Genomic DNA, 57,671 nt, shown 5'->3' on the forward strand with positions numbered 1-57,671 from the left:
TCTCTGGTTCTTCAGAATTTAATTATTATCTAATTTAATACTAAATCCTTTTGCAAATCTAAAGGCATTCGTGGCAATACAATTTTTTAATCTTCTACATCCGCATCTATTAAAACCGCCAGCTGTATACATGGCTCATCAGAACGGTTGCTCCAGGCATGGTTAGTTCCTCTCTGAATAACAATATCCCCGGGGCCGAGCTTAGTTTCTCCTTCTTCCATGATGAGATACAGTTCTCCTGAAAGAATAATGATATAATCCAGCGTTGGAGTCCTATGCATCATGGGATGAGGTTCTCCGGTTTTAAATTCTACTCCCAGATCTTTATCAGGCGGAATGACTACATACCGGAAGTAGGTGCCATTTTTTGGTGTTTGTGGGAAACCTGTATTGGGAATTTTAACCTCGAATTCTAAGCTTGCCGGCGTCTTTTGAGTATTCCAAATGTCTGAAATAATAAGTCCGGGAAAGTGTTCCACTACATTTTCTGTCTGCTGATCTTCAATAATAACGGATTTTCCGTTTTTAACTCCTGTTACGATACGTCTGGGTATTTTATTCATTGTTTAATGTTTCATGACAAGTTTTTGACCTTGCGTCTGGTTGTTTTTTAAAATAGCATGTGCCTTTAGAACGGTTTCCAGAGAAAGGCTGCCTATTATTTTATGCTGTGGAGGAGTAATGGCTCCGGTTTCAATCAGCTTTTTGATTTCCTTTAAGCCGTTTTGATAATAGTCGTATTTTTTGATCATGGTGTATGTATAATTGGAAATGTTCATGATAAGGCACCCTTTATTGAAAAGTATCTCATGAGCCTCTTTAGTGACTAATGCCGTCACATCTACATAAGTCCCATTGATCTTTAATACTTTAGCGCTGACCTCCGCCATATCATTTCCTACTAAGTCAACTCCTATATCAAAGGGCTGATGATTGTTGGCTTTTAAAAGATTTTCAACAAGATTTTCCTGTCTGTAACTGACGATCTGATGATCTTTCACTCCCAGGTTGAGCAGCATCTGCCTGTTTTCTTCACTTCCCACAGTTACTGTGAAATGCTGAATATGATGGGCCAATAAGATCTTAACAAAAAAAGAGCCTACTCCTCCGGCTGCTCCGGTTACAAGAATTGTTTGTTCAGGCTGTAATTTTAACCGGTTAAAAATCTGAAGTGAGGTCAGCCCTGCTGATGGAATAGCAGCGGCCTGTTCAAAGGAAAGATTCTTCGGTTTGAGTGAGACAATCGCTTCCGGAACAGCAATATATTCTGCATAAGTGCCATTGCTTCCCATTGAACCGCTGCCACAGAATACTTCGTCTCCAATACTAAACTGAGTGACTTCATTTCCTTTTTCTACAATAATTCCGGACAGCTCCCGACCCAATATGGGTGAGCTGATCAACCTTCTTTCCAGCTCATTTTCCAGCATCTGGTAATCGATGGGATTGAATCCGCTTGCTTTAATTTGAATTAAAACTTCATTGCTTTTGGGTTGTGGCTTTTCTATAGTACCATCTTCAAGCTGAAAATCTTTATTTAAAATGACTGTTTTCATACTGTTAATTTGATACACAAATGTAAAAACAGAATAGTTTATATTTGCTACTAGTTAACAAATGGTAACTAGTTACCTTGATGAAACCATTATGGCAAAAATTATTGAAAACGGTACAGAAAGAGAGGCGACCTGCACGGAGGAACTATTCGCCATGCGTGACAGCCTGGATGTTTTGGGAGGAAAATGGAAGCTGATGATCTTACGTTATCTGACCAACAGAACAGATCAGCAGATCCATTTTAAAAAGCTGGAACGTGGAATTGATGGAATTTCTGCTAAAATGCTCAGTAAAGAGCTGAAAGAGCTGGAGACAAATCTCCTGATCACAAGAACCATTCAGGATACAAAGCCCATTACGGTAACCTATGCCGTAACCGAATATGGAAAATCCGTATTTCCGGTAACGGAAACATTGGTGAACTGGGGATTGTTGCATAGGGAGAAGATTAAGGAGTCGATGGGGTAATGTTTTTTTGATTAAAAGATTAGAGAATTAAGGAATTAAGAGATTAGGTATAAGTTCTATAGATTGTAAAGGGAATCTGAATTATTTGATAAATCTGTAAGATCTTTTATTGATGAACAATATATTGTCTTTAAGACGCAGGGAAATCAAAAAATTTCAAGCAAACTTCATATATTTATTTCGCTACGAATTCACGAATAAAGTAAAAGTTCGTGCATTCGTGGCAATATAATAATAAGATAAATTTTCCCGCAGATCTCACAGATTCCGCAGATTCTTCATCAGCATCTGTGAAATCTGTGAGATCTGCGGGAGATAATCTTGCACCTTTGTGTTTTTCAACAACCTATTTCAATAAAACAGCAATGATCGCCAATATTGCCGGCAGTGCCTGAACAAAAAATATTCTCTTAGTAGCTGATACTGCTCCATAAATCCCTGCTACAGTAACACATCCTAAAAAGAACAAGGCGACATTATCCTGCCATTGAGAATCTTTAATCAAAAAAGACCATATCAGGCCGGCAGCAAGGAAACCATTATAAAGGCCCTGATTGGCAGCAAGTCCTTTTGTCGGTTTAAACATTTCTGCAGGCAGAGCGGCTTTGAAAACTTCTTTTCCTTTTGTCTCCCAGGCAAACATTTCCATCCAGAGAATATAAATATGTTCCAGTGCAACCACTGCGATCAGAATTTTGGCAATAATTTCCATGATTTACTATTTTGTCATTGTAAAACTAAAAAAATAAAGTTAAGTTTGGGTAATCAATTCTCAAGATGGATCCTTTCAAAGAACATTTAAATAAATTCATTACTGTCACTGACGAGGAATATACTTCCATTCTTTCTTTTTTTCGGGTACTGGATGTAAAGAAAAAGCAGAATCTGATGCTTGCCGGAGAAATTTGCAGACATATGTATTTTGTAAATAAGGGCTGTCTCAGAAAGTTTTTTATCAATGAAAAAGGGGTAGAGCAAACCACGGAATTTGCCATAGAGAATTGGTGGATTACAGATACTTTTGCTTATGAAAGACAGATACAGTCCAATTTCTCTATTCAGGCTGTGGAACATTCTTCTGTTCTTGTGATCGATCTTGAAAATCAGGAATTGCTATTAAAAAAACATCCTGTGATGGAACGTTATTTCCGGATGATCTACCAAAGGGCTTATGCTGCTGCAGAACGAAGGATCCGTTATCTGTATGAAATGTCCAGAGAGGAACTTTATATGCATTTCAGTACTCTGTATCCCTGGTTTATTCAACGTATACCGCAATATCTTATCGCTTCTTTTCTTAATTTGACCCCGGAATATCTGAGTGAAATCAGGGCGAAGTTACGATCTTAAACCAGTTTAAGGTTTTTACGGATTAATAACCGGAGATTTGTCATATTATTAAAAGCCAATGCAATGACAGATACCCAAAACCAATTTCCACAGTTATTTTTAAGGCTGGCACTCGCTGTGACGATGCTTTCTGCGGTGGCAGACCGGTTCGGATGGTGGAGTAAAGAAAATTCATCATGGGGGAACATGGCCAGTTTTGAAGAATATACGAGAAAACTGACCTTTTTTCTTCCGGAAGCGTTGAGTACTTTTTCAGCCTATGCGGCAACCTTTTTAGAAATACTTTTTCCATTGATGCTGATCGTGGGATTTAAAACTAAAATTGCCTCCTACGGAAGTGCTGTCCTTTTATTGATTTTTGCAGTGTCAATGACCATTGCATTAGGTCCTAAAGCTCCCCTGACCTATTCCGTATGGGTAGGAAGTGCAGCAGCTCTTTTATTGGCTGTACAGCAGCAATATCCTTTTAGTATTGATCAATTAAACCAAAAATAATATAATAATGAGCGCAAGATTAAATATTGCAACAGTAGATTCAGCAGCATACAAAGCGATGCTGGGATTGGAAGGATACCTTCAGAACATTTCTTTAAATCAGATTCAGAAAGAACTGATCAAGATCAGGGCCTCTCAGATCAATAAATGTGCTTTCTGCCTCGACATGCACACTAAAGATGCCCTGAAATATGGAGAAACTCCTCAGAGGATTTTTATTTTAGAAGGATGGAGAGAGGCAAAAGATTTTTTCACAGAAGAAGAGCAGGTACTTTTGGCTATGACGGAGGAAATTACTCTGATCAGTCATGAAGGCTTAACTGAAGACACCTATCAAAAGGCCAAAGCTCTTTTTGATGATCATCAGATCGCACAGATCATTATGGCTATTGTAACCATTAACGGATGGAACAGAATAGCGGTAAGTACGCATCTCCCAATTGAAAGATAGTGAAATAAAGGAGCTGGAGGCTGAGATAAGGCTGATTTTATAGAAAGAGCTTTTCAAAAACTGAAAAGCTCTTTTTTTGTAAAAACAATGAGAAGGAATAATTCTGATTGATATTAATTCTAACAATAAATTCTAACGGTTAATCTTATTTTTTTATCTGAATTACCTTGTCTCACTTGACACAGTATGTTATGAGATTTTCTTATTTCCCGGAAATAGATCATTTAATAAATAGCAACAGGATTTACATTCACCTGGGTTGATCCTACATATAAAGGTTGCCCCGGTACAAATAGAAATTTCCATATACTGGCGGCTATCTATCAGTTCCGGATTGTAAATTCCTTTTTGTCAGCATATATTGGTTGATGGCTGATACTTCCATATCCGTATTTTCTATTTTCTTGTCTTTAAAAAATAAACTACAAAAGTACAAATCATGTAAACCTGAGGTTTTTAATAACTTTTACCCTTTTTATCATTTAATTTAAGATGATCTGTTATTTATTTAATTCCTTTAAGATCGCTTCTCCAACACTTTTTGCGGACTGTGGATTCTGTCCGGTAATGACTCTCTGATCCGTTACTACATGATTTTGCCAAAGTCCTGATTTTTCGAATTGTGCGCCTCTTTCTTTTAACTTGTCTTCTAATAGAAAAGGAACAACGTCTGTTAATTTTACTTCAGCTTCTTCTTCATTGGTAAAAGCGTTGACCTTTTTACCGTCTACCAGGTATTTCCCGTTGCTGAGCCTGATGTTGACCAGACCTGCCGGACCATGACATACCCCTGCTACAATACCGTCATTCTCATAGATCTTTGAAGCGATACCTGCCAGTTCAGTATTATCTGCAAGATCCCACATCGCTCCGTGGCCGCCTGCATAAAAGATCGCTGAATAATCTTTAGGATTTACCTGGGAAGGTGTTAAAGAATGATCAATTTTATTTTTATATTCTTTGTTTTCCCAGAATTCTTTGTTGACAGGATCTTTCAGATCAAATCCGTCTACTGGAGGAGTTCCTCCTTTCGGGCTTACAAAATCGATTTCATATCCTGCTTTGTGAAGAACTTCCCATGGGTGAGAGACCTCTCCCAGATAATATCCTGTATCTTCACCGGTACTTCCTTTTTTATCGTGGCTGGTGACTACAAATAAAATTTTCTTTTTCATATTTTTTGATTTTTGGGTTTGTGCCTGAATGAATCCAACCGTAAAGACGGCCAGCATTAAAAACGCTAATTTTTTCATATTTAAATGATATGGGTTAGATATATCTGTGGTTTTTCCTGTAATTTCTCATCTGCCAAAGCTCCGAAAGCCTTGATGTAAGGTTGCTCATTATGCTGTGCCAGTCCTTCTTCATTTTTCCATATTTCATAGAAGACGAATTGATTTTTGTCTTCGATTCCCTGGTGAAGACTGTACAGTTCGCACGCTTCTTCTTTTCTTGTTTCTTTTACCATATTCTGAAGAACTTCCAATACTTCTGCCTGATGTTCTTCTTTGGCTTTGATAATTGCTGTAAGGTGAATTTTCATTATTAAATAAAATTTTCAATTGATGAATATATTGGCTTCCATTCCAGTTCAGTTCTGGCTTTATCGGCACTGCATAAACTATTAGACGCAAAACCGAAATATCCCCCTGCAGGACCAAATTTATTAACAGCATCTTGTATGCTTAAGGATTTTGCCGGTTCCAGGTTGTATTTTTTACTGATGTTTTCTGCAATGTTTTTTATAGATGATGAACCGTTTTCTGCATAATAAATAGAGCCTCCTTTTGCTTTTTCCAGCGCAAGCACATACAGGTCTGCCAAATCTTCAATGTGTAGGTTGGACCAGATATTTTCCCCTTCTCCAAAGTAAATACCATGTCCTTTTTCTTTAGAAAAATCAATGAGGGCAGGGATCTGGATGCTGCTTTTTTTTATTCCAAGACCTTCTCCGTAAACCATTGTAGGTACAATAACAATACTTTTTATACCTTTTTGAGCAGATTGAAGAACATGATTGTTGATAAGTACTCGTGATGCCATTTCCAGCCTTGGATGCAAAGGGAAATCTTCTTTAAAGATAAAGTCACTTTTTTTACCATTCTCTTTTCCACCAAAAATAGCTGAACCTGAAGTAAATATAAAGGTTTTATGACTCCCTTCCAATGCTTTGATAAAGTTATCAGCTGAATACGCATCATCAGCAGAATCAGCATTGTGAATAACAGCATCAGCATTGGTAACCGCTGATTGTATAAAATCTTCGTCATAGATATCTCCGATAATTGGCCGGATTCCCAATGCTTCCAGTTCCTGTATATGAGATTCGTTGCGTACAAGTCCTGTAACCTCATAGTTTTTATCAAGAAGTTTCTTTGCAATACTTCCTCCTATATATCCTGTAACACCTGTGATGAGTATTTTTTTCATTAGACCAGCTGCAGTTTTAATTCTTTTTCAAATACGTTTTTCACATGTTCTCTGTAAAGCTTCATATCACGCTCTACATTAGCATTTTTCTCCACATCATGAAAGTGGAAGCTTTCCATTTTTTCTAAAGAAACAAAAGCATTCATTCTATGGAACCCAAACAACGGCCCATCATCTACGCTTCTTTCACTGAAGAACTCTCCAGGAAGGGTAAAAGCTGTTGCGGGGGCATTCCAGCTTGTAGTCAGCATATATTTTCTTCCGCCGAGCATACCTCCTGTACCGTAGTTGATCTCAGGATTGGCAGCATTTCTTCCGTCACTCATATAAATTCCTCTGGCATGACCCGCTGTGAAAACTTCGTCGATATACTTTTTCAGACCGTTCGGAAGCTGGAACCACCAGATCGGCGTATGATAAATAATGTAGTCAGCCCAGACAAACTTTTCTACCTCTTCATGCTTGTCGTAGCTTTCACTTACATTAGTGATTTTTACTTCTATATTTCCAAATCCTTTTAGAACTTCCAATGTATTTTCTGCAATAGTCTGATTATATTTTCCTCCGGAATGTCCAAAGTTTTGTCCACCGTTGATGATAAGTACTTTTTTCATTTTTTATGATTGTTTAAATTTTACTCTGCAAAGTTAGGAGGGATATTTGTATAATAAAAATAATATAAATTATAGAGAAGTATTATAAAAATTATAGAATATTTAAGGTTTAAAGTTGCTGGTTGCTAGTCATGCGATTCTTATTTCTTATCTCATATCTCCATGTCTCTTGTCTTGGTTCTTCACTCTTGGTACCTTCTTCTCCTGGTCAAATGTCATATGATTCCTGAGCTGAAACTCCTTTATGTCGTGTAAATTTGTTGAGCAAATTGAAGGATAATGATACAAATAGCGGTTTTCAGTGATGTGCACGGGAATCTTCCTGCATTGGAAGTGGTGTTGAATGATATTGAACGAAGGGGAATTTGCCAGAAGTTCTGTCTGGGAGATCTTGTGGATTTCGCTCCCTGGGGAAATGAAGTGATTCAAAAGATCAGGAATCTGAATATTCCTTGTCTGATGGGGAATCATGACGAAAGGATCGCTTTTGATTTGCCTGTATTCCCTTTGAGTAAACATTCTGAAGAAGAAACCAGGGCCAGGTTGGTTGCTATTGATCATTCCAAAAAACATATTACAGAAGAGCATAAAAAATTTCTCTCAGAGCTTCCTTTTCATTTAAAATTAAGCTATAAAATAGGACATAACCACTGGAATATTCAGCTTGTTCATTCGAGTCTGTCCAGTAATGATACTTATCTTTATGAATCTGAACGTGATCAGGTCTTTACTGAAATGCTGGATGCCTCTCAATCTGATATTGTTGTGATGGGACATACTCATTTATCTTTTAAAAAAGAATTTGGAAATAATAAATGGGCTGTCAATTGCGGTTCCGTAGGACGTTCTAAAGAAGATAACAGGCTCGCTTCTTACTTAATCTTGACTTTAGATGAAGAAAAGATCACCCCGGAAATTGTGCAATTGAATTATCCGGTCGAAGAAACCATTCATCAGATACAGAAAAGCGGAATCCCGGACTATTATGCTTCATTTCTGAAAAACGAAGATGTATTAATATTATAATTATTTTGTAATTTTGTATTATAATATTAATAACTTATTATGGTCAATTTAGAATGGTATCGTACTTTTAAAGCCATATATAAAACCGGAACACTGACAGGGGCAGCAGATGCCTTATTCATTTCGCAGCCCGGGGTGAGCCTGCACCTGAGTTCTCTGGAGGCATACGTCGGATACAAACTGTTCGACAGAACCGGCAGAAAAATGATTCCGACGGAGCGGGGGAAAGTGTTGTTTAATGCAGTTGCCGAACCTCTCACGAAGCTTGAGGACGCGGAGAAAAATTTCCAGAAATCCACGGAAAAACATACCCCTACGATCAGTGTTGGAATGTGTTTTGAAACTTTTCAGACTACATTGGAACAATATGTTTCTACATTACCTTTCAATCTTATCATCAGTTTTGGCCAATATCCTGAAATGCTGGACCAGCTGGATAAAGGAATTCTGGATCTTATCATTACTCCGAAAAAAGGGTCTTCGCCCAATATAGAACACGAAGCATTTTCTTCGGAACAGATTGTTCTTGTAGGTGGAAAAGATATTGATGCCGCTGCTTTCAACAAAGTCTTAAAGACAAAGGATGCCGAAAAGATTGAAGAATGGCTGAAAAATGAAAAATGGTACGGAACTACAGGGGATATGGAACACCTTTTCCAGTTCTGGACTTTAAGTTTTGGACATAAACCGGATTTTCGCCCGAACTATATCGTTCCCAATCTCAACTCAATTATCCGTTGTCTGAAAGGTGGAACCGGACTGGCTGTTGTCCCGGACTTTTTATGCAAAAATGAAATCGAAAACGGAGCGGTAAAGCTGATCTGGGAAGGAAAGAAAAAGCTGGAAAATACGCTCTATTTCGGATGCCGGAAAAAGACCAGCTATCAAACCGAAATAGAACATATTAAAGGATTATTCCGTAAGATGATGGGTAAGTAGAACCATATCCCGCATCTGCAGCCCATTTTCATAAATAGGAGATGGGTAGTTTTCTATAAAAAAATCTTTACGGATTCCTGTTTTCATGAATCCGTTTTTCTCATAAAACCTGATCTGTTGGAATCCCGTATCAGAAGTTCCGACGGACAGGGTTTTATAATGGTTTTCCCTGGCAATTTCTTTGGCTTTACTGATCAGAATACTTCCGATCCCTTTACTCCTGTAGCTTTCAATAACTGCAATATTTTTGATCTCCAGTTCGGTATCACTGTTCCTGTACAATGCCATGACCGCAATATTTTCAGTTCCGTCATATAAGAGATAAATATCAGAGTTGAAGATGTACTGATCAATAGCTTCAGTTGTTTCATCCGCCAGCAGAAGCAGTTTATATGGGATCTCTGACCCCGGATCTATTGGTGTGAAAGTGAAATTCTCCATCTATAAACTCATATGAATAATTGGATAATCTTTTCCTGAACCGTCTTTTTCAGATTTTCCGGTCTGCCGGAACCCCATTTTTTCATAAAAACCTATTGCCTGCGGGTTTTGTTCATTAACATCTACTTTGGTAAGACCTGTTTTCTCTTTCATAAATTCATACAGCTTTTTACCATAGCCTTTTCCGCGGTTGTCATTATGAATGAAAAGCATTTCCAGATTACCCTCGGCTACGGAAGCAAAACCCTGAGCTTCATGATCATCTGTGATTAAATAAACCTCCAGATTCGGAAGGAAGTCTCTTGGAATAATTTCTTTGAAATAATTGAAATCTTCTTCAGCAAGAAAATCATGGGTGGCTTTCACCGCTGATTCCCATATTTCCATAATTCTCGGATAATCTCCGGCACTGGCAAGCCTGATTTGTTGTGACATGATTTGAAATTTATACAAAAATAGGGAAATTAGAAGTTAGAAGCCAGATGCTAGAAGCTAGAAGGGAAAGTATTTCAGGGAATTTTTATTCCCTTCTTTTGGAAGGATATATTTTTACAAAGCAAAAAACGGAGTGGTTTTTTATTTCCTTTTTTCATGGTTGGTTGGAAAACGCAAAGGCGCAAAGAGAATTAGTAGCATCATGCTTTTAAGGCACAAGAAAATCAAAGATTTTCAGCAAGGACAGCCCGTTATTAGATTGAATTCTCCCGCAGATTTCACAGATTACGCAGATGCTTATGAAAAATCTGCGTAATCTGCGGGAGATAAAATAATATTTAACAAATATACTGCATCCAATTCATCGAAAATAAAATCTTTTCGCCTTACAACATAAAACCAATAAAGCCTTTGTGTCTTTGCACTTTACAGCCTACCATTAAAATTTTTCCCAAAAACAGTAAAATTGGTAAGCCGGAATCCCGATTTTTTATCGCAAATTTGTTTAATCACTTTATAGTAAAATCAAAAATCAAAAGATTATGCAAAAGAAAACCTATACAGGGCAGCCTGTGGTCACCTTAAATAACGGAGTGGATATTCCGGCTTTAGGATTTGGAGTATGGCAGATGGAAGATCTGAAAGAATGTGAAAACGCAGTGATCAAAGCTATTCAGACCGGATACAGAATGATCGATACTGCTGCTATCTATCAGAATGAAACGGCAGTAGGCACAGCTGTGAAAAACAGTGGTGTAAACAGAGATGAATTGTTTATCACTTCAAAAGTATGGGTTCAGGATCATGGGTATGAAAAAGCGAAGAGCGCTTTTCAGAGGACGTTAGACAGATTACAGATGGATTATCTTGACATGTATCTTATTCACTGGCCTTATGGAGATTTCTTAGGAACCTGGAAGGCACTGGAAGAATTGTATCAGGAAGGAAAGATCAAAGCAATAGGCGTTTGTAATTTTACCGTTGAGAAGCTGGAAGAATTAAAAGCTAATTCAACCGTTTTGCCGGTAATCAACCAGATCGAGCTGCATCCTGTGTTTCAGCAAAAGGAATTACAGGTTTATGACAGGGAAAATACTATTATAACTCAACCCTGGAGCCCATTGGGGAACGGTAATGCCAACCTATTAGGCAATACGGAATTGAAAGCGATTGCAGAGAAGTATGGTAAAACTGTTGCACAGGTGATCCTAAGATGGCATCTGCAGGAAGGATTTGTTGTCATTCCTAAATCTGTAACCCCATCAAGAATTGAAGAAAACTTTAATGTATTTGACTTTGAACTGACAGAAGATGAAATGAATGTTGTCCGTTCTTTAGATACAGGAAAAAGATTATTCTTTGATCCGAAAGATCCGGAATGGGAACAGAAAATGTTAAATTCTGTAGCGGATATTTAATTAACAGACTTATACATCAGGAATTCCCACAGATTCCACAAATTTCACAGATTAAAAAACTGTGTAATCTGTGTGATCCGTGGGATTTTAAATTAAAGAAAATTATGACCGCAACAGAATGTATTGAAACATTATCATTGTTCAAAAATGAAAAAGAAATCGATAAGGTTGAAAAATTTTTCAAAGGAAATGATGGTATTATAATGCATTTTGGAGTCAAGTTCGGGGATGTCTTTGCTACATCCAAAGTATTATGATCATTACAGGTTTTTTTGTACATTTTTATTAAAATAATTCTTATGTTTTGGCCGGATACAATCAGTAAGAAATTAGGAATACAATATCCTATCATCCAGGCACCGATGTTTGGAATGAGTACCCCACAGATGGTTGCAGCAGCTGCTAAGGCAGATTGCCTGGGATCTCTGGCATTGGCAGACCTTGCAGCGGAACAGTCTGTAGAGCTTATCAGGGAAACCCGGAAACTGACGGATCAGCCTTTTGCGGTGAACATCTTTGCACACCGTATTCCTGAAATAACAGATGCTTTACGGGAGAGGTTTACTGGAACCAAGCAGTTTATAGAGCAGCTGGCAAAAGAAAATAATATTGAGGTTTCTCTTCCTGAGCTTGATGCTATTAGAGTGAAAAGTTATCATGAGCTGATAGATCCCATTATTGAAGAAAACTGTAAAATTGTAAGCTTTATATTCGGGAGTCTGGATGACCAAAGCATTCAGAAGCTAAAAGAAAATGATACGATCCTTATCGGAACCTGTACTTCGGTAGAGGAAGCTTTGATCCTGGAAAGATCAGGGGTGGATATGATTTGTGTACAGGGAATAGAGGCCGGAGGGCATCGGGGCGCGTTCAACGCGGATCATGTTCTGCAGATCGGAGGTCTGTCTTTGCTGTCACAGGTACATGACCATGTGAAAGTTCCGTTGATCTATGCCGGAGGAATTTACAATGCAAAAACGATATATGCAGCAAAAGATCTGGGGGCACAAGGTTTTCAGACGGGAAGCCTGTTACTGGCATCTGAAGAGAGTGCCTTGAAGCCATTTGAAAAGGACCGGCTTAAAAAAGTGAGAGAAGAAGAGATTATTCTGACAAAAAGTTTTTCAGGACGCTATGCCAGAGGAATCAGAAATAAATATATTGAAACGATCGAAAATTCAGACTATATTTTACCTTATCCTTATCAGAACAAATTGACCAATGCATTACGTGCAGCGGCAAAGGCTTTGGAAAATCCTGATTTTGTAGGGATTTGGGTAGGACAGTCAATTCATCAGTATAGTGAGCTTTCTACAACGGATATTTTGAGAAATTTAATTCAGGAGACTGAACGTTTTAGAAATATTCAAGTGATTTAAACTAATAAAAAAGCTCCTTTCAACCGAAAGGAGCTTTTGCTGTATTGTAGAATCTAATACGAGTTTTTTTGTCTGATTAAGTTACTTTGTAAGATCCAAACCACCAAAATTTCCGGAACTCATCATTAAATAGACTCCCTGTGCTTTATCCAACGTTCCCCAGTAGGTATGAAGATCTTCGGCATTCGTAAATACTTTCAGATTTTCATTTTTGAACTTTTCTTTGATCAATTCGGGAGAGATAGGTTCCATTCTTTTGATCTTCAAAGCATCTTCCGAATAGAAAACCACAGCTTCATCCAAACCGTCCATAGCATGGTCATACTGCTCTAAAAAGGCAGGGTTTAAGCTTGAATAGGTATGGAGTTCCAGGAATCCGTGTTTTTTCTCATTCCTGAACTGTTCTTTAAATGCTTTCACAGCTGCTTTTACCTTACTTGGCGCATGGGCAAAATCTTTATAGAGAGTTCCTTTGTCTTCCCTCTCTACTTTTTCAAGACGTTTGGAGGCTCCTTTGAAGCTCATGATCGCTTCGTAGAAACTTTCATCCATAATCCCCAGCTGTTGGCAGATATGTCTTGCTCCTTCCAGATTCAACAGGTTGTGAGCCCCAAAAATAGAAAGCGGAACATCGCCCATTTCCGTTTTTAAATACACTTTTCCGTTGTTGATCTCATATTCGGGCGTTTTATAAGGAATCTTTCTAAAATAATTTTCAGCATTTTCCACTACTTTTACTACTTCAGGATCTTCTTCATTATAAACCAGAACACCTCCTGCTGTAATGCTTGCCACAAACTTTCTGAACTGATCGATATAGTCGTCAAATGTTTTAAAAACATTGATATGGTCCCAGGCAATGCCGCTCATTAAGGCAATATTCGGCTGGTATAATAAAAATTTGGAACGCAGGTCAATAGGGGAAGAAAGGTATTCATCGCCTTCCAACACCATAAAATCATTATCCTGAGTCAGTTTTACCATGCAGTCGAAACCTTCAAGCTGTGCGCCTACCATAAAATCCACATCCTTCTGATGAAAATTCAAAACGTGAAGAATCATTGACGTGATGGTCGTTTTACCATGTGATCCTGCAATCACTACTCTGGTCTTATTCTTAGACTGCTCGTACAGGAATTCCGGATATGAATATATCTTCAGACCCAACTCTTTTGCTCTTGCGAGTTCAGGATTGTCCTGATGAGCATGCATACCAAGGATGACCGCGTCAATGTCCGGAGTGATTTTTTCCGGGAACCAGCCCATTTCCTGAGGCAATATTCCTTTTTTCTCCAGTCTCGATTTTGAAGGCTCAAAAATGGCATCATCTGAACCTGTTACCTGATATCCTTTATCTTTTAATGCGATGGCAAGATTATGCATGGCGCTTCCGCCAATGGCAATGAAGTGGGTTTTCAATTGTATTTACTGTTTTTTAACATTAGTATTAATGATCTGCTGGAAAGCTCCAAGAATGTTGTTCCAATGGGGCTGATAATTCGGAATAATCATACTGGCATCCGACTTACTGCCTTCATTAGGTCCTTTCTTGATGTTGATGGAAGTTGAAATGTTGTCGTAAAGTTTTTTATGGTCTTCCTGTATCTTTCTGAAGTTATTCTGAGAAAGAACCTGATCCAGCTTCTTTAAATCTTCATCGGAAATTTTAAAATTCTGTTTGTACTTTTTTCCCTGACCTTCAAAAGAATAATGCGCATTATTCCCTTTTATAAGAAGGTTTTCATATACTGGAGCATAGCCTCCGCTTTTCGAATAGCTGATATCAAAATCCGAATATACTTTTTGGCTGTTGCATGAAACTAATACTGTGATTATGAATAAGATTCCAAGTATTCTGTTCATAATTTTCTAATTTACTTAATTATTTGAGTCCTTTTGTTCTAATTTTTTAGCTTTAAGTTCTTCATCATAACTGTGTAATAGGTTGAAGGCTTCAGTCTGCTCAATGGCAGTCATGATCTTCAGTAAAATTTCCGGTGCTTTTTCATTATCGTAATCGATATCCAGAGGGGCTTTAAACTCCATGGTAGGTTTTACACCGGTAACCTTTACCCGAAGTCCTTTTTTATCAAACGCTCTTCTGAATCCGTTTATTTTGATAGGAATGACAATAGGGCGCTGATTTTTTACCAATTTGGCAGTTCCTCTTCGTCCCTGTGCAAAAGCTGATGTAGTACCTTGTGGGAACGTAGCCACCCAGCCATTGTCCAATGCTTTCATGATATTGTCCACCTCGCTCATATCCACCATCCTGTTTACGCTTTTACCTTCTGCTCTCCAGGTTCTCTTTACTGTTACAGCGCCTGCAATTTTGAAAATTTTAGGAAGAATTCCTTTATTCATGGTTTCTTCGGCTGCTACATAATAAAAATCGATCTTGGGATTCAGCAGATAGATCGGATTTTTGATGGTATTTAAATATCCATTATTTACGGCACAGAAAGCATGATACATGGCTGCAACATCTGCAAAATAGGTCTGATGATTGGATACAAACAACACATTGGAATCCGGAAGATCCACAAGGTGTTCTGTGCCGGTGATTTTCAGTTTGTTAAAGCCATTAAATCTTCTGTAGGATACAATTCCTAAAATAAAAATAACCAACCTTTTTAAAAAATAAGGTGTTCCGAATGCATCGGTGAAAATATTTTTCTTCGCCATTTCTCAATTAAACACGGTTGTGCAAAGTTACATTTTTTTCAGCAACTGGCTGAATTCACTTAATATCATTGCTGTTGCCCCCCAGATAATGTATCCGTTGAAATTGATTACAGGAACTTCCTGGCCTCCTGCACTGGGAAGAGCCATGATCTCAGGAGTATCAGACAAATTCAAAAAGGATGTGATGGGAAACTCAATGGTTTCCACCGCTTCACTCTGCTGAAGAACGAAAGCCGGATTTTTCTTAGTATATGAAATATAGGGATATACATAAAAATTGCTTGGCGGAATATATATAGGCGACATTTCCCTGATGATCCGTACATAATGCTTATCTATACCGATTTCTTCAGAAGTCTCACGAACAGCCGTTTCTGCAAAATCCCTATCCATTTCCTCACGTTTTCCGCCGGGCAGTGAGATTTGCCCGCTATGCCTGTCATGCTCATTAATGGTTCTCTGGATCAATGGAAAATACCACTCGTTGTCTTTCAGGTACAAAACTATGTTGACAGCGGCAAATTTGGGATTTTTTGCCAACACTTCATCATAAGTAAAAACAGGACGGTAGGGAGGAGAAAATATTCCATGGGCGTGTTCGCCGGGAAGCTCTACGCTTTTTACTTTCCTTAATAAATCTTTTCCAAAATTTTCCATACCTCAAATTTAACAATATATTCTTGAAGAAATAAGGGCCTTAACATTAATTAACCTATGTGGATGGTTGGGGTGGAAGATTAAAAAATTGAAAGATGAAATGACTAAAAAATTAAAAAATTAAGAGATTAAGGAATTAAGGAATTAAGAGATGATGAGTATAGGTTTGTAATGAGGATAAGGCAGCCCCTTTTTATTGAGTTGATTATAAAAATTATGATTGAACAAGTATATTAGGAATATGCTGTACCGGGAAGTTGACGGAATTGGCAATGAAGCAATATTCATTTGCCCTATGATGGAGTTCTTTTGCTTTTTCAACCATTGCATTTTCCGTTATTGTAACGGTTGGATGCAGGGTGACTTCTGTAAAATGACCGCTTCCGCTGGCTGTTTCCTCCATTATTCCTGCTGCTTCATCTGTATAATTCGTGACAATGATTCCTGCTTCGGAACAAAAATGAAGATACCACAGCATATGACAGGAAGACAGGGAAGCGAGAAACATTTCTTCAGGATTATGTTTGGTCCTGTCTCCACGAAATGCAGGATCTGATGATCCCTCAATCATCATTTTATTTTCTACTGAAATCGTGTGGCTTCTTTCATAGTCTCTATAGCCACTGGTTCCCGTTCCTTTATTGCCTGTCCATTGGATGACTGCTTTGTAATGGTGCTGCTTACTCATGATAATTATTTTATATTTAATGTTACCTTATAAATTTTACTCAGACCATTTTCCCCTTCACTGGTGTATTCCTGGAAATCGTCGATATCTTTAAATCTTTTTGGCTGTAAACTACTTCTCCTGCTGGTAAAATATAAGGTCTGGGTTTCTTCATCATAGAAAGGGCAGTATTCCATAAACTTAGTATTGACCGGTGTTCCCAGATTCTCTGCTTTCTGCCAGTTTCCATCTGCCGATTTCCTCGATATATAAAGGTCCCCGCTACCCAATCCTCCTTTCTCATTGTATTTTGTAAAGATGATAAAGTTTTCTTTTGGGGCAATGAATGCATTAAATTCATATCCGCTGCTGTTGATGTTTTCGTTCAGCAACTCTGGAGCGGAAAAAGCATTGTTTTCCCATTTGCAGAAGTAGATATCATCTTTTCCCATTCCGGTGGGAGCTTCCATGGTGAAGTACAGATTGTTATTTTCAGATAGGGAAGGATAGAACTCGTTCAGTTCAGAATTGACCGGTTTTCCCATATTGATGGGCTCAGACCATTCAGAGCTGTCATTTTTTCTTTCAATATACCAGATATCAAAATCTTTCTTTAAGATTTGGTTTTTATTCAGAGGCCGGTCTGAAGCAAAATAAAGGCGTTTTCCGTCATGTGAAAGAAAAGGCTCCATATATGAAAATGGATCGTTAAAAGAGATCAGCTCAGGCTTTGACCAGACGTTTTTCTTATTCTTCTTAATGTACGCGATATGCGAGACTTCTTGGTTGGGGCTTTGTATCGTAAAATAAGCTTCAGAGCCATCTTTGGAAATAGAAAGGTCTCTTACATTGAGAAACCTGTTAAGATCTTTATTGAATAAGGTTACTTCATTGGGTTTTTGGGCGGATACTAATCCTGCAATTAAAAAAAAGAAAGGCTTAAATAGGGTTTTCATGATGCTTAAATACTTTTTTCTAATGGATTGATGGTTTATAATAAAGCTTATGAACTTATTCAATAAAAAAGTATCTGCTAAAATTAAGCAAATACTTTTAAAAAATAGGGGGTGGCTTTTTAGTCCACTTTTTTCAGGATGGGATAATGTAATAAAAAACCTCCAATAAGAACTGGAGGTTTGTATTTTGTTTAATTAGAAAATTCTATCAATTCTTCTTTCTTCGAATTGTAGATCTTGTATTCTAAATATTTAAAAGAATCCCTTGGTACGATGGTTACCCATTTTTTGTATTTGATAAACCATTTCATCTGGATGCTTTTGATGCCTTTGGTCAAGTAGGCTTCTACGAATGGATGTACATGCAGATAGATTTTTCCCTTTTCTTTCTGCAAAATATTTCTTAAGGTTTCACCCATTCTTTCCACGATAACGATCGGAGCTACGATTTCTCCGTCTTTGTTCGGGTTTTCTTCTTTGGTTTCGATCTGTTTTTCCGGACGGTTTCTTTGTCTGGTGATCTGGATCAGTCCAAATTTACTTGGAGGAAGTATTTTGTGACGGGCTTTGTCACGTTTCATTTCCTCTTTAAGGTGCTCATAGAGATCTCTTCTATGATCTGAATTCGTCATGTCGATGAAATCAATCACGATAATGCCTCCCATATCACGGAGGCGAAGCTGTCTTGCGATCTCGGTAGCGGCCATTTTGTTCACTTTCAGTGCGTGTTCTTTATTGACAGCCGCTCCGGTAGTGATGTTGTTTCCGGAGTTGACATCCACGACGTGGAGTGCTTCTGTGTGTTCAATAACAAGATAAGCGCCTTTGGAGCTTGGAATGTTGACATGTTTCCCGAAGCTCTGTTTAAGCTGTTTTTCAACATTGTAATATTCCAGAAGAGGAATATGGGAATCATAAAACTGGACAATATTTTTCTTTTCAGGAGCAATTACTTCAATGTAATTTTTCATCTCGCTCACCATCTGCTCATCATCACAGATAATATTGACGAAATCCTGATTAAAATTGTCTCTTAAAATAGCTGAAGCCTTGTCTTCTTCGCTTAAAACTTTCGATGGAACCTTATTTCTCTGGATATTTTTAAAAGTGCTTTCCCATTTCTGAACCAGCTGATTCATGTCATTATGCAGGTCGGCTACTTTTTTACCTTCGGCCACTGTTCTGATGATGACTCCGAAACCTTCAGGTTTGATACTGTCAATAAGGGTTCTCAGTCTTTCTTTTTCCTCAGAACTTCTGATTTTTTTGGAAATAGAGACTTTGTTGTCGAAAGGGATCAGAACCAGGAAACGACCTGTCAGTGAGATTTGGGTAGAAATTCTTGGTCCTTTTGTAGATATAGGTTCTTTGGTGATCTGCAACAGAACAAGGTCGTCCTTGGCTATCACTTTATCTACCGTTCCATTTTTGTCTATTTCGGGTTGTATCTCGAAATTTTTTAAGCTTGAAGTGCTTTGTTTTTTAGAAATAGTATCTTTTAAAAACTTTTTGTATGTAAGATATTGAGGTCCCAGATCCTGATAATGCAAAAATGCATCTTTGTCATATCCGATATTGACGAATGCGGCGTTCAGGTTGGGTGCGAGTTTTTTTACTTTTCCTATAAACAGATCTCCAACTATAAAATCGCTTTTGTCTTCTTGCTCATGAAGTTCACATAGTCTTCCGTCTTCCAGCAGTGCAATCTTTGTAAGATCATCTTCATGCGAAACTATTAGTTCTTTCTTCATTTTGTTATAAGATAAAATTGTTAAGATTATAGAAAATCGACATGTTTCTTAGTTTAATTCAACTACTAAATATAAGGATTTAGGATGAAAATCATTATATTTTTATTAAAATAATATTTGAAACCATCCGTTTTCTGCGAAATCTTATAGTTGCAAACAAAAATATAGTCGGTGAACTTTAAAAATATAAAACCACCAACTATATTATTATATTGTAAATCTCGAGAAGAAGAGATTATTTTTTCTTATGTCTGTTTGCTCTTCTTCTTTTCTTTCTTTTGTGAGTCGCAACCTTGTGTCTTTTTCTTTTCTTTCCGCTTGGCATAATTTTAATTTTTTAGTAACTAGTTAATATTCAGTTAATGTTCTTATTTTACTGCAACTTTAGTTTTTACTTTCTCAACAAAAGATTTTGAAGGTTTGAAAGCAGGAATGTTATGAGCAGGAATCTCAATCGCAGTATTCTTAGAAATATTTCTTCCTGTTTTAGCAGCTCTTGTTTTAATGATAAAAGATCCAAAACCTCTCAGATAAACGTTATCCCCATTATACATAGAAGTTCTGATCTCCTGCATAAAAGCTTCTACAACTTTCTGTGTTTCATTCTTTTCTGTTCCCAACTTATTTGAGATGGTGTTTACCAATTCTGCCTTTGTCATTTCCTTATTTTAATTTTAAATTTTAGGTGTGCAAATTTAGTTAAAAAAATTGAATACTAGCAAATTAGTGGCAAAATATTTTTATTCAAATACCTGATATTTTAATGGGTACACTATATTCAAAGATGCTTCAGGATTATTTAACAATTTAATAATATAGCTTCAGTATACGGCAAAAACCTAATGTGGAAACATTGTGAAAGCCTTTGTGACAACAGTCTGAACAAGGGTTTATGATTTTATATTCCATATGCTGGAACTTTTATCGATCCTCATTTCAAAATTTAAAATCAGGAATTTTATCATTTCCTACATACTGGAATTATAATATCCGTTTTCCACACAGAAACGGATAAGATGAAGTTTGGTTTTCAATCCCAGCTTTTCCGTAAGGCGGTTGATGTAAGTGTCGATTGTTCTTGTGCTCAGATTGAGTTTTTCTGCAATTTCCTTATTGCTGAATCCCTCATAGCAGAATCTCATCAGCTGTATTTCAGCCGGAGACAGTTCTTCCTGTCCCTTCTTCTGCCGGTCCATATATTCCTGTACTGCAAGAGGCTGCTGCTCCCATTCTTTAGAATAGGCATCATAGTCGAACTCTTCTGAAGCAATACTCCCTTTAATGATGTCTTTGATGATATTGCTTTTTTTCTGACAGTAATAGATATTAGGTATCTTTGAAAGGATTTCGGCCATATCCTCCTGGTAAGTGCCGGAATAGGTGACGATAGGGGTTTCTGTATTGTTCTTTCTGATGTATTTGATCGCTTCGATCCCGCTCAATACCGGCATAAACAATTCGATGATGAATACGTCTTCCTGTCTTCTGTATATTCTGTTCACAAGCTCGTGCCCGTTGTTACAGTCGTTCAGCAGCATATAGAAAGGGTTTTCCATAAGCGTTTTGATCATTATTTTTTTAAAATAAAAATCGCTGTCTGCAATGGAAAAACGCACGGTATTAGATAATATTTTACTCATTCTTAATATCGATTTGGCGAATGATATTTAAAATTCAGAGGCCTAATTTAGGAAAAACTTATTAAAACAGAAATTAATATTAATTTAATCAGGGTTTTTACGAAATTAGCCTGGGGAAATTACGTATTGTGCATAAAATTTTTTTTTTATATTTTCACAGGCCAAACAAATCGCAATTTATGTCTTCGAACAGGGAAAAAAAATTAAACAAATCTGACGTCAGAATAGGCATTTGGAAGTTTATTCTATCTTTTGCCGTTTTGGCGGTGATATCTTTCGCATGCCTATTTCTCTTCTTTAAGAGTTATGATATGCAGCGGGAAGGAATCAGCAGGGAAGCTGAAGCCTATAAAGAACTGATGCTCCGAAGTGATGTGCTGAAAAATCATGTTGATGAAATCTATGATAAAATGACCCAGCTTAGTCTTAATAAGGTGGATAATGAAGTTTTTCTCAGAACCAGTATTATGGATAATGTAAGGGATGCCAAAAATATTATGGGGAAAGACAGTATCCAGAACTTTAAGCATTATGCCGTACTGATGAAACAGATAGAACCAATGATGGCTTTAAAGGCCAAGATCATCGAGGTAGAATATAGAAAAAAGCTGGCCAAAAGAGATCTGGAGGACTGTATGGGCAAAGTAGACAGAGCCAACAGTGAGCTTAGAAAAGATCCTACAAGGAATTTCACAGGAAGTAAAAGAAGAAGATAAAAAGAAAAGATATGCAAGGACAAATCACATTATCTAAAAAAGAAAGGCATTATCAGTTTTTTTACCTGATACTGATGCTGGTGACTGCTATGCTGTTTTTAGGCATCATTTTTCTGAAAGGATTTGTATCCCCATTTTCTGATGAAGATGTAAGAGGAATTCAGAATCTGGAACAAAAAGCTGAATTTGAACAACACCAAAAGGTCATTTTACCGATCATGGACAGCACTTATACCATGATAACCAAACTTACGAGTGATGGTCCGCAGCCTTTTGCTGAAAATAATATACAGTTGGGAGTCAATGATCTCAACAGCTATTTCAACGGTTATGATGTCATTGACATCAGAAAAGATGCTTATCCTCAGGTTGCCAAATTTTACAAAATGTATTTTGATGACAAAAAGGTAATTGCCACTACCACAGAAGATATTAAAATCTTCGAAAAGCAGGTGGAAGATTGCAGAATCGGATTTAAAGACAAGCAGAATAAAATTTACGAACGCGAAAAAGACCTGAAAGCAAGATCACAATAGGATAGAATGAAAAGACCAGGAACTATACATAAAACACATCACAATTACTAACTATGAATTATTTTCAAAAGAACAAAAAAAACATTATTATTGGAGTTATTGCAACATTGCTCATCGCAGCATTGGTTGCTCTGTGGCTGCAGAAAAAAGTGATCCACTCTGCCGATGATATTGTTGGGGTGGTTTATCCGTCTTCACTGGCGGTAGGGGATACACTTTTATTTGAAGATAAAACCCAATTTGCAAAAACCAAAAGATGGAATTTCGGAGACGGTACAACTTCTGATAAGAATAGTGGTATTCACTTCTACAATAAACCGGGATACTATCAGGTGAGTTTGATCATAGACAACAAGTACACGAAATCTTTCCCTGTAATGGTAAATGCCAGAAGCCTTCAGAAGCCAAAGGATACGACAAAAATAAAGTCAACGATCGAAGCTCCTGCTCAGGCAATGCAGAATGAAAATGTCCCTTTCCGTGCCATTTCAGAAGCCAAGCAGTTTGCATGGAAATTTGGAGAAACAGGAAATACGGACTCCAAGGAAAAATTCACTATTTATTCCTATAAGCAACCCGGAGACTATCTGGTAACCCTGTATACTGAAGAAAGTCAGGACCCTGTCTACCACCGTATCAAAATTCTTCCGGCTTATAATGCTCTTGCTGAAGAAGAAGTATCTGTAGAAGATTCTTATGCGAAAATAGATAACGATTTCAAATATCACCTGCAGCAGATCGCCAATGGCAACAGCTTCAATATGCATTACAATTATCTGCTGAAAACGTATCTGTGTAATAATGAAAACACTGTGGTAAAAGTAAATGACAGTAAGGTAAACAATTTCTATATGTATTGTGCAGGTCTCCAGTTTGACAAAAATACTGTGATCCAGACCGTAAAGGTGAATTTGGATGATACACAGAACTGTGTAACGAAAGTAGATATCAATCAAAGCAAATAATACCGTCCGGTTTTTCGGATGCGCCAATCATAAAAAGATAAAATAGGATGAAAAATAAATTTCCTCTAGCAGCATATTATATAGGGTTAACAGTATTACTGACGAGTTGCCAGGTAAAGCTTCCGTCAAAGAAAACCCCCGAACCTTCTCAATACGGTCAGATAGATAGCTCACCTGTAGTCAATGGTTATCCTAAAAAGTCAGTTCCATGGATCGTTGTTTCAGACAGATCCAGAAATACGGCTTATCTGGATAAAGATGATGAGAAGTCTTATAAGGAAGTTAAATTTTTAGAACCTTTAATGGTTTTAAAACACAGAGACGGAATGGTGAAAGTCGCAGAATATGTTCCTGATGCCTTAATGAAAAAAGTCTCATCAAAGTCGATCAAAACATATGGCTGGATTCCTGAATCTGACCTGCTTCTATGGAACAATTCCTTAAAAAGCGAAAAAACGGGTTATCCTGTAAGAGTAGCTGTAGTACCCAATAACAGTGAAGTGATCAGAAGCGCTGAAAGATATTACAAGAATGACTCAATCATGGTGTTCAATTCACCCAGTCTTATCGAAACAGCCAATGTAAAGATCCCTAACGGACAAATGGTATATGTTTATAAACAGGCTGAAAACAACAAAAGATTTTTAGTAGGTAAAAAACCATCTATAGATATAGACAGTATTGGTACCAGCCTTTACGGATGGGTAAGTTCCAATGTGATTTCTACTTGGGGAGAGCGTTCCGCGATAAAGCTGAAGAATACAACAGGGATCAACGAAACAACTTTAGGAATCCATGAAGGCTATCCTGGAGGATCAGGCTCAGATGCGGAAAACAGGACGGCTATTCTTCTTACGGATGTCAATAAGAGACCTCCATTAGAGAATATCTTCCCGATAAGTCTTCCACTGGAAGAAGCTCCCGCTCCTGATTCCAAAACAAAGTATTTTACCAATATTTTAGATTACAGTAAGAACTATGTTTTCAATGTTTTGGGAGAAGAAATTTATTTCGACCGTTACAGGGAGATCACAGAAAGAAATAAAAATATCAATATCGTTTTTGCCCTGGATATAAGTGCTGCAAATGCTCCTTATGCTCCCATTGTAAAATCGTTATTACAGGATCTGCAGCTTAGATTTGAAAAACCATCTTACTTTAGTACAGTAAAGTATGGAGTGGTTTTATACAAAAATAATTCCTGTGGAAATAATCTCGCTGTTTCCAATCTAAGTACCGATTACAGTAAGATCACTTCGTTCATTAATCAGAAAACGAATGAAATGAACTGTGCAAGTAACAATGGTTACCAACCGGTAGGGGAAGCGCTTTCTGCAGCCGGAAATCTTCTTTCCAATGTTCCCGATGAAACCAATATTGTGGTGACGGTAGGTACTTCTGCCAGCCAGAGCGGAAATATGTACAGTGTGATAAGCTCGCTTACACAGGCTCAGGCAAGGCTGATCATGTTCCAGACCAATGCAAGATCTTCAGATAACTATAATGACTTCGTATTGATGGCAGAGAATGTGGTTACCAATACAGCGAAAAATATTGCTGAGCTTAAAAAGCAGAAGATCATTGACCAGTACGATGTTCTTACCAAAAATAACTTCAGCCTGGTGGAAGGGGATGAAGGATTCTTCTCATTAGCCTATCCTAAGCAAAGTATGTCTCAGGGATTTGTCATCTTCCCTAAAAAAGGAGATGTTGCTACTCCGGGATTCCTGAAGAAATCTGTAGACAGTCTGATTGCGCAGGTAACTGTAGATAATCAGAATATTGATAAATCACTCAATGACTATTTCCATTCTTCTGTAGGAGCGGGTAAAACAGATGTTGATCTGAAATATAAATATCTGTATCCGGGTCTTACCAATCCTGTTTCTGCAGGAATTGCAGCCCAGCTGATCAACTATGGAAGTCCGTTCCTTGTGAAAGGATATATCCCAAAAGATTTAAAAGAATATACGCCGGCCATAGAAAAGGGAATCCTCATTTCTGAAACGGAATACGATAATTTAAAAGCTTTCTATACTGAAGTATATAAGAATACTGAATCAGATCATCCTAACTTCAACCAGGCAAAAGCGATTAAAGAATATGTGAAATTGCTGAAGAAGTATAATCCGACCATTAAATTCCTGGATAAAGGAGCTCTTTATGAGCAGCCAATGTCTTATGCGATAGGGATGAGTACCGGGTTCGATCTTTCAGAAGAAGAATTGATGGCTAAGTATAAATTAAAAGGCTGGAAAAAATCAAAGATCGTTCCTAATGAAACTGTAAGAAACTATTTCCAGCATTATAAAAATCTGGCAGACAGAATGCTGGCCAACAGGAATAATCCTGCGGTAAAGATCCAGCAGAACGGTCAAACCTTCTATTGGCTGAATGAATATTTTACTCCAACAAGAATTCCGACAGAACAACCGGAATATACTAAGCATTAACAGTTAATCTTTATAAATACCAAAAGCAGAAGTACTACTTCTGCTTTTTTTGTATCGTGAAAGGAAGCTATATTGAACGCCAGGGATTATAAGTCATATGCCCACCTTAAGCTTTAAACTTTGAATTTTTGAAACTTAGACTGTTCGTATTTCTCGTTGATGTGGAAAATTACCGTTTTTAAGTGAAATTTATGTTTTTTATAAATCCTTTATTCATAGCTGTTTAAAAGATGTTACTAAATCCAAAGTCGTAGAATTACTACAAAAAGTCGTAGAACTACTACAATTTTTCAGATTTATACTGAAAAGTTTTTTTTAGAAAAAAAGAGCGTCTATATTTGCTACACAATCACTGAATCACAAAATATTACTAACGATTAAAATTTACAAATCATGGCAGAAAGAAATTCGAGAGGGATTTTAAAATTCAACAACGGTGAAGGACAAAAGCTGTTAAAAATGAACTACAGCGTATCCAGATCTACAGACGTTTCAGGACGTGTAGCATCAGATCCTTCCAATGCATTGATCAAAGTTACAGTAGAAGCTACTGAAAAGTCAGATATCCTTGAAAGCTTACTAAACGGTAAATACAAGCCTACAATCGGAGAAGTTATTTTCAACAAATCTCACGAAGAAGGAACATTGATCACTTTGAACTGGAAGAACGGATATGTGATCCAGCACGAAGTAGATTTCGATGCTATTGACAGCAACAGTATGCTGATCAGTTTCGTGATAAGTGCTGAGACCATTGAGTATGGTACTTCTGAGTATGCAGGACTTTGGCCAAGCAGCTAAAATTGATACACATAATCAACATTCATAAGAAAAGACTGTCCCTATCAAAGACGGTCTTTTTTGACTGAAATGAAATTTTATCCGATACTTTATACACCAATTTTACCTGATAATTATTTCATAAAATATTGTTATCTTTAGTACTTAACTGACACAAACACAAAGCATATGAAAACCGAATCACAGACTAAAGGGGCTTCCTTCCGCCCATCACAGAATGCAGACGGTATATCTGAAAACCATCATGCAGGAATTAACCGTCTGGTTAAACTCTCATTGGTTGTGGAAGGTAAAATTATTAAATACTATAAGCATTTCACACTTAAACAAAAAGCAAGTCATCATCACGAATTCAGTCTTATCCTTGCTCACGATGCATTGGGAGACAGACAAAGCCATACCCTGGAAGAAGCCAATAAGTTTTTGGGAAAGCGCATCACAGCTGTTATTTCCTATAAGGATATTGAAAACAGTCCGGAAAGAAATTTTGTGGGAATCATTACCAAGGTAGGATTCAGCCAGGAGAAGATGAGCCTGGGAAATATTGTACTTTCCGGATTCAGCCCAACCATATTGCTGGATGGCGCTCCGCATATCCAGAGCTTTGGTGGCGGACAGCCTGTCAATATGGGAATTATAGCGGAAGAAGTGATCAAACAGGGAATCGATAAAGAACGTTTTGATATAAGAGTAGATACTAACGACTATTCACAGATTATCTACAGCAGCCAGTATAATGAAACCCATTACAACTATCTTGCAAGAATGGCAGAAGCCTATGGAGAGCAGTTCTATTATGATGGAGAAGTCCTCCATTTCGGTAAGCTTCCGCCACAGAATAAGCCTATAAAGCTAATCTACGGAAGCAATGCCAATGACATCCGTGTGGAATTAAAAGCTGTACATACCAAACCTCAGTATTATGGCTATAACAGCAGTAAAAACGAAAAGCTGACCTCCGGCGAAACTCCGGTGAAGCACATGGGTGACCTTGCCCAGACAGCTTACAGCCACAACGAAAAAATATATAAAACACCCGCGCTTCAGGCGGCACCGATCAAGGCATCTACTCATTTAGATGTAGAACACTCGCAAAGAAGCACTTCAGGGAGTGAAGCCGTAAATGTATTTTCTGTATCCGGTTCTACAACAGTACCATTCCTGCACCCGGGATGTGTGCTGGATATCTATATGAGAAAACCGGACAGCAATGATACTTCTTACTTTACTAAAGTAATGGTCACAGAAGCTGTTCATGAAATTGATACGATAGGGCATTATACCGGCAGTTTTGAATCCATAGCAGCCGATACCGGATTTTTACCAAAACCTGAATTTACAGTACCAGCCGCCCAACCTCAAATAGCAACCGTTATTGCCAATGCTGATCCTGAAGGCCAGGGAAGGGTTCAGGTAAGATTCGACTGGCAGCTGAATGATACCACACACTATGTCCGTGTGATGAGTCCTGATGCCGGAGGAACCGACCAGATTACCCAAAATCGGGGATATGTAGCTATTCCCGAAGTAGGAGACCAGGTAATGGTCAACTTCGTCCACAGTCACCCCGACAGACCTTTCGTTATGGGCGGTATGTTTCACGGAGGAATTGGCCTGGGAGGCGGAGCAGACAACCGTGTAAAGTCTATTCAGACAAGAAGTGGGCACAGAGTAGTCTTTACAGAAGATGAAAGCATCATTATTACGGATAAGAGCGGAAATGAGATTCATCTGGATACGACAGGAAGTAACATTAACATCACGGCACCTGAGACCATGACCCTGAACTGTAAGAATATGAACATTAATGTGACAGAGAATATGACGACAACGGTGGGGATGAATAAGTCAGACAGTATTTCAATGAATCATACTGAAAGTGTAGGGATGATGAAGAATCTTTCTGTAGGAGCTAATTTTATGACTAATGTGGTGGGTAGTTTAATGGAGTTTGTTAAAGGTAATAGAGAATCCAAAGCAAAAGAAGTAAAAGAGAATTCTAAAAGAAGAGAAATTATTTCCCAAGAGAATAATGATATTCATGCACAGAAGCAGTTTAATAATAATAGTGGTGAAAATTCAAAAATGCATTAAGTCATGTCTATTATAAGAGTTACTGAAGGTGAGAATATTACAGCAATAGAACAAAATTGGACAGTTTTCACTGACCATTTTGAAGCATACGCGGGAAATAATAGTCATTTTACAGCTAAGAATGGGACATTTATCGGCGAGCCTAAAAAAGATTCGTTAGAAGAAACAACATATTTCAAAGAAGGAATATGGTGTTCAGATGTTGAAGGTAAAAATCCAATAACCCAAGCAGCGATAGGTCAGGTTGTATATTTTCATATAAAAATGCAAAATATTACGGAACCTAATGCAAAAGTAACATTACAATTATATGATGATGATGGCGGACTAGGAGGAGAGCCTGATCCAATTGATGTAAGGGAAGTTAAACAAGATGGAAGTCTGGGGGCATTGGTTACTGAAAAAGAAGTAATAAATAATAAAATCGTTTACAACCTTACTTTAAGTGATGGTTTGGCCAGTTTTATCGAAGATGATTTTGGAGATAATATTGAACTTTATTTTGAATGCAGTTATAAAGAAGATATAAAGGTTAAGCTGCCTTTAACATCTAATTCCTATCTTAATGTTGAAATATGTGATAAAAATGTAATTCAAAGTTTTAATAACAGACAATATGGAAGTTGCGATTTTTATCGTTTCAGATATGATGATTTCATGCGCCGTCATAAACATTGTAGCCATATGCCTCCAGTATATTATTTCGGTGAAATGAGAGAATTAAGCTTTTGGAGTACAATAGATGATATAAAAGAATGGTGGACACCAAGTTTAACTGAGGAAATGCGACAAGTAAGTATTTCAGTAGATGAGGTAGAAAAACAAGGGAATAGGTATAAGCCGGTTCCTTCGAGCAGTTATGGCTTTAAATATTGTATACGTTTTTCAAGAGTGCTAATGCCAAAGCTAACTTCACGTGGACAGGCATGGCTTACTGAAGCTAGATATAAATTACAGGAATATATGGAAAAAGGTGTAATTGACAAAAATTATACAGCAACATATGATACTGTCTTATTAGAAGGTTTGGAAGATAATTTTAACGATCACTTTAAACCCTCACTATTTGAAAGAATTCAGTATAGAAGTGATCCCCGAAAGTTAGAAGAGATAAAAAAGAATAATATAGAAAAATATTATACTGATATAGAGATAGATAATGAACGATTTCAAGAGTTCGCATTTGCTACTCATCCAGATGCTTATGATCCATTAAAAATGAAATATTTACCAGCTGATGATTTATTAAGAGTCATGTCAACCCCAGATATGAAGGAATGGTTGGGAGTTGCTACGTGGAAGCAGGCGTTAATTATGGCAAGAAATTTAGATTATCGTGAAATAACTGAGGTGACTTTAGAACGATTTTTCAAAAAATATGTATTAGGAGATGATGAATTTAGGTAATTTAAAGAAGATAATTTGTATTTTACTTTTAATAAGTATTAATTATGGATGTTCACAGAACACAAAATTAGGGCAAATGAAATGGATTTCAAAATATGACTTTTTTGATTTATATAAAACAAATGTTAATAATGGAAATTTTGGACCTGAAACAGGTCTGAAGTTGACCATTTTAAAATTTTTAAATGAAAAAACTATTTTTTTGGCAGGAAGTAAAGATTTACATAGTTTTTACAATAAACCCGGATATTCTGCTGTATTATTTCTATCGAAAGATCAGGGGAAAAGTTATCGCGAAATTACTTTTCCAGAAGAGACAGTTATGTTTATTACTGCTTCAGAAAAATATACTTTGATTGAAACAAATAGAGGAGGGAACAGTCAAATGGGAAAAGATGTTATCTATCTTTTGGATAATGAGACATTAGAGTATAAAAAAATTGATGAATATTCCTCTAAATCAAAAATTACATATTCCCAATTTAATGGTGAATCAGTAATCTATTCAAATAATGATCATAAAAAAATAGTAAATATTCTTACAGAAGAAGAAGAGGAATTACCTTTATATTTGGAAAAAGTATCTTGTATTTTGAAAAAGGGAAATATTGTTGCTTACTTACTGCAAGACGAAATACAAGAATATAATATTGAAACAAAACAACAAAAAATTATAAAAAAATTAAAAAATAATTATGATGTTTTGTATTATGAAAATGGAGAATATTTATTGGGAAAATCTAATGCATTTAAAACAAAAATTACAATTTACAATCAGAATGAAGATGAACTGTACTTGGAGGATGAGAAAACAATAGAATACTACCGTTACAGAAATTTCGTTTGCTATTTTAAAGAAACCCGCCCTTATGTTACGCTCTATTATTCTTATGATTATGGTAAAACCTGGAATGAGTATCATACAAAGGATTTTTTTACAACTGTTACCCCAAAAGGTTTCTATAAAGATCAATTTATTGTTTTAGATGTTGGATTTTATGATAGAAATGATAATAGTCACATTCTTGTAGGAGAATTTCAAAAATAGAGAAATTACACACCGAAAAAGACAATACCTTTTTATAACCCGTAATTATATTAAAGAGAGAAAAGTATTTTAGGAATAAATTGTCATCTAAACTTCAGATATACGTCTTTTTTAAAGAAATCCCTTTGGAATCCTGCTGCTTACTTACACTAAGTAGCGCGGTATCTTCAGAGGTGTACTTGAAGGAGGAATGTTTATTTTCCAAAAAGGACAAAAAAGAAAAAAACAATGAAATATTTAAAGATAATAGGGATATCTGTCATAATGTATATATTAGCCTGTTTAGTTACTTATTTTTCTATGATTGCTTATTCAGCTAATCCATCATCATCGTGTTTGAGCTGTTCATACAAAAAAGATGTTTTGGGATTTTCTATCTATTTAATTGTTGTATTTTTTCTTTTACTAATCTTCTTGCGAAAAAGACCTAAAAGAAATAAAATATTTTCTATAATTCTAACAGTTATATTTATTGTATTGGTTTTTCTGAATAACTATAACATTTTTGTAGATAGAGTAGCTTCATGGAGCAGTTATACTACTGAAGAAGAATTTATTAGTGTTTTATCAAGTTCGTATTTATATTTTATAATAGGAAGTATTGTTGTATTTTTTATTTTGTATAAATCTCATGACTTTTTATCTGACAATGTTGTTGTAGTAGGAGGATAGATTTAAACAGGTTTATAAATAAATTGAGTAAGTCTACAAAAAAGACTGATGTTTTTAAGAGAGACAGGTACAACAGATGCTTATAGAAAGATAACCTTTGGAAAACTAATGAACAAATTCTTCATTGTATAATTTTTCTTATATTGAGGAATATAAAACCATGTCACTCAATTAAATTACTAAAACATCAATGAGCAAAATCACCGATCAACTGAAATATTTTTCAAAATTATCTGCAACATTTATCTTCAGCCTGTTGAAAATTTATGGAATAGGAGTGCTTTCAACTGTGATTAGTCTTGTTGTTGGAATTTATATCTTATCACAAAGTTTAGGATCATCATTGGGACATAGCGGGGCTCTTGCGTTTTTAGTAGCTACCATTATGGCTAAACCGGTATCTGCAGTGCTTTTTTATTTACTGATCATCATTGCTCCGTTTGCTATCTGGATTTTCGCTACGAAATATGCAATGTCAGGAGTGATCAGCAGGTTGATCAGAGATCATTCAAAAACAATTCTGATTCCATTTATTGATAAGATCATTAATCAGTTTAAAACCCATCAGCCTGCAATAGTGCGTACCGGTGCAGACTTTGCATTGGCAAAAGTAAAATTACTGAATGAATTCAGGAACAGCTCAGAAAATAAGATACTCAAACGTGTTGTAAGCTACGCTTTAGGCAAAGTGAAATTTGATGAGCTTAATTTAAGTGATGAGAACGCGGATTTTTCTGATATTATAAAAAATACCCTGATCGAAAAACTTTATGAACTGGCAGAACCTTCCGCCATGTTATTCTATCTCTATATAGGGCTTCAATGGATAAGTTTGATTTTACTGTACTTTTTGAACATTTGAAGCCGGTTTTAATAAAAAAATATCTTTTAGTATCACATTTTGTGATCAAATGGTAATATCAAAAAATGGCTTAAAAGAGAAAAAAAGCCGGTTATTACTTCTCTAATTGAAGAATTAACTATCTTTATCTTATTTAGAATAAAATATTTAATTTTAAAGACACTAAAAAATAGAGGTTCTCTTCAGATCAATTGGATCTAAGGGAACCCTGAAACAGAACGCAAATATATTAATATAAGAAAAATTATAAATGGGAGTACTAGTAACCAACGAAACAGTAAAGCAGCTATTTCATATTGCTCAGTCGATAGCGAAGGAAAATTATAATGGCACTTATGGAGGTCCGCACATCCTGCAGGCTTTAATGCATAAAGATATTGGACTTAATGAATTTCTGAAAAGCATAGATAAAGATCCTGGATATTTCTACGAATGGGCAGATGTCCGTATTGAAGAATATCCTAAGACGGCTCATCTGCCGGATGAGGTTGGTCAGGATGAAGCTGTAGATAGCCTTATAGAAGAAGCTGATGATATCCGTTTAAAATTGGGATTGGATGAGATCACCCCGATCTGTATTCTGACTGCTATAGTAAAACCTCAGGTGGTATTTTCACTTCAGCAGTTGAAGTCACTTCCGCTGAGAGAGCACGAGATCTTCAATCTGTACAGAAAAGATACACCGTTTACCATTTCAGAAGATGTAGATTTTTCTTCGATTTTTTCAAACGGATCCGAGTATACCGATTCATCTTTTCCATCCATTAAAAGCTATTGCGTAGACAGAACAGCGCAGGCAAGAAAAGGAGAGCTTGAAAATATCATTGGTAGAGATAAAGAGCTGAGAATGCTGGTAGAGATCCTTTGCCGCAGAAGCAAGCCGAATGTCATCATCATTGGAGAACCGGGAGTAGGAAAAACAGCTTTGGTAGAAGGTTTTGCTATTGAGATCACCAGAGGAAATGTTCCGGAAATGCTTAAAAACGGAACATTGCTGGAACTGGATACCGGAGCATTATTAGCCGGAACTTCCTATAAAGGAGAAATTGAAGACCGTCTGAAAAAAGTGATCAATGAATGCAAAAAAATTGAAAAAGCCATTCTTTTCATTGATGAAATTCACACTCTTTTAGACCCGAAAGGAAGTATCGGAAACGTTGCCAACCTGTTGAAACCGGAATTGGCCAGAGGTGAGATTACCGTAATCGGAGCAACTACGCAGGAAGAATATAGAAAAATTATAGAGCCGGAACAGGCTTTTAACCGTCGTTTTGAGGTTTTAACCGTTAATGAACCGGACGAAAAGACCTGTGTGAAAATGATCGACGTACTTCTTGATGGCTATAAAAAGCACCATGGCATTGAAGTGGAAAAAACAGCTCTTCCGGAATGTGTACGTTTGGCCAAAAGATATGCAAAAGGGAAGAAATTACCGGATGCGGCTATCGACCTGTTAGACAGAACAATGGCGGCGATCAAAATGCTTGACGAACTTTCAGAAAAAGAACTCGAGAGCTGGAAAGAAAGCTATGATGCCATTTTAAAAGAAGAATATGCGGACAGTAAAGATAAAGCAGACGAGCTGATCTGGACCTACAACCTGTTGAGAGACAAGATCAGCCCTATTCTTTGGGGATCACTGAGCGAACAGCCTGCCATAGATAATTCTATGCCGGTGGATCAGATTCAGAAGATCATTGAAGATTCTTATGCTGAACTTCTACAGCATGCTGCGAAAAAAAGAGAAAAAGTAGACCGGCTGGAGCTGGCTGCTGTCATGGCTGCCAAAACCAATATCCCGATCGGGAAAATTCAGGCTCAGGAGAAAGAAAAGCTCCTGAATATGGAATCCCTTCTTTTGAATAGAGTAGTAGGACAGGATCATGCTCTAAAGATCCTTTCTGATGCTATCGTAGAAAACCGAAGTGGATTGAACAAACCGGGACAGCCGATTGGATCTTTCTTCCTTTTAGGACCTACAGGAACAGGTAAAACGGAGCTGGCAAAATCAATGGCGGAATTGCTTTTCAACGATGAAAAGGCAATGGTACGTTTTGATATGTCGGAATTTAAAGAAGAACATTCAGCTGCATTATTATACGGTGCGCCTCCGGGATATGTAGGATATGAAGAAGGAGGGATGCTCGTTAATAAAATCAGGCAACAGCCTTACACCGTTGTTTTATTTGACGAAATTGAAAAAGCCCACCATTCCGTTTTTGATGTATTCCTTCAGATCATGGACGAAGGTAAAGTACATGATAAACTGGGGAAAGAAGGAGACTTCAGCAATGCCCTGATCCTGTTTACCTCCAATATCGGAAGTGAAGAAATTGTAAAACAGTTTGAAGAAGGAAAAGTTCCGGAATCATCTTCACTGATGCAGATCATGTCGAACTCAGGAAGGTTCAGACCCGAATTTCTGGCAAGGATTACAGAGATCATTCCTTTTGCTCCCATCACGGAATCTATCGCAGAAAGGATCTTCAATATCCAGCTGAAATCTCTTCATACTTCGCTGACAAGACTGGGAATTGCCCTGAAAATCAGTGATGATGCTGTAAGAAACCTTGCATTAGGAGGATTCAGCAGCAAGTATGGAGCGAGACAAATCTCAGGAGTGATCCGTGCACAGCTTGCCAGACCGATCTCCAAAATGATTGTAAGAGAAGAAGTAAAGTCCGGCCAGACCATTCATGTAGACTGGAATAAAGAAGAAGAAAAGCTAAGCTGGAAAGTAGATTAAATTACAAGCAAAAAGGCTTAACCGCAAATGTGCTCTTTCGCCTTTTTCCTTTTTATTTATAAATACGTTAATAAGATGAAAACGATTGTCAGAAATATTTTTACAGGTTTAATGTTGTTGGGAACTGTGGTTATGATAAACGGACAGTTTCTTGCCGCTTCTGATACTTCGGAAAGCAGTGTAAAAAGATATCAGGGGATCATTAATGCCAATAAGGACCTTGTTGAATTTATAGAACAGTTACTCCTTCAGAAAGGGCTTCCCAAACATTTGAGAAACCTTGCTCTTATAGAATCTCACTTTAACAGGAACATTACCTCAGGAGCCGGAGCCGTAGGGATCTGGCAGTTTATGACCTCACATGCCAACCAATATGGGCTTACAGAGCAGGGACGTACTGATATTTATAAAAGTACGAAGACCGCTGCTATTTCTTTAAGTAACCTTTATAAAAAATACAACAATTGGGTAACCGTAGTGGCTGCTTATAACTGTGGTGAAGGAAATATTGCAAAAGCAATGCAGACTGCTGGCTCCTCTCAGTACCATGAATTTTATAAGTACCTTCCGGGAGAAACCATTAATCACGTGAAGAAATACCTGAATGCATGCTATGCTACGGGAGAGCTTCAAAGTGTATTGAATAACTACAATTCTTCAAGAATCAATAAAATTTTCTTTGAGGACGGAAACAGGAAGATGACGAGTGCCGCTCTTGCTGAAACAGAGATCAATGCCGGATTTAGTCTGAAAGTGGTAGCAGATGAGCTGGATATTGAAATGGATAAGATCCTGTCATGGAATCCGGGGATTGAGGAAGAACTTCAGAAAAAAGGGGAAAGTCCTTTTTACCTTCCAACGGACCTGATGCCGGATTTCCTGCTGAGAAAAAACAAAATACTGATGCGTTCCATAAAAGAAGGAGCCGCTACTCAGCAATAATATCAGACCGACTGAACAATGGAATCTTCTTTTATTTAAAAGGAGATTTTATTTTCTCACTCATACAGCCCAATGAATGAAAAATAAACTGAAATATATTTTCCTGGTACCGATCCTTTGGTTCTTCATTCACAGTGTGTATATCATTACCGATGGAATGAATGACAGAGGAGGAAAAGCCGGATTGGCAGTGGTTTTGGGGAATAAAATTAATGAAGACGGCTCATTGTCAGGCAGATTGGCAGCCAGACTTGATCAAAGTGCTAAGCTATATACCGAAGGAAGAGTAAAGAAGATCCTGGTAAGTGGAGGACTGGGCAAAGAAGGGTATTGGGAAGGAAACAAAATGAAGGAATATCTGATAAAAAATCACATCCCCCAGGAAGCTGTTATCGTAGACAATTATGGTAACAATACCGAGATGACCGTTAAAAATACCATAAGGATATGTGACAGTTTGCACGTCAAAAAAATCATTTCTGTTTCACAATACTATCATCAGACGAGAATTAAAAAACTCTTTAAAGAAAATTACTTTTGTACAGTGGAGAGCTCAAGTCCCGGATATTTTGAAATAAGAGATTTTTATTCGGTTTTCAGGGAATTTATCGCTTACTATTTTGGATAACCTAATTCTTATAAGGAAAAAATGTTTTTTTAGGGATAAAGGAATTACCAGCTTGAGTAATCTAAGTTTTTTGATGATTGCAATTCAGCTCATATACTTACAATATTTTCCCGTTTCCGATTTGTTAAAGCATGCTAAATTGTATTAAAAAGTATTAATATTTCTCGTTGATGTGGAAAATTACCGTTTTTATGTGGAATTTATGTTTTTTATAAACCCTTTATTCATAGCTGTTTAAAAGATGTTGTTAAATCCAAAGTCGTAGAATTACTACAAAAAGTCGTAGAACTACTACAATTTTTCAGATTTATACTGAAAAGTTTTTTTTAGAAAAAAAGAGCATCTATATTTGCTACACAATCACCGAATCACAAAATATTACTAACGATTAAAATTTACAATCATGGCAGAAAGAAATTCAAGAGGAATCTTAAAATTCAACAACGGCGAAGGACAGAAATTATTAAAAATGAACTACAGCGTATCCAGATCTACAGATGTATCCGGACGTGTAGCATCAGATCCTTCCAATGCACTGATCAAAGTTACAGTAGAAGCTACTGAAAAATCAGACATCCTTGAAAGCTTATTGAATGGAAAATATAAGCCGACAGTAGGAGAGATCACTTTCAACAAATCTCACGAAGAAGGGACATTGATCACATTGAACTGGCAAAACGGATATGTGATACAGCACGAAGTAGATTTCGATGCTATCGACAGCAACAGTATGCTGATCAGCTTCGTTATAAGTGCAGAAACAATTGACTACGGTACTTCTCAGTACGCTGGACTGTGGCCTTCGGCAGGTAAATAAGCCTATTCATCATCTTAGTAAAAATAAAATTGGTACAGAACAGTGCACTCGTAAGGGTATGCTGTTCTGTTTTTTCCATATAAAGAGATGATATTGGATTGATTGAGAAGTAGATAATTGATCAACCTTATATTTTTTGATTCTGTAGGTGCTGTATAATCAGCAGTTTATTTAATATTTAACTTAAACAGAAAACGCTATGTTTCAGGATGACAAAACAATTAAAGCAGATAGTCCCAATATTGATATGAAAGCTGGTAAAGAGCAGTTGAAACACACGGCAAAGGAAAATGTTGCTCAAAAAGCAGTAAATAAGGCGGGAGAAAAGGCTAAAAAAACAGCACAGCAAAGTGTAAGTGCTGTACAGGGTGCGCAACTGTTTATGAACCAGACTGTGGTTCCCAATAACCCTTCCGTTGTTGGAAATAAAGTATGGGCAAAGCAGCCTACCTCAAAGATACATAATGCAGAAGCCATTGCAGAAAGTTTTATTGCCGGGATCAACCGTGTAGTGAAGCTGGATGTAGTCATCGAAGGACAGATTATTAAGCACTTCAAGCATTTCAGACTGGTACAGAGTGTAGCCAAGCATCATGAGTTTAGTCTGACATTGGCACATGATACGCTGGGCAGTGCTGAAAATCATAACCTGGAAAAAGCCCAGAATTTCCTAGGAAAAAGAATTACCGTAGTCTTCAAATATAAAGATATTGATAAAGGTGCCGAACGAAACTTTGTAGGGGTTGTTACAGAAGTGGGATTCAGCCAGGAGAAGGGAAGTTTGGGAAATATCGTTTTAAAAGGATATAGCCCAACGGTACTTTTGGATGCGGCACCCCATATTCAGAGTTTTGGTGGTAGCCAGCCGGTCAGCCTGAATAGTATCGCATACCATGTGATCAGGGAAGGACTTGGACAGAATAAATTTGACTTCAGAGTAGATGCTCAGCATGGAAATATCTCCTACAGCTCCCAATATGAAGAAACCCATTATAACTATCTTGCCAGAATAGCCGAAGCCTACGGAGAGCAGTTCTACTATGACGGAGAAGTATTGCATTTCGGAAAACTTCCACCTCAGGAGAAACCTGTGAAACTTACCTATGGAAGCAGTGTAAGCGATATTGCCATCAAGATGAAGGCGCAGCATGTCAGCCCAAGTTTTTATGGATATAACAGCAGTAAAAACGAAAAGCTCACGGCTGGAAATTCAAAGATCAGCCACACATCAGATATTGCAAGACGTGCTTATGAAATATCAGAAAGAACCTTTACAACGCCCTCTTTAAGAGTTGCTCCTATAAAAGCGGTATCTTTTATGGATATTGACGCCTCTCAGAAAGGAACTGCAGGAAGCAAAGCATCTGAAGTTTTTGTCACTTCAGGAACGACTACTGTACCTTTCCTGTATCCGGGATGTACCGCTGATATTGAAATGCGTAAATCAGAAAGTAATGAAACCGCTTACTTTACCAAGCTGATGATTATTGAAGTTACCCACGAAGTGGACGGCAGAGGCTATTATGACGGTAAATTTGAAGCCATTGCCGCAGATACAGGTTTCATCCCACGTCCGGAATTTGAAACTCCGAGAGCAGAGGCGCAGTTTGCAAAAATAATTTCCAATACAGACCCTCAGAATCAAGGAAGAGTCCAGGTACAATTCGACTGGCAGAACGGACCGGATATTACAGAATTTATCCGTGTCATGTCCCCGGATGCAGGAAGCAGTGATAAGGTCAGTAAAAATCGTGGCTTTATGTCTATTCCGGAGGTAGGAGACCAGGTCATTGTCAATTTTGTACACCAGCATCCGGACCGTCCCTTTGTAATGGGAGGAATGTTCCATGGTGGTATTGGTGCCGGAGGGGGAGCCGGGAATAATATAATGAGTTTCAGTGGAAGAAGCGGTGCGGAATTGAAATATGATAATGGAACCGGGTCTATGAATCTTAAGGATCAGGGAGGCGCCAATATGTTTTTTGATGGAGCGGGAAATGCGGAAACCAATACAAATAACAATAAAACGGTAAACGTAGGAAATGATAATACAAAAACCGTTAAGAATAATAATACTACCAATGTAGGCTGTAAACATACAACAGACGTGGGAGAAGGTCAGAGTGTACTGACAATGGGAAATGATGGTGTAATAGACCTTAAAGGAGCAGAAAAAGTTACTTTAAAAGTTGGAAGCAGCAGCATTGAGATTACAAAAGATCAAATAACGGTGAAAGCTGATACAGTGAACATAGAAGGTGTTAGCATTACCAATGTCGGAAAAGCAAAAGGAAGTCCGGGAATGGTTGTAGATAGCAATGTTACAATCAAAGGAGGCCAGGTAGATATAAATTAAACCATATAAATAAGACTTACAGACAAAACATAAGCTGTGGAATCTTATTAATATTTTTAACTATAAAATAATCAGAAATCCATTTTATGGAATATAGTAAGCATCAGATAAAAAAAGGAGATACATTAGAATCAATAGCAGAAAGATATCAGATGACAGGCAAAGAGTTGCTGGCCTTTCATAACTTACATTCACCTGTTACCCAGCAGTTTTTTGGAGATTACCTGCCCATTCATATTAATACTGTTATCATACCTCTCCAAAAGGATAAAGAGGAGAAAAAGGATCTTGATTATACAGCATTTGAACAAAAAGCCAGATATAGAGCGGAGCAATTGAATATAACCAGAATAGAAGATGATGTAAAGAGTTATTCCCAGCTTAAAAAAGAATATGAGTTGAAATTTAATCTTACAAATCATGTGGTACAGGTAAAACTTTGCGATTTTTTTTATGAGTTTAATCCACCAGCATTGTCACGTGTTTTTGATTTTGTATCTGAAGTTGACTATATTAGAAATAACTGTTTGGTAGAAATCAACCAGCTTGGAAGATTTTCCAGAATTGTTGATAAAGATAAATTGAAGGTAAATTGGGAGCAGTTTAAAAAAAACAAGCTCAACGAAATCGAATTTGTAAAAGTTATAAGACAGACTCAACCAAAAGAATATGAAAAGCTCCTGAAGGAAGGAGATTTTCAGTTTTCAGATCAATATAACGACCAAAAAGACTATAACAGAGATCTTTTTTATCTCGCTGTACTGGACAAATATCTTTATAATGATGAAGAAAATCTGGGAAAAGAAGATTATATCTATCAGTCTCAGCTTTTTCCAGATGTACAGGTACCTATGAAGATGAGGTATGATATCCTTAAAAAAGAAGGAGATCTTATTACAATCAGAAAGGTTTGGGAGACCGTTGAGTCTGAAGAGTTGTTAGAGAAAGTAACCCAGGGTTATGAAAAATACCATCGGCCTTTGATAAAATATAAGTTTTCAGAATACAAACTGGATATGAGGAATCTGTTCACTTATAATTTGAAGACAAAGATTCTGGAAAAAGCTGAATTGTCAATTATTGAAAATATTGAAAATAATATAAAATCTGAATGTATATTTAACCTGAAAAGAATAAATAATGGCGGTTAATAAGTTCGTATTTCGTTCATACCCTGATTTTTCGACAAAGGTGATACTCTTGATCGTGTCTCTGGTATTGTGCCTTTTCATTTCATATATTATTCCAGGATGGGATTATTTAAATATTCATCAGGATAACCTCGAAAATTATTTTGGGAAATATATCCCTATTGGTATATTATTTTTCTTTTATCTGTCTCTTTTTATTATTCTATATATAGTTTTGCTCAATAGATTTTCTAAAAATTTCTATATCAGTAAAACAGATAAGGATCAGCTTACAGTATATACTGGAAATCAAAATGAGGTATTTATAAAAAAAGAGGATCTTCAATTTTCTACTACTGAAAAAACATTTAGTATTAAAAGTATATTGAATACAAATTTGAGAAAACATCCCAAGGGGATATCTGTAAAATCTTTTAAGCAATATATTAAGGACACATCAACAGAAGAGTACCACCATCTTGGAAACTCTTTTTCGGGCTCAATATTGCCAATGTCTATTGTATATACGTCTTTAGTTGTGGGGTTTATGATTTATATAGTGTATGCAATAGTTCTGTATAAAATATTGACACCTCATATGGAAGCATTTCAGGTCCTTTTTAGAGCGAAGAGCCCGCTATTGTTAATTGTAATATCTTTACCATTATTAGGTGTTTTCTTTCTGGTTATGTATTATTTGTATCAACAAACAATACTGAGAAAGCATTTGATAAAAATAGACTGGTCAGAAAATCAGGTAATGACTTCTACAGGTAACAAAAAATATATATTTAAAAAAAATGAAATTAAGGCATCTGTTTTTTATATAAACAGGTTTACCCATTTATCAAAATGGCTTATAATAGAACAGAAGAATGGTACACGGTATGTGATTTTGTGTGAAGATGAAGATAATAATGCTTATCAGGAGTTCATTAATTCATACGTGAAATATTTTGATATTGATATCGAAAATGCAAAAAGTACAATAGGTTCATCAACAAGTCTATTAATGAAAAAAAAATATACTCATGAGTAAATATCTTCCTCAGGAAACATTTATTGTTTGTTCTCAACAGGTAAACCCTTCGCCTGGTAATATTTTAGCAAATCCTGATTTATGGAATCTTTCTGTAATATATAAATCTGAAAAGAAGCCACTTTTAACAGAAGTTGATTTGATTCTTAAAGATGACTTTGAGTGCAAATCTAATTGGGGACAGGCTGCAGGATGGGGATTCTTTATTGGCGGGCTGATTTCAGGACTTGCCATCGGTGCTGCCGTAGCATTTTCTGTTTTAACTTTTGGCGTAGGGGCTATAATCATTGGGGTAGTGGCAACGGTTGTTATTGGTACGGGACTTACATTTGCGCTGAAATCAAATGCTACAAAATGTAATCCCAATTTAGTTGAATGGAAAAATCCACACCCTTCTGTTAAATTTGAAGGAAATAAAGCTGTGAATTTATCCTCATTTATGACATGTTCTGTAGGTCCTGGAATTTTGACTCCATTCATAGATGAAGAAGAAGCAAAATCAGCAGCCAGGAATGTTGCTTTTAGGAATATGGGGGAAGTAGGTCTTACAGCAGTTATATCAGGTTTGTTCGGCTTTGCAGTAGGGTATGCAGCGGGATCAACAGGTGGTCTTGGTAGTGGTCTTTTAGCAGGAGGAACAGAAGCAACAGTAGGAATAGTAGGAGCATATCTGATATTTCAGCCCATTTCCTATTGGGAAGCACAGGGAATGCAGGGAATCTTCAGTAGCGATGATAAAAGTACTGCTTACGATCAGATGCTGGCTTCCCGCAAAGAATTGGAGAGTTCTTTTACTGTGGATACACCAGATGATCCATATATAGGAACATCACAAACAAGTGCTGCCGAAAACCTGCTATATCATTCTTATGATAAGTACAGACAAAATCAGAACGAAAAGTACATCAAAGAAATTATGAACCTGAAAGGCACCCGTGCACAACGTGAGGCCAGAATTGCTGAAATCGTTGCTGAAATGAAGAAAACAAAATCCGGAGCTCAGGCTGTAGAAGCTATGAAGCGAAAAGGCAGCGGAAAAATTCTTCCAAGAGTAAAAACAAGCAATAAAGGAAATAGAGTAATTAATCAGCATAGAGCTGAAACCAATAAAGGAATGAAGGCTGAGACTGCCAAAGGCTTTGGAGGAATGAATGGAATAGGACTTATACTTCCTTTACTGGTATCTCCTCTTAATGAATGGACTTTTAATGTATTGGCAGATTCCTTTGCAAATCAATCAGGAGGTGGTGTTACCATTACTGCTGAACAAAACTAGCAATAAATATGTTCTATTTTTAGACGATGAAGCGTCAAAATACAAAATACCTGTTGGCAAATTTCCAAAAGACACTTTTACATCCAAACCATAACAGAAGTATAGGAAATTAGAATGATTTTTAAGCTTCAATAAAAATCATTTTCATGTATAATATTTCCCTTAATTGTGTATTAGTTTGTGTTTTTTAATTGTTTTAATGTAATAGTTAAAATATTTATTATTAGATATTTGTGTATGTTTTTATCTCCAATGTCGTAGAATTACGACATGAAATCGTAGAATTACTACAATTTTTCAGATTTCCTTCCAAAAGCTTTTTTTTCAAAAACTACCGTTTTATCTTTGTTATATAATTATTGAATTAACAATTTATTACTAACGATTAAAATTTACAATCATGGCAGAAAGAAATTCAAGAGGAATCTTAAAATTCAACAACGGCGAAGGACAGAAATTATTAAAGATGAACTACAGCGTATCCAGATCTACAGATGTATCCGGACGTGTAGCATCAGATCCTTCCAATGCATTGATCAAAGTTACAGTAGAAGCTACTGAAAAATCAGACATCCTTGAAAGCTTATTGAACGGAAAATATAAGCCAACCGTAGGAGAGATCACTTTCAACAAATCTCACGAAGAAGGAACATTGATCACTTTGAAGTGGGAAAACGGATATGTGATCCAGCACGAAGTAGATTTCGATGCTATCGACAGCAACAGTATGCTGATTAGCTTCGTTATAAGTGCAGAAACAATTGACTACGGTACTTCTCAGTACGCTGGATTATGGCCTTCAGCAGGTAAATAAGCCGGTACAACTTAAAAAATAAATAGAACAGTATGCTCGTTGAGTGTACTGTTCTGTTTTTTATCAAACCGAACCCCACACTCCAAAACTAGCAACTTATCTTCCTATTTTCTTATATTTGTTCATTATAGATAATATGGACGCAACACAAGATAAAAGGCTGTTTCTCATCGATGCCTATGCGATGATTTTCAGAGGATATTACGCATTGATCAGGAATCCAAGACTCACCAGTACAGGGCTGGATACTTCTGCCATCTTTGGATTTACCAACTCCCTGATCGAGTTGATCAGAAGAGAAAAGCCAACCCATTTGGCGGTTGTTTTTGATGTAGGGCAAGCAAGTGTGAGAACTGAAGATTTTTCAGACTATAAGGCCAATAGAAGTGAAACGCCTGAAGCCATCAAAATTGCCGTTCCATACATTCACAGGATTCTGGAGGCGATGCACATTCCGATTCTGGGAATAGAAGGTTATGAAGCGGATGATGTGATAGGAACCATTGCATGCAAAGCAGAAAAAGAAGGATATACCACTTTTATGGTGACTCCGGATAAGGACTTTGCCCAATTGGTCACAGATAACATTAAGATTTATAAGCCAGGCTTAAAAGGAGGAGATATAGAAATTCTCGGTGTAGATGAGGTAAAGGCAAAATACGAGATTGAAGATCCAAAGCAGGTCATTGATTTCCTTGCGATGATGGGAGATGCGGTAGACAATATTCCAGGGTTGGAAGGAGTAGGAGAGAAAACCGCTATGAAGTTTCTTAAAGAATTCGGAAGCATTGAAAAACTGCTGGCGAATACAGATAAGCTGAAAGGAAAACTGAAGGAAAAGGTTGAAGCTTCTGCAGAACGTGGTATTTTGTCTAAAAAATTGGCGACTATCATTTGTGATGCCCCTGTAGAATTCCATCAGGAACAATATGACCTTGAAACCCCTGACTTTGAAAAAGTAAAAGAAGTCTTTGATGAAATAGAATTCAGAAGACTGTATGAAAACCTTTACAGAGCTTTTGCTCCGGCACCTACAGAAACTGTCTTGGTAAGTGAAGTGGAAGTCAAGCAGACACCGACAGGAGCAGAAATGAAAGGAAAAGCGATGCAGCTTGATCTTTTTGCCAATTTCGAAGAGCTGGAGGAGGCAACCTCTACAAAATCAACGATTGAGCAGAACGACCACCTTTATCAGTTCATCAATAATCCGAAGGCCCAGAAAAAGCTGGTGGAAAACCTCTTAAAGCAAAGAGCTGTTTGTTTCGATACAGAAACTACCTCGTTAAATGAATTGGAAGCAGAATTGGTTGGAATGAGCTTCTCCTACAAAAAAGGGCTGGCCTACTACATCCCCTTTTCTGAGGATAGAAATGAAGTGCTTCAGACCCTGGAGATCTTCAGACCGTTTTTTGAAAAAGAAGACCTGCTTAAAATTGCTCACAATTTAAAATACGATTATAAAATATTAAAACAGTACGACATCACCGTTAAAGGTGCTATGTTCGATACAATGATTGCCCACTATCTATTGAATCCTGACGGAAGACATGGGATGGACTATCTTTCGGAAGTATATCTGAATTACAAGCCGGTATCTATTGAAACCATTATCGGAAAAAAAGGTAAAAAGCAGGGTAACTTCAGAGATGCGGACCTTAGAACACAGACCGATTATGCTGCTGAAGATGCAGACGTAACGTTCCAGCTGTACGAATTGTTTGCTCCGCAATTGAAAAAGGAAAACCTGGAAGAACTTTTCTACAATATCGAAATGCCTTTAATGAAGGTGCTTGCAAAAATGGAACTTGCAGGAATTTCTTTAGATGAAAAATGGCTCGCCCAGGAAAGCATTGATCTTGAAAATGACCTGAAACAATTGGAATCTATCATTTTTGAAATTTCAGGAGAAGAATTCAACATGAATTCACCAAGACAGTTGGGGGAAATTCTCTTTGAAAAAATGCAGCTTGATCCGAAGGCGAAAAAAACGAAAACTGGGCAATACGCGACTTCAGAAGATGTGCTTCAGAAACTGGCTTCAAAACATGAGATCATCAAGCATATTCTGGAATACAGAACCTATCAGAAATTAAAATCAACCTATGTGGATGCGCTGCCTTCACAGATTGAGAAAAAAGATGACAGGGTACATACCAACTTCTCACAGACTACAGCCGCTACAGGTCGTCTGGCAAGTGTGAATCCGAACCTTCAGAATATTCCGATCCGGACATTGAGAGGACAGCAGATCCGTGGAGCCTTTGTTTCCGGGGAAGGAAAGAAAATTATCTCTGCCGATTACTCACAGATTGAGCTTCGTCTCATTGCTGAGATCTCAGGAGAAGAAAACATGATTCAGGCTTTCCAGAACGGAGAAGATATCCATGCTTCCACAGCAGCGAAACTTTTTAAAATTCCATTAGAAGAGGTTTCCAAGACTCAAAGAGGCCAGGCTAAAACCGTAAACTTTGGAATTATCTATGGACAGGGAGCTTTCGCTCTTGCGGAACAGACAGGATTATCCCGTACAGAAGCCAAACAGATGATTGAAGCCTATTTTGAAACTTACCCGAAACTGAAGGAATATATGGCGGAACAGGTAAGCAAAGCACGTCAGGTAGGTTATGTTGAAACTATTTTAGGAAGAAAACGTCATTTAAAAGATATCAATTCCAACAACTTTGTAGTAAGAGGCCATGCTGAAAGAAATGCTGTAAATGCTCCTGTTCAGGGAAGTGCGGCGGATATTGTGAAAATTGCGATGATCAAAATCGACAGAGAGCTGGAAGAGCAGCAGTTAAAAACCAGAATGTTGCTCCAGGTACATGACGAATTGGTATTTGAATCTCCGGCCGATGAGGTTGAAGCCGTTTCAAAATTAATTAAAACCGAAATGGAAAGCGCTTTAAAAACTCAGGTTCCATTATTGGTAGAAATTGGAGTAGGAGATAACTGGCTGGAAGCGCATTGATAACGAGTATAAAAAATGATATACATAAGACTGTCTCATGTGAGATGGTCTTTTTCTTTTAGCCACTAATGCATGAATCCTTTATTTTTATTCTTGCATTAGTGACAATAAAATAAGCTATTAAATAAATAGGCTCTTGTTTATATCGTATTGAATTCAATCTCACCCATATAATAAAGCTTGTTTTCCTCTCCATCTACAGAAACAGGGTTGGGAATAACAAACCTGCTTGCAAAAATAATGGCGTTCACCGGCGTGTCAAGATTCATTTCATTAAGTTTGCTTTCAAGGACTGGCAACCATTGATCTGCATAGGAATAATCAGAAAATTTTTCATACAGTCCAAGATGTTCATCTTCGAAGCCATACTCTATAAAATCATCATCAAACCATTTTATGCTCTGTGACTCTGCGAATTTTGAAATGTACTGGTCCTCAGTTTCCTCTTCTATATAGTAGTTTTCATCCTCTTCTACAAAATCATAAAAGTCTTCTTCATTTTTAAAATATCCTAACCAGAAGTGTGAAATTTCTTTATCCATTGGAAAATATATTGAATGTTAATTTTACTTTATTGATGCTCTGCATCTATGTTTATTCAGACTGTAATATTACGAAAGTTTTCAGTCAAATAAAATCTTCTTGTCCCTAAACAAAATGGGATGATTGAAATTACGGATAAATTTTTTTATTGTAATTTTATTCTACACTTAAAATTGAAAAAATGGATTTTCTTCAGGACCATTATGTAGTCAAAAACGAACTGCTGCTGATTTTGATTTCCGTCATTCTGGGATTAATGATTGGTGCGGAGAGAGAATACAGGAATAAGTCGGCAGGACTTCGTACCTTTATTCTGGTATGCTTTGGCTCCTGTCTGTTTACCATACTTTCCATTAAAATAGGAGTTGAAAACCCGGACAGGCTGGCAGCTAACATCATTACCGGAATTGGTTTCCTGGGGGCCGGAGTGATCTTTAAAGGTGACAGCAAAATAGACGGGATTACAACAGCAACAACCATCTGGGCGACGGCTTCCATCGGAATGGCTGTAGGATCCGGATACGTTTATTTTTCATTGTTGGGAACAGTGCTTGTGCTGCTGATCTTGAGTTCGCTTACCTATCTTCAAAACTTTATAGATAACCATCATAAGATACGGGAATATAAGATTACCCTGGTAGGATCAGGAGAAGTTAAGCATTGTGAGGAGACTTTTCAGAAATATCATTTGAGATATATGATGATCAAGCAACAGTATACACAGGGAAGCTTGACTATTACCTGGAGGCTTTCAGGAAAAAATGCCTATCATGAAGAAGTGATCAGATGGCTGATGGATGAATCCAGGATTATCGCCTATCAGTTTTAGAATTTCAAGTCTACGAATTATAAACGGGAATTGAGTACCATGATTATTTATATAATAGGTCAAAAAAATAAAGGCCTGAGCCTTTATTTTTATTTTTTCTTAAATACATACAGATCTTTGTTCGGACCGTCAATTTCTTTCCCTTCCATATCCAGTTGGATAAGCATATTTTCACCTACCTTGTATTTATATCTAGCTGTTTTACCTTCCAGGGTGATAACACTTCCCGTCGCATCCCAGGAGAAAGAACCTTTATCCTGATTTTTAGAATTTCTGTCGATGTACTCTTCCGTAATGCTGAAGGTCTTATCATTATTCAGTGTTAATGACGTCTTGATTCCAGGACAGTCAGCACAGGGAACAGTCGCCCCGTAAGTACCATTCCAGTCCAATGCATTCTCAGAAGTATCACCCTGTGCACTTGTCACAATGTGAGAGGTACTATCTGTTGCCGTAGGCTGAACGGTAGCTGTAGAATCCGTTACAGAATCGCTGGGTTCCCCTACTTTTTTATCCTTGGTACAAGAAGTAAGGAATAAAGCTGCGCCAATTCCCAGGATAAGCATTTTGCTTTTCATCATAATAGTTGATTTAATATGTTCTTATAAAGTAACTAGCAGTAAACAAAAACCGAGCCAGAGGGAGGAAGATCTGAGAGTTGGGGAGTGGGAGCGTTTTTAGGGTAGAAGAGAAGATAATGAGTTCCAGGATTCTTATTTCGGAAGAAGGGCTGGTGATACAGTTCTTGTCTTTATTCTTTATTCCTGACTTATTATCATAAATACATTTTACATTTAAAAAAAACTCGACAACTTTTCCGCCTGTTTTATTAAGACATTCTTATTTTTCTTCGTAAATTGGGGCAAAATTTTGATTATGACAAAAAAGATACTTTTATCTGTATTTCTTTTGCCGGCTGCAATGGCATTTGCACAACAATATGGCGGAATGTGGATTCCTACAGAGCTGAATGAAAAGGAAATGAAGGATTTGGGAATGAAGATTTCTGCCAAAGATATTTTCAACCCTCAGAAACCGAGCATAAAGGATGCGGTAGTACAGTTTAATGGCGGATGTACCGCGGAGATCATCTCGCCTAAAGGATTGTTATTGACTAACCATCACTGTGGATATGGGCAGATCCAGGCACATTCTACCGTTCAGAACGACCTTCTTTCAAACGGTTTCTGGGCTAAAAATATGCAGGGAGAACTTCCTAATCCTGGAGTAAAAGTAGATTTTATTGTAGATATTAAAGAAGTTACAGACCGTATACTGGAAGGCACAGATCATCTTACTGAGCCTGAGCTTACTAAAAAGATCAATAACAATATTGAAGTATACAAAAACTCTCAGAAAATCGAATCCTATCAGTCGATTATGGTAAAGCCTATGTACTATGGAAACAAGTACTATGCTTACACGATCGAAACCTATAAAGATATCCGTCTTGTTGGGGCACCCCCTCAAAGCATAGGAAAATTCGGTAGTGATACAGACAACTGGGTTTGGCCTAGACATACCGGAGATTTCTCCATGTTCAGAATCTATGCAGACAAAAACAATAAGCCTGCGGAATATTCAAAAGACAATGTGCCGTATGTTCCAAAACATTATCTTCCGGTATCTATCAAAGATAAAAATGAAAACGATTTTACTTTTGTATTCGGATTCCCGGGAAGAACTACGGAATATCTTCCGGCAGTAGCGGTGGAGAAGATCATGAAAGAAATTGATCCTGCAAGAATTGCCGTACGTGATGTCGCTTTAAAAACATTAGATGAAAAAATGCGTGCTGACAATGAAACACGTATCAAATATGCTTCAAAATACGCATCAGTTGCCAATTACTGGAAAAAATGGATCGGTGAAGTTGAAGGATTGAAAAAATCCAATGCTGTTGAGAAAAAAGTAATGTACGAAGGATCGTTGGTGGCTAAAAATCATCAAATTAAAGCAACTTTAGACCAGTTGAATAAATTTTACAATGAGCAGGCTCCTTATGCATTAAACAATGCTTATTACACCGAAGTGGTAAAAAATGCTGAAACATTGAAGCTGGCAGGTGATTATTATGATTTTATAGCTGCAGTAGAAGCGGGAAGAATGGATGAGAAGGAACTTGCCAAACTAAAAACAAAATTAACCTCTTTTTACAAAGATTACAGTGCGGAACTGGATGCTAAAGTAACTGCAAAACTGCTGGCTTTATACGTTAATAAAACAGCTCCCCAGTTTTTACCGGCCGGCTTCAACAAATATAAAGATGAGGCTCCAAATATGTCTGCGATAGAGGAGATGTCTAAAAACTCTATCATTACAGGACGTGCCGCTGTAAACGGAGCAACATTGACTACAGATATTGATAAAGCATTTTCTAATCAGGACAAGCTGATCAAAACCCTGAAAAAAGATCCCGTTTATCAGCTGTATGTTTCTATGAAAGAAACTTACATGAAAGCTGCTGATCCGCAGTATACTTCTCTTCAGTCAAAAATTGATGCTATGCAGAAGAAGTTTATGGCACAGCAGATGGAAACAGATAAAGACAGAAAATTCTTCCCGGATGCCAACTCAACACTTCGTGTGACCTACGGAAAAGTAAAAGGTTCAACACCAAGAGATGCCGTTTCTTATGGCTATCAGACGCACCTGGCGGGAGTAATGGAAAAATATGTGCCGGGAGATTATGAATTTGACGTTCCTAAGAAACTGATCGATCTTTACAACAAGAAAGATTTCGGAATTTATAAAGATAAAACAGGAGATGTTCCTGTAGGATTCACAGCAACCAACCACACAACAGGAGGAAACTCCGGAAGTCCGGCTCTTGATGCGAACGGAAATCTTGTCGGTCTTAACTTTGACAGACAGTGGGAAGGGACAATGAGTGATATCAACTATGACCCTCGTTTCAGCAGAAACATTATGGTGGATACAAAATATATCCTTTTCATCGTTGAGAAGTTTGCGGATTCCAAATGGCTTGTTGACGAAATGAAGATTATAAAATAATTTTTAAAAGTTATACCTTTAAGAATCTATTTGAATTTAATTTTGAATAGATTCTTTTTTATTGTAAACAGGATGAAAGACAGGATCATCAATGTATTGGCCGCCTTTGAAGCAGATAATATCGGGAAATCATTTCCGCTGGATTACTGTTTGCCCCTATATCACTCTGTTTCTGATAAAGATCTTCTGCATATCAGGAATGTGATCCGGTATAAAAGCACAAAGCAGTTTGAGGAAGACCTGGATCATATTTCCAGACACTTTCAGTTTGTGGACTGGCAGGAGTTTAAGAATTTCACCTCGGGAAACTTCAGACCCGGAAAAAAAATAGCATTGCTTACTTTCGACGACGGATTCAGTGAATTTTATGATACGGTAGCCCCTATTCTGGAACGTAAGGGAATCTATGCCTGTAACTTTATAAACCCTGCCTTTATAGATAATAAAGATATGATGTTCAGGTGCAAGGCCAGCTTGCTTATTGATGTTTTGGAGAAAATGAAAACAATAGATCCTGAAATATACCGTATTCTGTCTCTTCAAAATGACACAACGAGAGAAGCTTTACAAAAACGGATTTTAAAGATCAGTTACCAGGAAAAAAATATACTGGACCTTCTCGCAGAAAAACTTGAATTTGATTTCGAAGCCTATTCAAAGGAATTCAAACCCTATTTAAGTACCGAAGAACTAAAAGTGCTTACCCGTAAGGGATTTGGGATTTCTTCTCATAGCTGGGATCATCCGAAATACGGAGATCTGTCCTTGAAAGAACAGATGGAAACCACAGATCAGACTTTTGTTTATTTAAAAGAACATGGGTTTCTGTATGAAAGCTTTGCCTTTCCTTTCACGGACTTTCAGGTAAAAAAGGATTTTTTTGATGAACTGTTTAAAAATAAAGATATCTATTGCAGCTTCGGATGTGCTGGTGCAAAACTGGACAGTGTACAGAGAAATTTCCAGAGAATACCAATGGAAATGGGAGAGAGCGGAGAAAGAATACTGAAAAAAGAAACGGCATATTTCAGACTGAAAAAACTGATAGATAAAAATACCATTTTAAGAAAATGATACAGCTGAAAACATTCAACAGAAAAGAACTGGAAGACTTTGTCTTGTCCGGAGATTTTCAGCAGTATGATTTTCTCCCGATTACGAAGCACCGCGCCTTGTCCCAAGTCAAAAATCACAAGGCAACGGATGAAGATACACTTCTTATTCTGGCTTTTTATGAAGAAAAATTAGCAGGATATGTTGGATGCTTTCCGGATCAGTTTATTATCGATGGAAAAATAATCCATTATGCCTGGCTCAGTACCCTGTATGTAAGCCCGGAGTTCAGAAAAAAGAGGCCTGCAAAAATATTGCTGAAAAAAGTATTTGAAGAATATCAGGGAAGGATTGCCATTACGGAATTTACCAGGGAAGCGGAAGCGCTTTATAATATTATGGGTGTTTTTGACTATGTTTTTCCAAAAGAAGGAAAGCGGTATTACTTCAGAACGGATGCGGCGGGGATTATTCCTGAAAAAAAACCGGAAACAAAAATATTGAAGCCTCTTTTCCACATATTGGATATTGCAGCCAATTCTTTGATCTCGGTTAAAAACTTAAAAACACAAAAACCGGATTTCCGTTATGAAATACTGAATCGTATTGATACAGACAGTGCCGATTTTATAGCCGGATTCTCAAACCTGCGTGATGCGGAAGCCATCAATACGTTTATAGACCATCCATGGGTCCTGGAAGGAAAAAAAGAGGAGAGCTATCTGTTTTCAAGCTATGCTGAGGTCTTCCGGTATTTCTGGGTGAAGATTTATGATGAAAATAATATACTTACAGCATGTCTGCTGCTACAGCTTCGGGACGGATATCTTAAAATACCTTACCTTTTTTCAAATACTGACCTGGATAAAGTCGTTCGCTTTTTAAGTTTCTTCATTGCTGAAAATAAGGTGAAAGGGCTCACCTGCTATCAGACAAGGCTTAATGAAGCGATAGAGAAGTCAAAAAGGTTATCCGGAATTTATGATCGTGACTTTAAAAGAGAATATCTTTTTCACAAAAACCTGCTACGGGAACTTCCGAAGGGATTTAATCCTCATTATCAGGATGGAGACGGTGACTGTATGATGACATAATCTTATAATTGTTTATTCATCAATTTCCAGTTATCCTTTATAAAATAAAAATGAGGCTGTCTCAAAAGTGTCATTCTGAATGAAATGCAATGTAATGAAGAATCTCAAACAACTGACCATCAATGAGATTCTTCCTTCGTCAGAATGACAAAAGCCGAATTATTTGACTTTTGAGACAGCCTCTATTTTTTAATGTCCGAAAATATCTTTCAGATCGACCTCTTTGAAGGTTCCCATCTTATTGACGGCTTCCATATCCAGATTTTCTTTTTTTCCGATAATAGCTGTATTAAAATGAACAGACTGGATTTCTGTCTTATAGAACTGTCTGATATCTTCAAACTTCAGATCTTTGATCTGTTCATAGATATCCTTTCTGAAATCATGCTCAATATTCAGTTTCTTTAGTCTCAGCGTATTGAAGAATATATTATTCCGGGTGACTCTGGTTGAAGCGATCTGCTTCAATGCTGCATTTTTGGCATTTTCAAACTGTATCGGCACCTCAGGAAGCTCATTCATCAGTTCATTCAGGGTATCCACTGCAATCATAAGCTTATCAGGCTGGGTCCCGATGTATGTTGTGATATAATCCGGGTGCTTCAGCTCAGAATTGGCAGCATAAGAAACGTAAGCGGAGTAGGCAAGACTCTTGCTTTCACGCATTTCCTGGAAGACGATTGAAGATAAACCTCTTCCAAAATATTCATTGAAAACATTGATCTTTCCAAAATGCTGAGGATTGACCAGGCTTCCTTTTCCTATTTTGCTCATTTCCATCTGAACCATATCGTAATTGATGAAATACACATTCCCACCCGTAGCAGGCTCAGGATATTGCTTAGGCTCAGGGATCTGAAGACTTTCCGTTTCCGTATACTTTCCGATATATCCTTTGAAATTTTCAAAATCTTTTCCGTAGAAAAATACCTGATATGGATATTTGAAAAGTTCTTTCATCCGGTTGGTAAAGACTTCCGGGTTGCTGCTTTCAAGCTCTTCTTTCGAGATAACATCGGTAAAACGAGATGTGCTTCCCAGTTTGGTATAGTTGGTAAGAGCAGTCATGATACGGTTTTTATCTTTCTTGATGGCCTGGCGGTTTTCCAGTACAGTGCCTACAAATTGATTATATACATCCTGATCCGGTTTTACCTCGTGCAGCCAATGCTGAAGCAGGGCAATTCCTTTTTCCATATTTTCCTCCAGTCCACTTAAAGAGATGAGCAGCTGGTCGTTTGTTGTTTTAAAATCATTACTGATTCCGATTTTAAAGAATTCCTTTTTCAGATCTTCAGGAGAAAGCGTGTCGGTTCCCAGGTACTGAAGCAATTGAGTGGATATTCCCCAATCTCTGTCATGATCACTTCCGAAAGGGAAAATAAAATGAACCTGGGCGATATCATTGTATTTGTTTTTGACAAAACTCAGTTTCTTTCCTTTACTATCATCAGTGACTATTTCTTTTTTATAATCGATGAACTCAGGCTGTATATCATCAGTTTTATCAGATAAAATCTCTTTTAAAAACTCAGACTGAACATCGCGGTTGATCTTTACCGGAGTGATACCCGGATTTTCAACTCTTAATAACCTGTCGTTAACTCCTTTTTCTTTATTAATAATAACATAATTTTCTTTGAAAAAAGCATTGGCAAAACTTACGATATCATCTTTAGTGAAACTTGAATATATATCCATTTCATCAAGCTCCTGCTCCCAGGTTCTTCCTTTTATATAACAGTCATAAAGAGTGGTAGCCAGTCCTTCTGCCGTTTCGAAGCCTTTCATTCTCTGAAGCTTAAAATCATTAATGATCGCCGGAAGCATCCAGTCCGGGAAATCTCCTTTTTTGATCAATTCAATCTCTTCCAATACCATTTCCTTTGCTTCATCCAGCGTTTGCGTTTCTTTCGGAACAGCTACAATAGAAAAATAACCGTACTGTTTCAGTCCTACAGAGAATGCCTGTGCCCAAAGCATCTTTTGAGTCTGGTTGATATGGAGGTCCAATAGACCGGCTTCCCCTCTGTTGCTAAGGATATTGGCTACTACATCAGCCAGCATGGCTTCCCGTGTTCCGTAGCTCTCTGTTCTCCATGCCAGTTGAACCCGTGGAGTAGTAGGACTTTTTACAGTTCTTTTTACAATTTCTGTAATGGGCTTTTCAACAATTGGTGTTTTCCTGGGGAGCTCTTTATAAGGTAAAGTTCCAAAATATTGATCGATCAATTGAATGGTTTTTTCAAAATCAAGATCCCCCACCAGCACCATAGCGTAATTATTAGGAACATAATATTCATCAAAATATTTGTGAATAGCCTTCATAGATGGATTTTTTAAATGTTCAGGCTTTCCTAACGTCGTTTGCTGCCCATTGGGATGTGTTGGGAAAAGAGCGTCCATCAGTTCGTAATTCACAAGTCTTGTGTCATTGTCCTGTGCTCTGTTGAACTCTTCATATACAGATTCCAGTTCAGTATGAAAAAGGCGAAGTACAATTTCAGAGAACCTTTCCTTCTCTATTTTTAACCATTTTTCAAGTTCGTTATTCGGAATGTTGTTCTTATAGACTGTTTCATCGAACCAGGTATGGGCATTGGTTCCGCTTGCTCCCAATGAAGAAATAGCCTTGTCGTATTCATTGGCGATGGCATATTTGGATGCTTCCTGTGAAACTTCATCAATCTTTTTATAGATTTCCTTTTTCTTTTCAGGATTCTGCTCCGCCTTATGCTCTTCGTATAATATTGAAATCTGATCAATGAGCTGCTTTTCTTTCTCCCAGTTTTGAGTCCCTATTCTGGAGGTGCCTTTGAACATCATATGCTCAAGGTAATGGGCCAGACCTGTATTATCTGCGGGATCATTATTGCTTCCCGTTCTTACCGGAATAAAGGTTTGAATTCTTGGAGCATCAAAATTTTGAGCAAGGAAAACCTTAAGGCCATTTTTTAATGTGTAGATTCTGACTTTATTTTCATCGTGGGTAATTGTAGAATATTCGTAGTGGTTGGTATCAGTGTGAACTGTAACCTTATATTTTTTATCAATCATATATAACTCATTTCATTCTTTAAATTCAGAATGTAGTACAAATGTAAGGAATCGAAAAAAATGTTTCCTGCTTTTTATCACTATTACATCTATTATAATAGTTGAGAAGGTAAATCAGAAATCAGAAACTTTAGTAAATTAATAGAATAGTAGAGTAGTAATAATAAATAACCCTATATGTATATTCTTATAGTAAGAGAGACACTCCCATTCCTCATTTTCCGTCTAATTCTCTCCCATACTCCTACCTTTTCACTTTGTAACCTTGTCCCTTCAAACATTTGTTTAAAATTTTTCATATTGTGCGCCAGTGTATTAGGGTTAAAATGTTATTGGGATGTAAACTTTATGTTAAGTAAACTTGTTTTGTGTGTTAATAAGTAGTTATCTTTGCCGCACTGAAAACGAGAGTAGATCAGTTAAGCGCAGAAGAGCTTTTAGCTAAGCA

The 57,671-nt window shown here is 37.1% G+C and carries 53 protein-coding genes; 32 read left to right on the forward strand and 21 right to left on the reverse strand.

From position 1 onward, the window contains the following. Window positions 1-86: 86 nt before the first annotated feature. Together AC4IF5_RS19540 and AC4IF5_RS19545 are read right to left on the reverse strand one after the other, a co-directional pair. Window positions 87-563, reverse strand: a complete 477-nt coding sequence (locus AC4IF5_RS19540; RefSeq protein WP_490737483.1) for a cupin domain-containing protein — start codon at window positions 561-563, stop codon at window positions 87-89. A 3-nt stretch (window positions 564-566) separates the two neighbouring features. Then, window positions 567-1,556, reverse strand: coding sequence for an NADP-dependent oxidoreductase (locus AC4IF5_RS19545; RefSeq protein WP_490737484.1), 990 nt, complete (start codon window positions 1,554-1,556; stop codon window positions 567-569). Between the two features lie 91 nt (window positions 1,557-1,647). Here AC4IF5_RS19545 and AC4IF5_RS19550 point away from each other — a divergent pair, with 91 nt between their 5' ends. Then, on the forward strand, window positions 1,648-2,025 hold the full coding sequence (locus tag AC4IF5_RS19550) for a winged helix-turn-helix transcriptional regulator (RefSeq protein WP_490737579.1): 378 nt from the start codon (window positions 1,648-1,650) through the stop codon (window positions 2,023-2,025). Window positions 2,026-2,371: 346 nt separating this feature from the next. Here AC4IF5_RS19550 and AC4IF5_RS19555 read toward each other — a convergent pair whose 3' ends face one another. Continuing rightward, window positions 2,372-2,737 (reverse strand): DUF1304 domain-containing protein, encoded by a 366-nt coding sequence (locus tag AC4IF5_RS19555; protein ID WP_490737486.1) that lies wholly within the window; start codon window positions 2,735-2,737, stop codon window positions 2,372-2,374. A 65-nt stretch (window positions 2,738-2,802) separates the two neighbouring features. Here AC4IF5_RS19555 and AC4IF5_RS19560 point away from each other — a divergent pair, with 65 nt between their 5' ends. The 3 genes from AC4IF5_RS19560 (at window position 2,803) to AC4IF5_RS19570 (ending at window position 4,321) form a co-directional block, all read left to right on the forward strand. Continuing rightward, a complete protein-coding gene (locus AC4IF5_RS19560; RefSeq protein ID WP_490737488.1) occupies window positions 2,803-3,375 on the forward strand; it encodes a Crp/Fnr family transcriptional regulator in 573 nt (190 codons plus the stop codon). Window positions 3,376-3,438: 63 nt separating this feature from the next. Further along, a complete protein-coding gene (locus AC4IF5_RS19565) occupies window positions 3,439-3,870 on the forward strand; it encodes a DoxX family membrane protein (RefSeq protein WP_490737490.1) in 432 nt (143 codons plus the stop codon). A gap of 7 nt (window positions 3,871-3,877) precedes the next feature. Beyond that, window positions 3,878-4,321, forward strand: a complete 444-nt coding sequence (locus AC4IF5_RS19570) for a carboxymuconolactone decarboxylase family protein (protein WP_490737492.1) — start codon at window positions 3,878-3,880, stop codon at window positions 4,319-4,321. Between the two features lie 500 nt (window positions 4,322-4,821). On the opposite strand, the gene AC4IF5_RS19575 is transcribed toward AC4IF5_RS19570, so the two are convergent. Genes AC4IF5_RS19575 through AC4IF5_RS19590 form a run of 4 tightly spaced genes read right to left on the reverse strand, consistent with a single transcriptional unit; the run spans window position 4,822 to window position 7,365 of the window. After that, window positions 4,822-5,574 carry a type 1 glutamine amidotransferase domain-containing protein gene (locus AC4IF5_RS19575; protein ID WP_490737494.1) on the reverse strand — a complete coding sequence of 251 codons (753 nt, stop codon included), beginning with the start codon at window positions 5,572-5,574 and terminating at the stop codon, window positions 4,822-4,824. 2 nt (window positions 5,575-5,576) lie between these two features. Next, complete coding sequence (locus tag AC4IF5_RS19580; RefSeq protein ID WP_490737496.1) at window positions 5,577-5,864, reverse strand: putative quinol monooxygenase; 288 nt, start codon at window positions 5,862-5,864, stop codon at window positions 5,577-5,579. 2 nt (window positions 5,865-5,866) lie between these two features. Further along, the gene (locus tag AC4IF5_RS19585; RefSeq protein WP_490737498.1) at window positions 5,867-6,751 is read right to left on the reverse strand and encodes an NAD-dependent epimerase/dehydratase family protein; all 885 of its coding nucleotides are present in this window, start codon (window positions 6,749-6,751) and stop codon (window positions 5,867-5,869) included. Beyond that, window positions 6,751-7,365: an NAD(P)H-dependent oxidoreductase gene (locus AC4IF5_RS19590; RefSeq protein ID WP_490737500.1), complete on the reverse strand. Its 615-nt coding sequence runs from the start codon at window positions 7,363-7,365 to the stop codon at window positions 6,751-6,753. Before AC4IF5_RS19590 ends, AC4IF5_RS19585 begins: the two co-directional genes overlap by 1 nt. 279 nt (window positions 7,366-7,644) lie before the next feature. Here AC4IF5_RS19590 and AC4IF5_RS19595 point away from each other — a divergent pair, with 279 nt between their 5' ends. Further along, window positions 7,645-8,391: a metallophosphoesterase family protein gene (locus AC4IF5_RS19595; protein ID WP_490737502.1), complete on the forward strand. Its 747-nt coding sequence runs from the start codon at window positions 7,645-7,647 to the stop codon at window positions 8,389-8,391. 39 nt (window positions 8,392-8,430) lie between these two features. Then, entirely contained in the window at window positions 8,431-9,330 is a 900-nt protein-coding gene (locus tag AC4IF5_RS19600) for a LysR family transcriptional regulator (RefSeq protein WP_490737504.1), read from the forward strand. Here the strand turns inward: AC4IF5_RS19600 and AC4IF5_RS19605 are convergent. Both AC4IF5_RS19605 and AC4IF5_RS19610 read right to left on the reverse strand, forming a co-directional pair. Further along, on the reverse strand, window positions 9,304-9,771 hold the full coding sequence (locus AC4IF5_RS19605) for a GNAT family N-acetyltransferase (RefSeq protein WP_490737506.1): 468 nt from the start codon (window positions 9,769-9,771) through the stop codon (window positions 9,304-9,306). The genes AC4IF5_RS19600 and AC4IF5_RS19605 overlap by 27 nt on opposite strands. Beyond that, window positions 9,772-10,206 (reverse strand): GNAT family N-acetyltransferase, encoded by a 435-nt coding sequence (locus tag AC4IF5_RS19610; RefSeq protein ID WP_490737508.1) that lies wholly within the window; start codon window positions 10,204-10,206, stop codon window positions 9,772-9,774. A 542-nt stretch (window positions 10,207-10,748) separates the two neighbouring features. Here AC4IF5_RS19610 and AC4IF5_RS19615 point away from each other — a divergent pair. The 3 genes from AC4IF5_RS19615 to AC4IF5_RS19625 all read left to right on the forward strand — a co-directional run bounded on the left by AC4IF5_RS19615 (window position 10,749) and on the right by AC4IF5_RS19625 (window position 13,003). After that, on the forward strand, window positions 10,749-11,624 hold the full coding sequence (locus AC4IF5_RS19615; protein ID WP_490737510.1) for an aldo/keto reductase: 876 nt from the start codon (window positions 10,749-10,751) through the stop codon (window positions 11,622-11,624). Window positions 11,625-11,728: 104 nt separating this feature from the next. Beyond that, window positions 11,729-11,881 carry a hypothetical protein gene (locus AC4IF5_RS19620; protein ID WP_490737512.1) on the forward strand — a complete coding sequence of 51 codons (153 nt, stop codon included), beginning with the start codon at window positions 11,729-11,731 and terminating at the stop codon, window positions 11,879-11,881. Between the two features lie 42 nt (window positions 11,882-11,923). After that, window positions 11,924-13,003: an NAD(P)H-dependent flavin oxidoreductase gene (locus tag AC4IF5_RS19625; protein ID WP_490737514.1), complete on the forward strand. Its 1,080-nt coding sequence runs from the start codon at window positions 11,924-11,926 to the stop codon at window positions 13,001-13,003. An 81-nt stretch (window positions 13,004-13,084) separates the two neighbouring features. Here AC4IF5_RS19625 and AC4IF5_RS19630 read toward each other — a convergent pair whose 3' ends face one another. From AC4IF5_RS19630 to AC4IF5_RS19670, 9 genes are all read right to left on the reverse strand, one after another. Further along, entirely contained in the window at window positions 13,085-14,422 is a 1,338-nt protein-coding gene (locus AC4IF5_RS19630) for a UDP-N-acetylmuramate--L-alanine ligase (RefSeq protein WP_490737516.1), read from the reverse strand. Window positions 14,423-14,428: 6 nt separating this feature from the next. Continuing rightward, a complete protein-coding gene (locus AC4IF5_RS19635) occupies window positions 14,429-14,866 on the reverse strand; it encodes a hypothetical protein (RefSeq protein WP_490737518.1) in 438 nt (145 codons plus the stop codon). A gap of 15 nt (window positions 14,867-14,881) precedes the next feature. After that, on the reverse strand, window positions 14,882-15,688 hold the full coding sequence (locus AC4IF5_RS19640; RefSeq protein ID WP_490737520.1) for a lysophospholipid acyltransferase family protein: 807 nt from the start codon (window positions 15,686-15,688) through the stop codon (window positions 14,882-14,884). Between the two features lie 27 nt (window positions 15,689-15,715). Then, a complete protein-coding gene (locus tag AC4IF5_RS19645; protein ID WP_490737522.1) occupies window positions 15,716-16,345 on the reverse strand; it encodes an NUDIX hydrolase in 630 nt (209 codons plus the stop codon). A 214-nt stretch (window positions 16,346-16,559) separates the two neighbouring features. Then, window positions 16,560-17,033, reverse strand: a complete 474-nt coding sequence (locus AC4IF5_RS19650) for an OsmC family protein (protein ID WP_490737524.1) — start codon at window positions 17,031-17,033, stop codon at window positions 16,560-16,562. 5 nt (window positions 17,034-17,038) lie between these two features. Continuing rightward, window positions 17,039-17,968, reverse strand: coding sequence for a TolB-like translocation protein (locus AC4IF5_RS19655; protein WP_490737526.1), 930 nt, complete (start codon window positions 17,966-17,968; stop codon window positions 17,039-17,041). Between the two features lie 191 nt (window positions 17,969-18,159). Next, window positions 18,160-19,719 carry an Rne/Rng family ribonuclease gene (locus tag AC4IF5_RS19660; RefSeq protein WP_490737528.1) on the reverse strand — a complete coding sequence of 520 codons (1,560 nt, stop codon included), beginning with the start codon at window positions 19,717-19,719 and terminating at the stop codon, window positions 18,160-18,162. Between the two features lie 368 nt (window positions 19,720-20,087). Then, a complete protein-coding gene (locus AC4IF5_RS19665; RefSeq protein WP_002984212.1) occupies window positions 20,088-20,378 on the reverse strand; it encodes an HU family DNA-binding protein in 291 nt (96 codons plus the stop codon). A gap of 309 nt (window positions 20,379-20,687) precedes the next feature. Beyond that, window positions 20,688-21,359: a LuxR C-terminal-related transcriptional regulator gene (locus tag AC4IF5_RS19670; RefSeq protein ID WP_490737532.1), complete on the reverse strand. Its 672-nt coding sequence runs from the start codon at window positions 21,357-21,359 to the stop codon at window positions 20,688-20,690. A gap of 179 nt (window positions 21,360-21,538) precedes the next feature. Here AC4IF5_RS19670 and tssO point away from each other — a divergent pair, with 179 nt between their 5' ends. The 19 genes from tssO to polA all read left to right on the forward strand — a co-directional run bounded on the left by tssO (window position 21,539) and on the right by polA (window position 47,632). After that, on the forward strand, window positions 21,539-22,075 hold the full coding sequence (gene tssO, locus AC4IF5_RS19675) for a type VI secretion system TssO (RefSeq protein ID WP_490737534.1): 537 nt from the start codon (window positions 21,539-21,541) through the stop codon (window positions 22,073-22,075). A gap of 11 nt (window positions 22,076-22,086) precedes the next feature. Next, on the forward strand, window positions 22,087-22,611 hold the full coding sequence (locus AC4IF5_RS19680) for a type VI secretion system transmembrane protein TssO (protein ID WP_490737536.1): 525 nt from the start codon (window positions 22,087-22,089) through the stop codon (window positions 22,609-22,611). A 53-nt stretch (window positions 22,612-22,664) separates the two neighbouring features. Then, window positions 22,665-23,576 (forward strand): PKD domain-containing protein, encoded by a 912-nt coding sequence (locus AC4IF5_RS19685; protein WP_490737538.1) that lies wholly within the window; start codon window positions 22,665-22,667, stop codon window positions 23,574-23,576. Between the two features lie 47 nt (window positions 23,577-23,623). After that, on the forward strand, window positions 23,624-26,029 hold the full coding sequence (gene tssR / locus AC4IF5_RS19690; RefSeq protein WP_490737540.1) for a type VI secretion system protein TssR domain-containing protein: 2,406 nt from the start codon (window positions 23,624-23,626) through the stop codon (window positions 26,027-26,029). Window positions 26,030-26,422: 393 nt separating this feature from the next. Further along, window positions 26,423-26,830 (forward strand): type VI secretion system tube protein TssD, encoded by a 408-nt coding sequence (gene tssD / locus AC4IF5_RS19695; RefSeq protein ID WP_490737542.1) that lies wholly within the window; start codon window positions 26,423-26,425, stop codon window positions 26,828-26,830. A gap of 168 nt (window positions 26,831-26,998) precedes the next feature. Further along, complete coding sequence (locus tag AC4IF5_RS19700; protein ID WP_490737544.1) at window positions 26,999-28,924, forward strand: type VI secretion system Vgr family protein; 1,926 nt, start codon at window positions 26,999-27,001, stop codon at window positions 28,922-28,924. 3 nt (window positions 28,925-28,927) lie between these two features. Continuing rightward, window positions 28,928-30,331, forward strand: coding sequence for a hypothetical protein (locus AC4IF5_RS19705; protein ID WP_490737546.1), 1,404 nt, complete (start codon window positions 28,928-28,930; stop codon window positions 30,329-30,331). Between the two features lie 76 nt (window positions 30,332-30,407). Beyond that, a complete protein-coding gene (locus AC4IF5_RS19710; protein ID WP_490737548.1) occupies window positions 30,408-31,379 on the forward strand; it encodes a hypothetical protein in 972 nt (323 codons plus the stop codon). 862 nt (window positions 31,380-32,241) lie between these two features. After that, a complete protein-coding gene (locus AC4IF5_RS19715) occupies window positions 32,242-32,913 on the forward strand; it encodes a hypothetical protein (protein WP_490737550.1) in 672 nt (223 codons plus the stop codon). A 250-nt stretch (window positions 32,914-33,163) separates the two neighbouring features. After that, on the forward strand, window positions 33,164-35,659 hold the full coding sequence (locus tag AC4IF5_RS19720; protein ID WP_490737552.1) for an ATP-dependent Clp protease ATP-binding subunit: 2,496 nt from the start codon (window positions 33,164-33,166) through the stop codon (window positions 35,657-35,659). 75 nt (window positions 35,660-35,734) lie between these two features. Beyond that, entirely contained in the window at window positions 35,735-36,601 is an 867-nt protein-coding gene (locus AC4IF5_RS19725; RefSeq protein ID WP_490737554.1) for a lytic transglycosylase domain-containing protein, read from the forward strand. A gap of 76 nt (window positions 36,602-36,677) precedes the next feature. Continuing rightward, window positions 36,678-37,229, forward strand: a complete 552-nt coding sequence (locus tag AC4IF5_RS19730; RefSeq protein WP_490737556.1) for a YdcF family protein — start codon at window positions 36,678-36,680, stop codon at window positions 37,227-37,229. 403 nt (window positions 37,230-37,632) lie between these two features. Then, window positions 37,633-38,046 carry a type VI secretion system tube protein TssD gene (tssD, locus tag AC4IF5_RS19735; RefSeq protein WP_490737558.1) on the forward strand — a complete coding sequence of 138 codons (414 nt, stop codon included), beginning with the start codon at window positions 37,633-37,635 and terminating at the stop codon, window positions 38,044-38,046. Between the two features lie 199 nt (window positions 38,047-38,245). Next, entirely contained in the window at window positions 38,246-40,402 is a 2,157-nt protein-coding gene (locus tag AC4IF5_RS19740) for a type VI secretion system Vgr family protein (RefSeq protein WP_490737560.1), read from the forward strand. Window positions 40,403-40,488: 86 nt separating this feature from the next. Next, the gene (locus AC4IF5_RS19745; protein ID WP_490737562.1) at window positions 40,489-41,553 is read left to right on the forward strand and encodes a LysM peptidoglycan-binding domain-containing protein; all 1,065 of its coding nucleotides are present in this window, start codon (window positions 40,489-40,491) and stop codon (window positions 41,551-41,553) included. Further along, window positions 41,543-42,571, forward strand: coding sequence for an Asp23/Gls24 family envelope stress response protein (locus AC4IF5_RS19750; protein ID WP_490737564.1), 1,029 nt, complete (start codon window positions 41,543-41,545; stop codon window positions 42,569-42,571). The genes AC4IF5_RS19745 and AC4IF5_RS19750 overlap by 11 nt, the downstream gene beginning before the upstream one ends. Continuing rightward, window positions 42,564-43,847 (forward strand): hypothetical protein, encoded by a 1,284-nt coding sequence (locus AC4IF5_RS19755; protein WP_490737565.1) that lies wholly within the window; start codon window positions 42,564-42,566, stop codon window positions 43,845-43,847. The genes AC4IF5_RS19750 and AC4IF5_RS19755 overlap by 8 nt, the downstream gene beginning before the upstream one ends. Window positions 43,848-44,247: 400 nt before the next feature. After that, a complete protein-coding gene (tssD, locus tag AC4IF5_RS19760) occupies window positions 44,248-44,661 on the forward strand; it encodes a type VI secretion system tube protein TssD (protein WP_062675331.1) in 414 nt (137 codons plus the stop codon). A gap of 136 nt (window positions 44,662-44,797) precedes the next feature. Continuing rightward, window positions 44,798-47,632, forward strand: coding sequence for a DNA polymerase I (polA, locus tag AC4IF5_RS19765; protein ID WP_490737568.1), 2,835 nt, complete (start codon window positions 44,798-44,800; stop codon window positions 47,630-47,632). A 140-nt stretch (window positions 47,633-47,772) separates the two neighbouring features. On the opposite strand, the gene AC4IF5_RS19770 is transcribed toward polA, so the two are convergent. Further along, window positions 47,773-48,174: an immunity 22 family protein gene (locus AC4IF5_RS19770; protein WP_490737569.1), complete on the reverse strand. Its 402-nt coding sequence runs from the start codon at window positions 48,172-48,174 to the stop codon at window positions 47,773-47,775. A gap of 182 nt (window positions 48,175-48,356) precedes the next feature. Here AC4IF5_RS19770 and AC4IF5_RS19775 point away from each other — a divergent pair, with 182 nt between their 5' ends. Next, window positions 48,357-49,004, forward strand: a complete 648-nt coding sequence (locus AC4IF5_RS19775) for an MgtC/SapB family protein (RefSeq protein WP_490737570.1) — start codon at window positions 48,357-48,359, stop codon at window positions 49,002-49,004. An 89-nt stretch (window positions 49,005-49,093) separates the two neighbouring features. Here the strand turns inward: AC4IF5_RS19775 and AC4IF5_RS19780 are convergent, their stop codons facing one another. Beyond that, entirely contained in the window at window positions 49,094-49,585 is a 492-nt protein-coding gene (locus AC4IF5_RS19780) for a copper resistance protein NlpE (protein ID WP_490737572.1), read from the reverse strand. Between the two features lie 295 nt (window positions 49,586-49,880). Here AC4IF5_RS19780 and AC4IF5_RS19785 point away from each other — a divergent pair, with 295 nt between their 5' ends. From AC4IF5_RS19785 to AC4IF5_RS19795, 3 genes are read left to right on the forward strand one after another with little or no spacing between them, the layout of a single operon-like run. After that, window positions 49,881-52,019 (forward strand): S46 family peptidase, encoded by a 2,139-nt coding sequence (locus AC4IF5_RS19785; RefSeq protein WP_490737573.1) that lies wholly within the window; start codon window positions 49,881-49,883, stop codon window positions 52,017-52,019. 42 nt (window positions 52,020-52,061) lie between these two features. Continuing rightward, window positions 52,062-53,093: a polysaccharide deacetylase family protein gene (locus AC4IF5_RS19790; protein WP_490737574.1), complete on the forward strand. Its 1,032-nt coding sequence runs from the start codon at window positions 52,062-52,064 to the stop codon at window positions 53,091-53,093. Further along, window positions 53,090-54,166 (forward strand): GNAT family N-acetyltransferase, encoded by a 1,077-nt coding sequence (locus tag AC4IF5_RS19795; protein ID WP_490737575.1) that lies wholly within the window; start codon window positions 53,090-53,092, stop codon window positions 54,164-54,166. Before AC4IF5_RS19790 ends, AC4IF5_RS19795 begins: the two co-directional genes overlap by 4 nt. Window positions 54,167-54,355: 189 nt before the next feature. Here the strand turns inward: AC4IF5_RS19795 and AC4IF5_RS19800 are convergent, their stop codons facing one another. Beyond that, entirely contained in the window at window positions 54,356-57,223 is a 2,868-nt protein-coding gene (locus AC4IF5_RS19800; RefSeq protein WP_490737577.1) for a M16 family metallopeptidase, read from the reverse strand. Between the last annotated feature and the right edge of the window lie 448 nt (window positions 57,224-57,671).

The sequence above is a fragment of the Chryseobacterium sp. UF-290 genome, assembly GCF_058245615.1.

Bases quoted from the DNA above. Each gene is read 5' to 3' on its own strand.
- tssD (WP_062675331.1), top strand. From the start codon at position 44,248: ATGGCAGAAAGAAATTCAAGAGGAATCTTAAAATTCAACAACGGCGAA.
- tssO (WP_490737534.1), top strand. From the start codon at position 21,539: ATGTCTTCGAACAGGGAAAAAAAATTAAACAAATCTGACGTCAGAATA.
- tssD (WP_490737558.1), top strand. From the start codon at position 37,633: ATGGCAGAAAGAAATTCAAGAGGAATCTTAAAATTCAACAACGGCGAA.
- AC4IF5_RS19620 (WP_490737512.1), top strand. From the start codon at position 11,729: ATGACCGCAACAGAATGTATTGAAACATTATCATTGTTCAAAAATGAA.
- AC4IF5_RS19705 (WP_490737546.1), top strand. From the start codon at position 28,928: ATGTCTATTATAAGAGTTACTGAAGGTGAGAATATTACAGCAATAGAA.
- tssR (WP_490737540.1), top strand. From the start codon at position 23,624: ATGAAAAATAAATTTCCTCTAGCAGCATATTATATAGGGTTAACAGTA.
- AC4IF5_RS19590 (WP_490737500.1), bottom strand. From the start codon at position 7,365: ATGAAAAAAGTACTTATCATCAACGGTGGACAAAACTTTGGACATTCC.
- AC4IF5_RS19645 (WP_490737522.1), bottom strand. From the start codon at position 16,345: ATGGAAAATTTTGGAAAAGATTTATTAAGGAAAGTAAAAAGCGTAGAG.
- AC4IF5_RS19600 (WP_490737504.1), top strand. From the start codon at position 8,431: ATGGTCAATTTAGAATGGTATCGTACTTTTAAAGCCATATATAAAACC.
- polA (WP_490737568.1), top strand. From the start codon at position 44,798: ATGGACGCAACACAAGATAAAAGGCTGTTTCTCATCGATGCCTATGCG.
- AC4IF5_RS19795 (WP_490737575.1), top strand. From the start codon at position 53,090: ATGATACAGCTGAAAACATTCAACAGAAAAGAACTGGAAGACTTTGTC.
- AC4IF5_RS19560 (WP_490737488.1), top strand. From the start codon at position 2,803: ATGGATCCTTTCAAAGAACATTTAAATAAATTCATTACTGTCACTGAC.
- AC4IF5_RS19780 (WP_490737572.1), bottom strand. From the start codon at position 49,585: ATGATGAAAAGCAAAATGCTTATCCTGGGAATTGGCGCAGCTTTATTC.
- AC4IF5_RS19770 (WP_490737569.1), bottom strand. From the start codon at position 48,174: ATGGATAAAGAAATTTCACACTTCTGGTTAGGATATTTTAAAAATGAA.
- AC4IF5_RS19700 (WP_490737544.1), top strand. From the start codon at position 26,999: ATGAAAACCGAATCACAGACTAAAGGGGCTTCCTTCCGCCCATCACAG.
- AC4IF5_RS19655 (WP_490737526.1), bottom strand. From the start codon at position 17,968: ATGAAAACCCTATTTAAGCCTTTCTTTTTTTTAATTGCAGGATTAGTA.
- AC4IF5_RS19800 (WP_490737577.1), bottom strand. From the start codon at position 57,223: ATGATTGATAAAAAATATAAGGTTACAGTTCACACTGATACCAACCAC.
- AC4IF5_RS19640 (WP_490737520.1), bottom strand. From the start codon at position 15,688: ATGGCGAAGAAAAATATTTTCACCGATGCATTCGGAACACCTTATTTT.
- AC4IF5_RS19580 (WP_490737496.1), bottom strand. From the start codon at position 5,864: ATGAAAATTCACCTTACAGCAATTATCAAAGCCAAAGAAGAACATCAG.
- AC4IF5_RS19720 (WP_490737552.1), top strand. From the start codon at position 33,164: ATGGGAGTACTAGTAACCAACGAAACAGTAAAGCAGCTATTTCATATT.
- AC4IF5_RS19680 (WP_490737536.1), top strand. From the start codon at position 22,087: ATGCAAGGACAAATCACATTATCTAAAAAAGAAAGGCATTATCAGTTT.
- AC4IF5_RS19750 (WP_490737564.1), top strand. From the start codon at position 41,543: ATGGCGGTTAATAAGTTCGTATTTCGTTCATACCCTGATTTTTCGACA.
- AC4IF5_RS19595 (WP_490737502.1), top strand. From the start codon at position 7,645: ATGATACAAATAGCGGTTTTCAGTGATGTGCACGGGAATCTTCCTGCA.
- AC4IF5_RS19685 (WP_490737538.1), top strand. From the start codon at position 22,665: ATGAATTATTTTCAAAAGAACAAAAAAAACATTATTATTGGAGTTATT.
- AC4IF5_RS19555 (WP_490737486.1), bottom strand. From the start codon at position 2,737: ATGGAAATTATTGCCAAAATTCTGATCGCAGTGGTTGCACTGGAACAT.
- AC4IF5_RS19550 (WP_490737579.1), top strand. From the start codon at position 1,648: ATGGCAAAAATTATTGAAAACGGTACAGAAAGAGAGGCGACCTGCACG.
- AC4IF5_RS19785 (WP_490737573.1), top strand. From the start codon at position 49,881: ATGACAAAAAAGATACTTTTATCTGTATTTCTTTTGCCGGCTGCAATG.
- AC4IF5_RS19625 (WP_490737514.1), top strand. From the start codon at position 11,924: ATGTTTTGGCCGGATACAATCAGTAAGAAATTAGGAATACAATATCCT.
- AC4IF5_RS19665 (WP_002984212.1), bottom strand. From the start codon at position 20,378: ATGACAAAGGCAGAATTGGTAAACACCATCTCAAATAAGTTGGGAACA.
- AC4IF5_RS19670 (WP_490737532.1), bottom strand. From the start codon at position 21,359: ATGAGTAAAATATTATCTAATACCGTGCGTTTTTCCATTGCAGACAGC.
- AC4IF5_RS19715 (WP_490737550.1), top strand. From the start codon at position 32,242: ATGAGCAAAATCACCGATCAACTGAAATATTTTTCAAAATTATCTGCA.
- AC4IF5_RS19545 (WP_490737484.1), bottom strand. From the start codon at position 1,556: ATGAAAACAGTCATTTTAAATAAAGATTTTCAGCTTGAAGATGGTACT.
- AC4IF5_RS19710 (WP_490737548.1), top strand. From the start codon at position 30,408: ATGAAATGGATTTCAAAATATGACTTTTTTGATTTATATAAAACAAAT.
- AC4IF5_RS19605 (WP_490737506.1), bottom strand. From the start codon at position 9,771: ATGGAGAATTTCACTTTCACACCAATAGATCCGGGGTCAGAGATCCCA.
- AC4IF5_RS19540 (WP_490737483.1), bottom strand. From the start codon at position 563: ATGAATAAAATACCCAGACGTATCGTAACAGGAGTTAAAAACGGAAAA.
- AC4IF5_RS19660 (WP_490737528.1), bottom strand. From the start codon at position 19,719: ATGAAGAAAGAACTAATAGTTTCGCATGAAGATGATCTTACAAAGATT.
- AC4IF5_RS19650 (WP_490737524.1), bottom strand. From the start codon at position 17,033: ATGAGTAAGCAGCACCATTACAAAGCAGTCATCCAATGGACAGGCAAT.
- AC4IF5_RS19615 (WP_490737510.1), top strand. From the start codon at position 10,749: ATGCAAAAGAAAACCTATACAGGGCAGCCTGTGGTCACCTTAAATAAC.
- AC4IF5_RS19740 (WP_490737560.1), top strand. From the start codon at position 38,246: ATGTTTCAGGATGACAAAACAATTAAAGCAGATAGTCCCAATATTGAT.
- AC4IF5_RS19585 (WP_490737498.1), bottom strand. From the start codon at position 6,751: ATGAAAAAAATACTCATCACAGGTGTTACAGGATATATAGGAGGAAGT.
- AC4IF5_RS19570 (WP_490737492.1), top strand. From the start codon at position 3,878: ATGAGCGCAAGATTAAATATTGCAACAGTAGATTCAGCAGCATACAAA.
- AC4IF5_RS19575 (WP_490737494.1), bottom strand. From the start codon at position 5,574: ATGAAAAAATTAGCGTTTTTAATGCTGGCCGTCTTTACGGTTGGATTC.
- AC4IF5_RS19565 (WP_490737490.1), top strand. From the start codon at position 3,439: ATGACAGATACCCAAAACCAATTTCCACAGTTATTTTTAAGGCTGGCA.
- AC4IF5_RS19730 (WP_490737556.1), top strand. From the start codon at position 36,678: ATGAAAAATAAACTGAAATATATTTTCCTGGTACCGATCCTTTGGTTC.
- AC4IF5_RS19755 (WP_490737565.1), top strand. From the start codon at position 42,564: ATGAGTAAATATCTTCCTCAGGAAACATTTATTGTTTGTTCTCAACAG.
- AC4IF5_RS19775 (WP_490737570.1), top strand. From the start codon at position 48,357: ATGGATTTTCTTCAGGACCATTATGTAGTCAAAAACGAACTGCTGCTG.
- AC4IF5_RS19725 (WP_490737554.1), top strand. From the start codon at position 35,735: ATGAAAACGATTGTCAGAAATATTTTTACAGGTTTAATGTTGTTGGGA.
- AC4IF5_RS19610 (WP_490737508.1), bottom strand. From the start codon at position 10,206: ATGTCACAACAAATCAGGCTTGCCAGTGCCGGAGATTATCCGAGAATT.
- AC4IF5_RS19745 (WP_490737562.1), top strand. From the start codon at position 40,489: ATGGAATATAGTAAGCATCAGATAAAAAAAGGAGATACATTAGAATCA.
- tssD (WP_490737542.1), top strand. From the start codon at position 26,423: ATGGCAGAAAGAAATTCGAGAGGGATTTTAAAATTCAACAACGGTGAA.
- AC4IF5_RS19635 (WP_490737518.1), bottom strand. From the start codon at position 14,866: ATGAACAGAATACTTGGAATCTTATTCATAATCACAGTATTAGTTTCA.